Origin of the sequence: Streptomyces sp. NPDC053542 (assembly GCF_044544685.1) — a bacterium.
Classification (GTDB): domain Bacteria; phylum Actinomycetota; class Actinomycetes; order Streptomycetales; family Streptomycetaceae; genus Streptomyces.
The window spans coordinates 656,360-712,149 of sequence record NZ_JBITXL010000002.1; the positions used below are offsets into that span (position 1 = coordinate 656,360).

A 55,790-nucleotide genomic window follows, 5' to 3' on the forward strand; every position below is an offset into this window, starting at 1 on the left:
AGGAACAGCCGCCGAGGACGCGGGCGCGGGCGTGCCGCATGAAGCTGTTGCCGCTCTCCTGGGGCTCGACCGGGTAGTCCCAGTCGTATCCGGACTCCAGGAGGCCCATCCAGCGCTCCAGGCGCAGCACGTTGTCGTCACCGACGTCGGAGGGGCCGGCCTCCAGGACGCACACCGTCACCGAGGGGTCCTCGCTGAGGCGGGCGGCCACGACGTTGCCCGCGGTGCCGCCGCCGACGATGACATAGTCGAACTCTTCAGTGGACATGGGTGGGAGTGCTCCTTGTGGTGTCGGGTTCGGCTTCCTTGTGCGCCGCGTGTTCGGCGAGCACGCCCGTGCGGTGGCGCTGGATGAACCAGTAGTAGGCGAAGCCGCCCAGGGCGACGGCGCCGACGAAGAGGACGGCGCCCCAGCGCAGGTACCAGTGGTGCGGCGGGGCCGCGTTGTAGACGGCGTCACGGGGCCAGGCGAGGTTGATCATCATGCCGGCGCCCCAGAGGACGGCGAGGATGTTCACCGGGAGGCCCCAGCGGCCGAGGGTGAAGCGGCCGGGGGCCGGCTGCCAGCGGCCGCGCAGCCGGGCGATCAGCATCGGCACGGTGACCAGCAGATAGGCGCCGTAGATCATGATGATGCCGATGCTGGTGACGACGGAGAAGATCTGTGGCTGGCGGATGTTGATCAGCAGGACGCCCAGCGAGAGCACGCCGACGATCACGGCCGGCAGGACCGGTGTCTGGAAGCGCGGGCTGACCCGGGCGAGCAGCGAGGCGGCGGGCAGGTTGTTGTCGCGCGACATGGCGAAGGCCAGCCGGATGGCGGCGGTGTGCACGGCCAGCGCGCAGACGGTGACGGCGATCAGGACGCACCACAGCATCGCCTTGCCGACGGTGTCGCCGAGCACGTCCAGGACGATGTACTGCAGTCCGTCGGTGGACAGGCCCTCGCCGTTCAGGCTGCCGACGCTCATCAGGGCGAGCAGCAGGATCAGGCCGCCGAGCACGAAGGAGGCGAGCAGGGCGCGGAGGATGGCGCGGGGCGCGTTGCGGGAGGGGTCCAGGGACTCCTCGCCGAGCGAGGCAGCGGTGTCGAAGCCGTACATGACGTAGGCGGAGGCGAGCGAGGCGGTGAGGAAGGCGCCGAGGTAGCCGAAGCTCTGGCCGTTGCCCGTGTGGTGGGTCTCCATCACCACGTCCGGCCCGCGCACGACGTGCACGGCGAAGAGCACGATCAGCACGACGGTGGCGATCAGCTCGATGAAGACGCCCGCGGTGTTGATGCGGGCCATCAGCTTCACGCCGAAGGCGTTGACGAGGGTGGTGAAGAGGATGAGTACGCCGGCGAGGACGACGCCGTTGGTGGCGATGTCGTACCGGCCCGTGCCGTCGCCGACGAACTGGAAGGCGGACGAGATCTGCGGCAGCGTCAGCTGGTACGCGAGGGCCACGGCGGAGAGCGAGACGATCGAGGCGACCAGCATCATCCAGCCGGCCAGCCAGCCGATGTGCGGATTGCCCAGCCGTTTCGCCCAGTTGTAGACCGAGCCCGCGACGGGGTGGCGGGCGGCCAGCTCGGCGAAGGACAGCGCGATCATCAGCTGGCCCACGAAGACCATCGGCCAGGACCACCAGTAGGCGGGACCGCCGTGCCCGTAGCCGAAGTAGAAGAGCTGGAAGGTGCCGGTGAGGATGGAGATGTAACTGATGCCGGCGGCGAAGGTGTGGAAGTTGCCGAGGGTCCGCTTGAGTTCGGGGCGGTAGCCGAACTCCGCGAGGCCGTCGTCGTCCTGTGCTGGTGGTGCGTCGTGCGGTGGTCTTTCTGCTCGGGAATCCGTCAAGAGCATGTCTCCTCAGTCGAACCGGTCGGTCAGTCGAACCAGTGGAGTGCCTTCGGGGCGGTGTTGCGCCAGACGTGCTTGGCCTCGCGGTATTCGGCGAGGCCGGTGGGGCCGAGCTCGCGGCCGGTCCCGGACTGCTTGAAGCCGCCCCACTCGGCCTGCGGCAGGTAGGGGTGGAAGTCGTTGATCCATACGGTGCCGAGCCGCAGCCGGGCGGCGACCCGTTCGGCGCGTGCCGCATCGGTGGTCCACACCGCGCCGGCCAGCCCGTAGACGGTGTCGTTGGCGAGCCGTACCGCCTCGTCCTCGTCGGTGAAGCGCTCGACGGTGAGGACCGGGCCGAAGGACTCCTCGCGCACCACCGACATGCCGGCGGTGCACTCGTCCAGGACGGTCGGCAGGTAGTGGAAGCCGTCCGCGAGGGCCGGGTCGTCGGGGCGGGCGCCGCCGCAGCGCAGCACGGCGCCCTCGGCGAGCCCGGCGGCGACGTACGCCTCGACCTTCTCCCGGTGTGCCGCGGAGATCAGCGGGCCGGTACGGGCCTCCGGGTCGAAGGGCCCGCCGAGCCGGATCTCCCGCGCCCGGCGCACCACCTCGTCGACGAAACGATCATGCAGGAAGTCCTCGACCAGCAGCCGGGCGCCCGCCGAGCAGACCTGCCCGGAGTGCAGGAAGATCGCGGTCAGGGCGTAGTCGACGGCCGTCTCGAAGTCGGCGTCGGCGAAGACGATGTTGGGGTTCTTGCCGCCGAGTTCGAGGGCGACGTTCTTGACCGTGGCGGCAGCGGTGGCCGCGATCCGCTTTCCGGTGGCCAGGCCACCGGTGAAGGAGACCAGGTCCACGTCCGGGTGCTCGGTGAGCGGGGCGCCCGCCTCCGGCCCGGTGCCGAGGACGAGGTTGGCCACGCCGTCCGGCAGCCCGGCCTCGGCGAGCAGCTTCATCAGATGGATCGCGGTGTGCGGGGTGAGCTCGCTGGGCTTGAGCACGAAGGTGTTGCCGGCGGCGAGGGCCGGGGCGACCTTCCAGGCGGTCTGCAGCAGCGGGTAGTTCCACGGCGTGATCAGCGCGCAGACGCCCACCGGCTCGTGGACCACACGGCTCTCGATCGTCGCGTCGCCCGCGTCGACGGTCCGGCCCGCGTCCCCCTCCTCGGTGATCAGCCGCCCGAAGTACCGGAAGCAGGCCGCGATGTCGTCCATGTCGAGCTCGCTCTCCACCAGCCGTTTGCCGGTGTCGAGCGACTCGGCGCGGGCGAGCGCCGCCTTGTCCCGCTCCAGGAGGTCGGCGACCCGCAGCAGCTTGGCGCCGCGCCGGGCCGCGGTGGTGTGCGGCCAGGGGCCGGTGTCGAAGGCGCGCCGGGCGGCGGCCACCGCCCGGCGCGCGTCCTCGGGACCGCCCTCGTCGACCACCGCGACGAGGCTCTGGTCGGCGGGGCAGCGGATCTCCCGGGTGCCCCCGGCGGCGGCCGCCTGCCACCGCCCGTCGATGAACAGCTCAGGCACCCGGGGCCTCCAGCTGCTCGGTGACCCACTGGTGGAAGGCGCCGATGTGGTGCTCGCTCGGCACGAGCACGCCTCCGTCCCGGTACGCGCGGGAGTCCATGGCCGGCTGCGTTCGCTCGCACGCCTCGAAGTCCTGCTGGTTGACGCGGTGGAACAGCTCGACGGAGGAGGAGATGTCGGCGCCGGACTCGACGACCTCGGGGAGGTAGAGCCAGTCGCACTCCACGACCGTGCGGTCGGCGGCCATCGGGAACATCCGGTGGACGATGACGTGGTCGGGCACGAGGTTGACGAAGACCTGCGGCCGGACCGTGATCGCGTAGTACCGGCGGTCCTGGTCCTCCGCGATCTCCGGGAGCCGGCCGAAGCCACCCTTGCCGTCGACCGTGAAGCCCTCGGCCTCCGGCGCGAACTCCGCGCCGTGCCCGACGTAGTACTGGGCGGCGAACCCGTCAGCGAACTCCGGGAGGACGTCGGTGAGTTCGGGGTGGATGGTGGCGCAGTGGTAGCACTCCATGAAGTTCTCGATGATGAGCTTCCAGTTGGCCGCCACGTCGTAGGTGATGCGCTTGCCCAGGGCCAGGCCCTCGGTGCGGTACCGCTCGATGGAGGCGGCGTCGCCGAGCCGCTCGACGGCCGCGCCGATCACCGTGTCCTCAAAGGACGGCGGCTCGTCGGCCAGGCAGACCCAGGCGTAGCCGAGCCACTCCCGCAGCGGGACGGTGACCAGGCCGCGTTCGGTGCGGTCGATGTCCGGCATCGACGTCAGGTTGGGCGCGGCGATCAGCTTGCCGTCGAAGTCGTAGGTCCAGGCGTGGTAGGGGCACTGGAGGTTGCGGCGGTTCTCGCCGGACTCCTCGGTGCACAGGCGGGCGCCGCGGTGCCGGCAGATGTTCAGGAAGGCCCGCAGTTCGCCCTTGCGGTTGCGGGTGATCAGGACGTTCTCGCGGCCGACCTGCACGGTGCGGAAGGCGCCGGGCTTCTCCAGGTCGGCGCTGCGCACGGCGCAGAACCACAGCCGCTCGAAGATCTTCTCCTGCTCCTGCCGGAAGGTCTCCGGGTCGGTGTAGGAGGTGCCGGGCAGGGTGGTGATCAGGCTGGATGCGGCGGTGGGGGCGAGTTCGGGCGTGGTCGTCATGTGCGTCTCCTCAAGCCGACTACTTCTCAAGCGCTACTTGCGGATGCGGGTCATGCTCGGGTCGAACAGCGGTTCCTCGGCGACGGTCGCGGCGACCTTCCGGCCGAAGTACTCCACGTGCACGGCGGTGCCGGGGACGGCGGCGGAGGCCGGCAGCCAGGCGTACGCGACGCAGCGGCCGATGCTGTAGCCGTAGGAGGCGGAGGTGACGTAGCCGGCGGGCGCGCCGTTCACGTAGACCGGCTCCTTGCCGAGGACCACGGCGGCCGGGTCGTCGAGGGTGAGGCAGGTCAGCTTGCGGCGGGCGGTCTCCTCGCTGCGGCCCTCCAGTGCGGCGCGGCCGAGGAAGTCGCCCTTGGCGCGGCGGACGGCGAAGCCGACGCCCGCCTCGTACGGGTCGTGCTCGGTGGTCATGTCGTGGCCCCAGGAGCGGTAGCCCTTCTCCAGCCGCAGGCTGTTGAAGGCGGACCGCCCTGCCGCGATCACGCCGTGCTCCTGGCCGGCCTCCCACAGCGTGTCCCACAGGCGCAGGCCCAGGTCGGCGGTGGTGTACAGCTCCCAGCCCAGCTCGCCCACGTAGCTCAGCCGCATGGCCGTGACGGGGACGTGGCCGAGGTGGGTCTGCTTGGCCTTGAAGTAGCCGAAGCCCTTGTGCGAGAAGTCGTCGCGGGTGAGCGGCTGGACCAGGTCGCGGGCGAGCGGGCCCCAGACGCCGATGCAGCAGGTCCCGGAGGTGATGTCCTGGATGTGGACGCCCGCGGGTGCGTGCCGCAGCAGCCAGTCCAGGTCGGAGCCGCTGTTGGCGCCGATCTGGAAGCGGTCGGGCGCGAGCCGGGCCACGGTGAGGTCGGAGCGGACGCCGCCCGTCTCGTCCAGGAGCAGCGTGTAGGTGACCGCGCCGGGCTTCTTGTCCAGCTGGTTGGTGGTCATGCGCTGGAGGAAGGCGAGCGCGCCGGGCCCGGTGACCTCCAGCCGGCGCAGCGGCGTCATGTCGTACAGCGCGACCTTCTCGCGCGTGACCTTGGCCTCGGCGGCGGCGATCGGCGACCAGTACCGCGCCGACCAGGCGTCCCGCTCGGGCAGTTCGAGGCCCTCGGCGAGCGGGGCGTTGGCCTCGTACCAGTGGGGGCGCTCCCAGCCGCCGCCCTCCAGGAAGAACGCGCCCAGCTCCTGCTGGCGGGCGTAGAAGGGGCTGACCCGCAGGGGGCGGGGCTGCTCCATGGGCTGGAGCGGGTGCAGGACGTCGTAGACCTCGACGAAGTTCTGGGCGCCGCGGTCCTCGATGTACGCGGGCGAGCGCTGCGCGTCCTCGAAGCGGTACAGGTCGCACTCGTGAATGTCGATGTCGGGACGGCCGTCGGTCATCCACTGGGCGACGGCGCGCGCCACGCCCGCGGAGTGGGTGACCCAGACCGCCTCGGCGAGCCAGAATCCGCGCACCTCGCGGGATTCGCCGAGGACGGGCATGCCGTCGGGGGTGAAGGAGAAGACGCCGTTGAAGCCCTCCTCGACGCGGGATTCGCCGAGGGCGGGGAGCAGCTCGATGCTGTCCTGCCAGCTCGGCGCGAAGTCCTCCTCGGTGAAGGGCAGCGAGGACGGCATGATCGGCGCGTCGTCGAAGGCGGGCACCGCGGCGGGGTCGACGGGCATCGGGCGGTGCGCGTAGGAGCCGATGCCGATGCGGTCGGTGTGTTCGCGGTAGTACAGATCGCGGTCCTGGAAGCGCAGGATCGGCTTGCTCGCCTCGGTACGCGGGTCGTTGACGCCGTCGAGCTCCGGCAGCGGCGCGGTCTTGGCGTACTGGTGCGCCAGCGGCAGCAGCGGCACGTCGACGCCGGCCATTTTGCCGATCACCGGGCCCCAGAAGCCGGCCGCGGAGACGACGTGGTCGGCCGGGAAGGTGCCGCGGTCGGTGACGACGCCGGTGACCCGGCCGTTCTCCTGCTCGATGCCGGTGACGGTGTGCCGGTCCAGGAAGCGGGCGCCGCGGGACTCGGCGCGGGTGATCTGGGCGCGACAGGCGAGGAGGGCGCGGGCCAGGCCGTCGTCGGGGGTGTGGAGCCCGCCGAGGACCTTGTCCTCGTCCAGCATCGGCCAGTACTTCTTGCACTCGGCCGGGGTGATCAGTTCGGCGCGTACGCCCCAGGAGGCGGCGAGTCCGGCCTTGCGGTGCAGGTCGGCCCAGCGCTCGGGGGTGGTGGCGAGCTCCAGTCCGCCGAGCGGGTTGAAGCAGGGAAGGCCGTCCACCTCGAGGGAGTTGAACTTCTCGACCGTGTAAGCGGCGAACTCGGTCATGGTCTTGGACGGGCCGGTCTGGAAGACCAGTCCGGGGGCGTGCGAGGTGGAGCCGCCGGGGGCCGGGAGCGGGCCCTGTTCGAGGACGGTGACGTCGCGCCAGCCGCGCGCGGTCAGTTCGTCGGCGAGCGAGCAGCCGACGATGCCGGCGCCGATCACGACCACGCGGGCGTCGGTGGCGGGTGTGCGGGACATGCCCCTCCTTCGGGTCAGGCAGGACGTACGGGGAGTGGCGTCCCTCAGAGGACGACCACGGAGCGCAGGACGCGGCCGCCGCGCATGGTGTCGAAGGCGGTCTCCACCTCGTCCAGGGAGATCCGCTCGGTGACGAAGCTTTCGAGGTCGAGCAGTCCGTACAGGTACTGGTCGATCAGGTCGGGGAAGTCGCGGCTGGGCAGGCAGTCGCCGTACCAGGAGGACTTGAGGGCGCCGCCGCGCGAGAAGATGTCGCTGAGCGGGATCTCGACGTTCATGCCGGGCTCGGGCACGCCCACCTGGACCAGGGTGCCGGCGAGGTCGCGCATGTAGAACGCCTGCTTGTACGTCTCCGGGCGGCCCACCGCGTCGATCGCGATGTCCACGCCGACGCCGCCCGTCAGGGCGCGCACCGCCTCGACCGGGTCCGCACCGCGGGAGTTGATGATGTGGGTGGCGCCGAACTTCTCGGCCTGGTCGAGCTTTCTGTCGTCGACGTCGATGGCGATGACCTTGCGCGCGCCGTTGAGGCAGGCGCCCGCGATGGCGGCGTTGCCGACGCCGCCGCAGCCGATGACCGCGACCGTGTTGCCGCGACGCACGCCTCCGGTGTTCACGGCCGCGCCGTAGCCGGCCATCACGCCGCAGCCGATCAGGCTCGCGGCCTCGGGGCGGGCCGCCGGGTCGACCTTGACCGCCTGTGCGGCGGCGACCAGGGTCTTCTCGGCGAAGGCGCCGATGCCGAGCGCCGGGGTGAGCGGGGTGCCGTCGAGCAGCGTCATCGGCTGAGCCGCGTTGCGCGAGTCGAAGCAGTACCAGGGGCGGCCGCGGCGACAGGAGCGGCAGGTGCCGCAGGGCGCGCGCCAGGCGAGCACCACGTAGTCGCCGGGCAGCAGGTCGGTGACGCCGTCCCCCACGGCCTCGACCACCCCGGCCGCCTCGTGTCCGAGCAGGAACGGGAAGTCGTCGTTCACGGCGCCTTCCCGGTAGTGCAGGTCCGTGTGGCAGACCCCGCACGCCTGTACGGAGACGAGCGCTTCCCCCGGGCCCGGGTCCGGCACCAGAATCGGCTGCACCTCCACCGGTGCGCCCTTTTTCGTCGCGACCACAGCACGGACTTCGTGTGGCATGCCCCTACCCCTCAGTGTTGCGCACTGCACGACTCGTTGCGCGATGAGAGACATACTGGGAACGCCTTCTCGGCGGCGTCAAGGGGTGGGAGTTAACCGTTGGTAAAAGCCCGCGCACCGTCGGCACGCATGACTGCGGGGCCGGTGGACACCGGCCCCGCATCACTCCTGCGCACGGTCGGACCGTCTATGCGACGGCGGACCTCACACCCCGTATCCCATCCGCCGGGACAATTCCTGGGCCGCCTGGACCGTGCGCTTGGCGACCTCCGGGATGCGCTCGGGCTCCAGCCGGTACGCGGGCGCCGAGACGCTGATCGCGCCGATCACCTGGCCGTCGTGCGCGCGCACCGGCGCGGCCACCGCGTGCAGCCCCAGCTCCAGCTCCTCCATCGCCACCGCGAAGCCGTTGCGCACCACCTCGGCGAGCTGTTCGCGCAGCTCGGCGACGGAGGTGACCGTGCGGTCGGTGAGCCGCGGCAGCTTACGGGCCAGCGCCGCGTCCTGCACCGGGCCCGGCTGGAACGCCAGCAGCGCCTTGCCGCTGGAGGTCGCGTGCAGCGGGGTGCGGCGGCCGAGCCAGTTCTGCGCGGTGACGGAGGCCGGGCCGCGGGCCTGCATGATGTTGACCGCGGCGCCGTTGTCCAGCACCGCGATGTTGGCCGTCTCGCCCAGCTCGTCGGCGAGCAGCCGGCACATCGGCGCGCCCTCCTGCGAGATGTCCAGCCGGACCGCGGCGGCCCCGGCCAGCCGCAGCACCCCGGCGCCGAGGTAGTACTTGCCGCGCTCCTGCTCCTGGGCGACCAGCCCGCGGTTCTCCAGCACGCCGAGCAGCCGGAAGGCCGTCGACTTGTGCACATCGAGCTCGTCGGCGACCTCGGTCACCCCTGCCTCACCGTGCCGGGCGAGGATCTCCAGCACCGTGACCGCACGGTCCACCGACTGCACGGAACTCCCCGATCCGCGGGGCGACTTCTGCGCTGACCTGGCCTCCGACGTGTCCTTCGCGTTGTCCGACATCCGATCTCACCACCTGGCGCGACCCGATGCGGGCCGGCTTCTGAAGGGAGGCGCTTGACGCGCGGGCTCCCGGCTTGGATTCTGTTGCGCAGAGCGCTTCGCCGTGCGCATCGCGGAACTTAACTATACCGAACAGTAAGAGGGGGGCCCTGTGATTCCCATCTGCCACCTCGACGACCTGCCCGCAGGCGAGTCGGTACGTATCGACACCGCACCTCCCATCGCGGTCTTCAATGCCGATGGCGAGATCTACGCCATCGACGACACCTGCACCCACCAGGACGCCTCCCTCGCCGACGGCTGGCTGGAAGGCTGCCTGGTCGAATGCCCGCTGCACGCCGCGTCGTTCGATCTGCGCACCGGCATGCCGACCTGTCTGCCCGCCCGCCGGGCCGTCCGCACCCACCCCGTCACCGTGGAGAACGGCATGATCTACGTGCACCACGCCGCCGAGGAAGGCACCGCCGCATGAGGACGGTCACCGTCGTCGGAGCCTCGCTGGCGGGACTGTACGCCGCGAGAGCGCTGCGCTCCCAGGGGTTCGACGGACGGCTGGTGATCGTCGGGGACGAGCACCACCGCCCGTACGACCGGCCGCCGCTGTCCAAGGACTTCCTCCGGGGCACGATCGGGCAGGACGCCCTCGCGCTGGCGGACGCCGAGGAGGTCGCGGAGCTCGACGCTGAGTGGCTGCTCGGGACGCGCGCCGCCGGGCTGGCCGCCGACGGCCGGTCGGTGGTCCTGGAGGGCGGCCGGACCCTCGCCACGGACGGGGTGGTCATCGCCACCGGCGCCACTCCGCGCCGGCTGCCGGGGCCCGAGCTCGCCGGGGTGCACACCCTGCGCGACCTCGACGACGCCCAGGGGCTCCGCGACGACCTGGCCGGCGGACCGGTGCGGGTCGTGGTGATCGGCGGCGGCTTCATCGGCGCCGAGGTCGCCTCCTCGTGCGCCGCGCTCGGCCACGAGGTCACGGTCGTCGAGGCCGCGCCGCTGCCGCTGCTGCCGCAGCTCGGCGAGGAGATGGCCGGGGTCTGCGCGGCGCTGCACGGGGATCACGGGGTCAATCTGGTCACCGGTACGGGCGTCGCGGCGCTGCAAGGCGATCCGGGCGGGCGGGTCACCGGCGTCGAGCTGGCCGACGGGCGGGTGCTGCCCGCCGACACCGTCGTCGTCGGCATCGGCGTCCGCCCGAACACCGACTGGCTGGCCGGCTCCGGGCTGGCCCTGGAGGACGGGGTGGTCACCGACGCCGGGTGCGTGACCACGCTCCCCCATGTCGTTGCGGTCGGCGACGTGGCCCGGGTCGACGGCTCCCGTACCGAGCACTGGAACAGCGCGACCGAACAGGCCGCCACCGCCGTCCACAACCTCCTCGCGGGCGAGACCCTCCTGGCACACCGCACCGTGCCGTACTTCTGGTCCGACCAGTACGGCGTCCGCATCCAGTTCGCCGGACGGCGGCTGCCCACCGACACCGTGCGGGTCCTCGACGGCTCCCCCGAGGACCGCAGCTTCCTCGCCGCGTACGAGCGCGACGGCCGCACCACCGCGGTGCTCGCCCTCAACCGCCCGCGCCCCTTCATGAAGGCGCGCCGCGAGCTGATGCGGGCCACCCAGCCGGTCGCCGGCTGACTCACTCCGCGTGCCGCGGCCACAGCAGGTGGCCGCGGCACTCCCATGACCGTCCAAATGCCGCTTGTATACCGGCACTTGGCGCCCCTTTTACCTCCGGCCCGGTCAGCCGCATCCGACCCCCACGCCCCTGTTGACGTACGACATCCGGCTGTCACATGCTCGATACATAGGTGCTCGATACACGTGACCCTGGGTGTCCGGCCGCTGACGCCTGCCGTTTTGCGGCCGCCCCCCAACGCACCGAGCCCGGGGTCGGATTCGGAGGAGCAGCATGTGCGGAATCGCCGGATGGGTTTCCTACCAGCGTGACCTGCGGTCCGAACAGGACACCGTCGACGCCATGACGCAGACCATGTCCTGCCGCGGTCCGGACGACGCCGGGACCTGGATCCAGGGCCCGGCGGCCCTCGGCCACCGCCGGCTCGCCATCATCGACCTGCCGGGCGGCCGCCAGCCGATGACCGTCGACACTCCCGACGGGCCGGTCGCGATGGTCTACTCCGGAGAGGCGTACAACTTCTCCGAACTGCGCAAGGAACTGGCCGCGCGCGGCCACCGCTTCACCACCGACTCCGACACCGAGGTCGTCCTGCACGGCTACCTGGAGTGGGGCGAGGCCGTCGCCGAACGCCTCAACGGCATGTACGCCTTCGCCATCTGGGACAGCCGCGAGCAGAAGCTCGTGATGATCCGCGACCGGATGGGCATCAAGCCCTTCTACTACTTCGCCACCGACGACGGCGTGCTCTTCGGCTCCGAGCCCAAGGCCATCCTCGCCAATCCGCACGTCACCCCCACCGTGACGCTGGACGGCCTGCGCGAGCTGTTCGCCTTCGTCAAGACGCCGGGGCACGCCGTGTACGAGGGCATGCGCGAGGTCGAGCCCGGCACCGTGGTCACGCTCACCAAGAACGGGCTGCGCACCCGCGTCTACTGGACGCTGGAGACCCGGCAGCACACCGACGACAAGGACACCTCGATCGCGCACGTCCGCTCGCTGCTGGACGACATCGTGCGCCGCCAACTCGTCGCCGACGTGCCCCGCTGCACCCTGCTCTCCGGCGGCCTGGACTCCTCCGCGATGACCGCGCTTGCCGCCCAGCAGCTGGCCGCCGAGGACAGGACGGTCCGCAGCTTCGCCGTCGACTTCGTCGGCCAGACCGAGAACTTCACCCCGGACGCGCTCCGCGACACCCCCGACACCCCCTTCGTGCACGACGTGGCGCGCGCCTCGAAGACCGAGCACCAGGACATCGTCCTCGACTCGGACCAGCTCGCCGACCCCGAAGTACGCTCCAAGATGATCCGGGCCCGGGACATGCCGATGGGCCTCGGCGACATGGACGCCTCGCTGTACCTGCTGTTCAAGGCGATCCGCGAGCACTCGACGGTGGCGCTGTCCGGCGAGTCGGCGGACGAGGTCTTCGGCGGCTACAAGCAGTTCTTCGACCCGGCGGCGCGGGAGGCGGACACCTTCCCCTGGCTGGTGCAGTTCGCCGAACACTTCGGCGACGACGGCAACATCCTCACCGAGGGCGTCACCAAGGCGATGGACCTGGGCAGTTACATCCAGGACAGCTACCGGAGCGCCATCGCGGACGTGCGGCGGCTCGACGGCGAGAGCGACTTCGAGTACCGCATGCGGCAGATCTGCTATCTGCACCTGACCCGGTTCGTCCGCGTCCTGCTGGACCGCAAGGACCGGGCCAGCATGGCCGTCGGCCTGGAGGTGCGGGTGCCGTTCTGCGACCACCGGCTCGTGGAGTACGTCTACAACACCCCCTGGAGCCTGAAGTCGTTCGACGGCCGGGAGAAGAGCCTGCTGCGCGAGGCCACCGCCGACGTGCTGCCCAGGTCGGTGTACGACCGGGTGAAGAGCCCGTACCCCTCCACGCAGGACCCGAAGTACGCCGTCGCGCTCCAGGGGCACATCAAGGATCTGCTCGCCAAGCCCTCGCACCCGGTCTTCGACCTGGTCAGCCGGGACTGGCTGCAGCGCGCGGTCAAGGTGGACGTCCCGCAGATCACCCAGGCGTCCCGGCGCGGCCTCGAACGCACCCTGGACCTGGCCCTCTGGATGGACATGTACTCGCCCACCATTACACTTTCTTGACCTGATCGAGGCAGGTCGATGACGACAGACGGGTGGACGGTGGCGTGGCGGTCGGCGAGGAGACGGCGCTGAGCGCGGTCGGTGAAGAGGCCGCGCTGGAACTGGTCGTGACCCTGCACCGGCTGCTGCGCAGCCTGGGCAGGGCCGTCCCCGGCCGCCGCGTCCCGCCCACCCAGCTCATCGTCCTCGCCCTGCTCACCCAGCTCGGCCCGTCCCGCATCGGCGTACTGGCCGACCGCATCCCCTGCTCGCAGCCGACGGCCACGGCCGCGGTGGCGAGCCTGGAGTCGGCGGGACTGGTCCGCAGGGAGGCGGACCCCACCGACGGGCGCGCGGCACGCGTGGTCATCACCGAGACCGGCGTCCGCACCCTGAACGACGTGGCACAGAGCGAGGCCGAGGCGCTCGCCGGGCGCCTCGGCACGCTGCCCCCGGAGGACGTCCGCCGGGTACTGGAGGCGGGCGCCCTGCTGCGGCGGCTGGCGGAGCCGGACCGGATCGTGCCCGGCGGGCCGCCCCCGGGTGTGTCCGACGGACCGGCCTAATATCCCTTCGGCGGACTGCCCGAATCGGCCTGCTGCACGCGGGAGATGTCGCCGTACTGCGCCTTGATGTAATTCACGGCCGCCGCGCAATTCGCCACCGGGTCATTGATGTCCCATGCCGTACCGGGCTGATGGTGCGCCCGGAACGTTCCCATGGTTGTCTGGAAAAGCCCCCGGGACGGCTCGCCCGCCACCGCGTTGGCGTCCCATCCATTGAATGCGTTCGGGTCGAATCCGGATTCCCTGCGGGCGATCGTCCACAGCCCCGCGTACCAGTATTCGGGTGATCCCGTGACGCGCAGGCACGCGCGGATCCACCCGGCCGGCCCTGTCGCCTCGACCCGCTCCCGGGCCTCGGCGCGCTTCCTGGCCGCTGCCCGGCGACGCTCTTCCAGCGCCGCGCTCCGCGCCTCTGAGCTGGCCCGGGAGGCCCGGGCCGCGGCCTCGAAGCGCTGCTCCGTCAGCCCCGCCGCGACGAACGTGGCGGCCTGCCCCTCCAGCCCGGCCGGTGAGACCCGGACCTTCCGGCCGGCCGCGGCAGGCGCCCGGTGGCCCGCCGTTGCCGCGGCCGGCCGGGCGTCACCGCCATAAAGCGCGGCTTCTTCCGTGTGCGTCCCGGCCTCACCGGGACGCATATCCGCCATTCCGCTGATCACGATTGCCGCTGGAATTATCAGGACGAGGACAGAGGAAAGGGCGGTGGCTGCAGTCCTGGCCACGTGCATGGGAAATCATCGCCTTCCCGTCGAGCCGCCGGCTCACTTGGAGGCGTCCTATCAGCCGGAATCAAGACCCGCCGAGCACCCGCCCGAGACCGGCGGTCCGAGCGGAATGACGATATCTTCGAAGTTTTGCGCTACGAGTCGGGGCCCGGGCGGTGGGCGGGGCCGGACGGGGCTATCGTGGCTCCATGTCCGCCCCTGAGCTGATCCGTATCGTCTCCCGCTCCTCCCCCATGGCCCTGGCCCAGGTGGAGCGCGTCCGTACCGAACTCGCCGCGCTGCACCCGGGCATCGCCACCGAGGTCGTCCCGGTGACCACCACCGGAGACCGCTGGATGGGTGACCTCTCCGCGGTCGAGGGCAAGGGCGCGTTCACCAAGGAGGTGGACGCGGCGCTGCTGTCCGGCGAGGCGGACCTCGCGGTGCACTGCGTCAAGGACATCCCGGCCGACCGGCCGCTGCCGGCCGGCACGACGTTCGCCGCGTTCCTCAAGCGCGACGACGTACGGGACGCCCTGATCCACCCCGGCGGCCTCACCCTGGACGAGCTGCCCCCCGGTACCCGCATCGGCACCTCCTCCGTACGCCGCCGCGCCCAGCTCGCCGCCTCGCATCCGCATCTGGAGACGGTGCCGATGCGCGGCAACGCCAACCGGCGGATGGAGAAGCTGCACGCCGGGGACGCCGACGCGCTGCTCCTCGCGGTGTCCGGGCTGCACCGCATCGACCGCCCCGACGTGATCACCGAGGTGCTGTCCGTCGACACGATGTGCCCGCCGATCGGCGCCGGCGTACTCGCCCTGCAGTGCCGCGAGGACGACACCGAGACCATCGACGCGGTCTCCGGGCTCGGCGACCCGGACACGCACCGGGAGACGCAGGCCGAGCGGATGTTCCTGCACGTGCTCCAGGGGCACTGCAACTCCCCCATCGCCGGGTACGCCAGGTCGGAACGCGGCGGCGAGCTGTCGCTCCGGGCCTGCGTGTTCACCCCCGACGGCAAGACGATCCTCAACGCCCACGAGTGGGCGGGCCGGCTGGACCCCGCCACCCTGGGCACCTCGGTTGCCGTCGCGCTGCTCCGCCAGGGCGCCCGCGAACTGATCGACGGTATTCCGCACTGACGCGCCGCTGCCGGGCGGCGCGTGCTGCCCGGTACGCCTCTCGCCGCCGCGTCGTCAGGGGCGCAGTCCGCCGTCGACGACCGCCTCGGCCGTGTCACGCAGCTTGGCACGGTGGTAGCGCGCGTACCCGCGCAGCAGCTCGAACGCCTCTCCGGTCGGGATCCGGCGCTCGGCCGCGAGCATGCCCTTGGCCTGTTCGATGACGACCCTGCTGTCGAGCGCGTGCTGCAGCTGCTCCGCCACCCGGCGCTGGCGGTCCCGGTCGGCGGCCACCGTGAGGTAGGCGACGGCCATGTCGATCAGCACCCGTACGCAGGCGAGGTCGGTGGCGGACCAGGGCCGCGGCGCGGTGTGGTAGAGGCCCAACGTCCCGAGCGCCTCCCCGTTGGAGTGCAGCGGCAGGCCGGCCGTCGCCGCCACGCCCAGTCCGAGCACCCGCTCGCCGTAGCCGGGCCACCGCGCCGCGTCCCGCGCCAGGTCGGGAACGGTGACCGGCCGTACGGTACGCAGCGCTTCGAGGCACGGTCCGCAGCGCTCCTGTGCCTGGACGGCGGCCAGTTCGGCCGCCATTCCGTCCAGTACGCCGGCGGGGTGCAGCTCCCCTTCCCGTACGAGGAAGACCCCGCTACTCCGTACGGCGAGCGCGGCGGCGGAACGCTGCGCGAGGTCCTGCAGCAGGTCGCCGGCGGGGGGGGTGGTCGCCAGGACAGCCGAGAACCCCGATACTTCGGCGAAAGCCCGTTCCTGATCCGTCATCGCCTCGGACCTGCCTTTCCTCGTGACGTCCCGCCCTCTCTCCGAAATTAGGCGGCGGGTCGCCCGGCGAGAACCCTCAAACGGTCCGGGCGGCACCCCTCAAACGGGCCGGATTTCAGTCACCGGGCAGCAGCCCGGCGCGGGTGGCCGCGACCACCGCCTCCAGCTGGCTGTGGGCGCCCAGTTTCATCAGCACGTTCTTCACGTGGCCACGGGCGGTGTGCCGGCTGATGACGAGGCGTTCGGCGATCGCCCGGGGGCTCAGTCCCTCCCCCAGCAGCCGCAGCACTTCCCGTTCGCGTGCCGTCAGGCGGGCCGGCGCCGCCTCCTCCTGCCCGTTCCGGCCGCCGTCGGCCGGGCCGAGCAGTGCCGCCAGCGCCGCGCTCTCGACCAGCAGGGGCCCGCCGGCCGGTGCCCGCACCGCGGCGAGGATGTCGGACAGCGCGCTGGCCTTGGAGAGGAACCCGGCGGCACCGGCCGCCGTGGCCGCGGCGAGCACCGCGGGATCGGTGTCCCCGGTGAGGATGAGCACGCGGATCTCGGGATGGGCCGCCTTGAGCGCGGCGGTCCCTTCGATGCCGTCGGCGCCCGGGAGGTGAATGTCCATCAGGACGGTGTCCACGCCCGCGGCGGCGAGCGGCAGCGCGGCCTCGACCGTGCCGACCGCGCCCACGCACTCCAGGTCCGGCTGGGCGGCGATGGCCAGCTCCAGCGCGTCGGCGAGCGCCCGCTGGTCCTCGACCACCAGCACCTTGGTCATCGTGGCCACCCCACCCTGTCGACCGGATCCAGCCTAGTCCGGCGGCGCCGTCCGCGCGGGGCGCCGCCGGGGCTGCGGACCGCGCACTCCGGCGGGCCGGAATCCCGTCCCCGTCTGGCAGCGGGCCGGCTTTCGGAGGACAGTGGGGCACCCAGGGCTGCTCCGCCCCGAGCACCAGCGGACGACAGCTACCAGGAGGTCGTCCCACGTGACCACCTACTCTTTCAGGCTCTTCATCGCCGGGCAGACCGTCCGGTCCCAGGAAGCCGTGGCCAACCTGCGTCTGCTGTGTGACAGCCGGCTGCGCCATCAGTACGACCTCCAGATAGTGGATGCCATCCAGCGGCCCGAACTGGCGGAGGAAGGACGGATCCTGGCCACGCCCACGGTGATCAGGCTCAGCCCGTCACCGCAGCGGCGGGTCATCGGTGACCTCTCCGACCATCACCGCACCGCCCTCGCCCTGGGCCTGCCGGACGCCAGTTCCCACTCCGAGGAGGTACGGCCATGACATCGGGCAACGGACCGGTCTCACGGGTGGCCACCGCCATCAACGGCTTCGACCAGGTCGCGCTGGGCGGGCTGCCCGCGGGCCGGTGCACGCTCGTCACCGGCACGGCCGGCAGCGGCAAGACACTGTTCGCCACCGAGTTCCTCGCCCGGGGGATACAGGTCCACGACGAGCCGGGGGTGTTCGTCACCTTCGAAGAACCGCCGGCGGACATCCGGCGCAACGCGCTCTCGCTGGGGCTCACGATCGCGGAGTGGGAGCGGGCCGGGAAATGGGCCTTCGTCGACGCCTCCGCCACGAGCACGGAGGAGGGGGCCATCATCGGCGCGTACGACTTCCACGCGCTGGCGGCCAGGATCGGCCACGCCGTCCACGCGATCGGCGCCAAGCGGGTTTCGATGGACTCGCTGGGCACGGTCTTCCTGCGCTTCCCCGGCCAGGCCACCGTCCGGCAGGAGCTGCTGCGCGTGGCGGAGTCCCTGGAGTCGCTCGGCGTCACCTCGGTGATCACCACGGAGCGGGAGACGGAGTACGGCAGCATCTCCCGGTTCGGCGTGGAGGAGTTCGCCCTGAACAACGTCATCGTGCTGCGCAACAACCTGGTCCAGGAACGCCGGCGCCGCACCCTGGAGATCGTCAAGCTCCGCGGCGGCCCGCACCGTACCGGCGAATGGCTGTTCACCATCGACCCGCGGGACGGCATCGTCATCGTCCCCCTGGCGTTCCTCGCGCCGCACGAGGGCGCCGTGGTCCGCGACCGGGTCTCCACCGGCCTCCCGGATCTGGACGAGATGTGCGGCGGCGGGGTCTACCGCGATGCGATGATCCTGCTCACCGGCCCGACGGGGGTCGGCAAGACGCTGACCGCGCTGCGGTTCGTCGCCGCCGGCGTGGAGGCGGGCGAGCGCTGCCTGCTGTACACCTTCGACGAGACCCGCCAGCAGTTGAACCGCAACGCGTCGGGCTGGGGCCTGGACCTGTCCGCCATGGAGGCGACCGGCCTGCTGCAAGTGGTGTCCGAGTACCCCGAGACCTCGTCGCTGGAGGACCACTTCATCCTGGTGCGGCGGGTGGTGGAGGAGTTCCGGCCCGCGCGGCTGGTCATCGACACCCTCTCCGCGCTGGAACGCATCGCCACTCCGAGGGCGCTGCTGGACTTCTTCGTCGCGCTGGGCGCGGTGCTGCGGCCCCGTGCCATCACCGCCCTGCTCACTTCCCTGCCCGCCGACCGCACGCCCTCCCACACCGGCCTGGGCATCGCCGCACGGATCGACAGCCTCACCGATGTGTCGGTCCTGCTGCGCTACGTGGAGACGGCCGGCCGGGCGCGCCGGGCGATCGCGGTGCTGCAGACCCGCGGCTCGGCCCACGACCACCGCATCCGCGAAGTCACCGTCGACAGTGCGGGTTTGCGCATCGGTGACCCGCTGCACGGCGTCTCCTCCGTACTGGCCGGATACGGCGGGCCCGTGTTCACTGCCGACCCGCACGGCGCGGCCGACGGTCGTGCACCGGCCCCACGGGTGGACCCCGATGGCTGACGACACTTCTCCGCGCCCCGGCGGCGCGGCCGCGGACGGGAATCACGGCGCCGGCCCCGACGACATCCGGGAGGTGATCGTCTCGGCGACGGCGGACGGCATCCTGGCGGTCGACGCGAACGGGCGCATCCTGTTCTGCAACCCGGCCGCCGAGGAGCTGTTCGACCGGTCCGCCGACGAACTGGTCGGCAGGGAGTTCGGCTTCCCCCTCGTCGTCGGGGAGACCACCATCGACCTGATGCTCCCGGACAGACGAGTGCGGGTGGTGGAGATGCGGGTCACCACCGCCCTGCTGGAGTCCGAGACGCTGCACGTCGCGGCGCTGCGCGACATCACCCGGCGGCGGCAGGCCCAGCGCGCGCTCGAAGCGGCGCTGGAGCGGCAGAACGTGATCGTGGCGGTGGCCGCCCACCAGCTGCACAACCCGCTGACCGCCGTCGCCGTGCTCGTCGACACGCTGCGCGACCGCCGGGCGGAGCTCTCGGAGCAGACGCGGACCGAGGCCATGAACCGGATCGCCGAACGCATCGCCCACCTCCAGGCGCTGGTGCGCAAGCTGCTCACCGCGGCGCGCATCGATGCCGGCGCCCCGCACGCCGTTCCCGAGGACATCCACGTACTGCCGTTCCTGATCGAGCGGCTGGGCGATGTCACGGAGGAGGCCGAGGCGGTACGGCTGTCGTGCTCGCCCCGGCTGGTCGCGCGGGTGGACCGGCTGGCCTTCTCGGAGATGCTCACCAACTGTCTGGAGAACGCCATCACCCACGGCCGCCCGCCGGTCGTCACCCGGGCGGTGGCCCGGAGCCACCGGTGGCTGGAGATCTCGGTGTGCGACCACGGCGACGGGGTGCCGGCCGACTTCGTACCGCGGCTGTTCGAGCGGTTCAGCCAGGGTCCCGGCAGGGACCGGCGCGGTGACGGCGCGGGGCTGGGCCTGTGGGTGGTCCGCAATCTGGCCCGGGCCAATGGGGGCGACGTCTCGTACGAGCCGGCTCCGCACGGCGGTGCGTGCTTCCGGCTGCGGCTGCCCCGCGCACCGGACCGGTGAGCCGTCCCGCACCGCGGACGGACCGGGCCCTCGTCCGGGCGCTACCTGCCGAGCCCCACGCGGCTCGGCCCGCCGGGCGCCGGCACCTGGCCGGCGACCGCGCTCGTCAGGATGCGGTGCACCAGGCGGGCGCCGGTGCGGGCCGTGCGGTGGTCCAGGTCCAGGTCCGGATTGAGCTCCGCGACGTCGCAGACGGCCAGCTGTCCGCTCGCCGCCACCTTGGCGCAGACGTGTTCCACGACCTCCAGCGGCACCCCGTAAGCGGCCGGCGCGCTGACGCCGGGCGCCACGGCGGCGGGCAGGACGTCCAGGTCGATGCTGAGGTGCACGAGATCGCAGCTCGCGAGGAAGTCGTCCACGAAAGCGTCTACGCGATGGATGTTCAGGAGGCCGCAGCCGGTGTCGGGGAGGTAGCGCACGCCGAGCCGGTCGGCGGTGCGGTACAGCCGCTCGGTGTTGCTCGGCGCGCTCACCCCGAGCACCCAGTAGTTCAGTTCCCGGCCCGCGGCCTCCTCGTCCCCGGCCATCTGCAGGAACGGCGTGCCGGAGCTGGGGCGGTCGTCGTCGCGCAGGTCGAAGTGCGCGTCGAGGTTGAGGACGCCGAGCCGGGCGCCGGAGCGCAGCGCGCGGCTGCCGGCGAGGCCGAGGTAACTGCCGTACGCCACCTCGTGTCCGCCGCCCAGCACGGTCACCGGACGGCCCCGGTCCAGGAGCTCGGTGACGGCGCGGCCCAGGCGCCGCTGGCCGGCCGCGAGGTCGCCGTCGCCGACCTCGATGTCCCCGGCGTCCAGCGCGCGCAGCGGCACCTGGAGCGCCATCGGGGCAAGCGCGCGGCGCAGCTCTCCGGGGCCGTCGGCCGCACCCGGCCGCCCCTTGTTGCGCCGCACGCCCTCATCGCTCCGGAAGCCGACGAAGGCGGCGTCCCAGTCCCGGTCCGGGCCGGCGGCCGAGTACGCGGCGTGCGCGGAGTGCTCCGAGTACGGCGTCACCGCGTGGTGCCAGCGCAGGTGCTCGGCGCCGGGGCCGTCGTCGCGGCCGGTCCAGGGCTCGGCGGGCGCGTCCACGGTCATGGCCTGCTGCAGGGTGCTCGTCACGGTTCCTCAGCTCCTCGGTGTTCCGCAGCCATCACACCCGGGCAGCGGCTCGTGGGCCAGGGCGGACGCCCCGGTTCCTCGGATCCGAGACCCACTAGGATTCCGGTTCCGTCCGCGTCACCCGCGCGGAGCGGGTGACCACAAGTGCGAGGGACGGTGAACGGCTTGGCCGGGGAGGCTGCTGACCTCGCGCGGCGGTACAAGGCGCAGGCGCCGCGGGGCGCTCCCGCGTATCAGCGCGTGAAGGACCTCGTCACCGAAGAGATCATGAGCGGCCGGTGGCGGGAGGGCGACGCACTCCCGTCGGAGAGCCAGTTCGTGGACTCGCTGGGGCTGTCCCGGATGACGGTGAACCGCGCGCTGCGGGAGCTGGCGGGGCAGGGGCTGATCCGCCGGGTGATGGGCGTGGGCAGCTTCGTGGCGCTGCACAAGGGCAGTTCCGCGCTGGTCGAGGTGCACAACATCGCCGACGAGGTGCGCCGCCGCGGACACCGGTACCGCGCCGAGGTGCTGTACGTACGGGAGGAGACCGCCGACCCCGAGGTCGCCGCGCAGTTCGGCCCCGGCGCCGGGCGCCGGGTCTTCCGGTCGCGGGTGGTGCACTTCGAGGACGACGTGGCGATCCAGCTGGAGGACCGGTACGTCCACCCGGACTTCGCGCCCGGCTACCTGGAGCAGGACTTCACCCGGCGTACCCCGTTCACCTTCCTGTCCGAGGTGGCGCCGCTGGGCAAGGGCGAGCACGTGGTGGAGGCGGTGCTGCCGTCGGCGGAGGAGTGCGCCGTCCTCGGCGTGCCCGAGTCCGAGCCGTGCCTGCTGATCCACCGGCGTACCTGGTCGGGCGAGGCCCTGGTCAGCATCGCGCGGCTGCTGCACCCGGGGTCCCGGTACCGGCTGCAGGGCACGTTCGACAACCGCTGAGCCCGTTCTTACGGGCTGGGCGCGCGGCTCTTAGGGCGTGGGCGCGCGGCTCTTACGGCGTGGGCGCGCGCCCCGAGACCGCGTGCGTGAGCCGGGCCGCGCCCCTGCGCAGCAGATCGCGTACGTACGCCTCGTCGCGCGGCCGGTGGTGGCGGTACCAGGTGCTGCTCAGGGCCGCTACGGGCCGCCCGTGGTGGTCGAACGCCGCCACCCCGACCGACCGGAAGCCCGCCGAGACCAGCTCGGTCTCCTCCGACCAGCCGCGCGCCCGGTCCCGGGCCAGCAGCTCCCGCAGCTCGCTCAGCGACCGCGGGCCCTTGCCGGTACGGGTGATCAGGTCGCCGGGGCGCGGGAAGAGCGCCTTGAGCTGCGCCTCGCCGACGTGCGCGAGGAGCGCCCGGCCGCTGGCCGTGAGGTGCGCCGGGAGCCGGACGCCGACCTCGGTGACCAGCGGCACTGCGGCCTCGGCGCCCGGGCGCCCGGCGGCGGGCTGCTCCTTGAGCAGGTACACGGTCTCGGCACCGTGCAGCACCCCGAGGTGGACGGGCTGCGCGAGGCGGGTCGCGAGGGTGCGCAGGATCGGGCGCGCGAGCCGTTCCAGCGGTTCGTGCCGGAGGTAGGCGGAGCCGATCTCGAAGGCGGCAACGCCCAGCCCGTACGCCTGCTCGTCCGGGAGGTAGGTGACGAAGCCGCGCCCGGCCAGCACGGTGAGGATGTGGTACGCCGACGAGCGCGGGATGCCGAGCTCGCGGGCGAGCGCCGCGACCCGCACCGGGCCCGAGCGCCCCGCGAGGTGGGTGAGGATGTCCAGCGCCCGCCCGACGGCCGGCGAGGTGCTGGACGCGGACGTCGCCGTTCCGGGCATTCCGGATTCCCGCCGCTCCGTCATCCGTCCGTCTCCCGGAACACCTCTTGACGGTCCTGTCTATACAGGCATATACATGCGGCGCCTGTGTTCAAGTGTGAAGCGACGACAGCCGCTCCCACCAGGCAACGGCCCGTGTCGCACGTCAGGGACGGGCGTGCTGTTCCCGAAGGAGAGGGCATCTTTTGAGCACCGAAAAAGCCACACTGCAGCGGGGTCTCCGGTCCCGCCACATCCGTTTCATCGCCCTCGGCTCCGCCATCGGGACCGGGCTGTTCTACGGATCCTCCGAGGCCATTCAGGCGGGCGGCCCCGCCGTGCTGCTGGCGTATCTGATCGGCGGCGCGGCCGTCTTCCTGGTCCTGCGCTCCCTCGGCGAGATGGCGGTGAACCATCCCTGCGCGGGTTCCTTCGGCGAGTACGCCACCCGGTATCTCGGCCGGTTCGCGGGATTCTCGACCGGCTGGACCTATGCCTTCGAAATGGTCATCGTCTGTATCGCCGACGTCACCGCGCTCGGCGTCTACATGGGATTCTGGTTCCCCGACGTGCCGCGCTGGATCTGGGTGCTGGCCGCCATCGGCATCATCGGCGTACTGAATCTCTTCAGCGTCAAGGTCTTCGGTGAGCTGGAGTTCTGGCTCTCGCTGGTGAAGATCGTCGCCATCTGCGCGATGATCGTGGGCGGGCTCGCCATCATCGTCTTCGGTCTCGGCGGCGGAGAAATGCACGTCGGGGTCTCCAACCTCTGGAGCCACGGCGGATTCTTCGCGCACGGCACCGAGGGCCTCATCATGTCCTTCGCCGTCGTGATGTTCGCCTTCGGCGGCACCGAGGTCATCGGCGTCACGGCCGGCGAGGCGGAGAACCCGGAGAAGACCATTCCGAGCGCGGTGAACTCCATTCCGCTGCGCATCGTCTTCTTCTACGTGCTGACGCTCGCCGTCCTCATGTCGCTCAATTCCTGGCAGGACATCGGCTCGGACGGCAGCCCGTTCGTGCAGATCTTCGCGGGTCTCGGCATCAAGTCCGCGGCCGCCGTACTGAACGTCGTCGTCATCGTGGCCGCGCTCTCCGCGATCAACAGCGACATCTTCGCCGCGGGCCGCATCATGTACGGCATGGCCGAGCGCGGCCAGGCCCCGGCCGTCATGCGCCGCCTTTCGCGCAATGGCGTGCCGACGATGACCGTCGCCATCATGATCGGCGCGCTGCTGCTCGGCGTGGTGCTGAACTACACGATGCCCGAGAACATCTTCCTCATCATTTCGTCGATCGCCACCTTCGCGACCGTCTGGGTTTGGCTGATGATTCTCGCGAGCCAGTACGCGGCCCGGCGGAAGATGTCGGAGAAGGAGACGGCCGAACTCGCCTACAAGGTCCCGTTCTGGCCGTACGGACAGATCATCGCCATGGTCTTCATGGCCGCGGTGATGGTGCTGCTCGCGTTCTCCGCGGACACCCGGGTCGCGCTGATCGTGGGGGCCGTCTGGCTGGCCCTGCTGTCGGTGGTGCATTTCGTCTGGCTCCGTCCGCGTAACGGCACCGCCGCCGTGACCGATTCCCCCCGGGAAACGCCGGCCGAAGCCCCCGTACCGGCACGGGACTGAACATCCCGAAAGGGTCCCGACAAGGGCCCTTCAGAGCCTGGGAACGGGCTCTGAAGGGCCCTTTCGCGGGTTCTGAAGAGCCCTTATGCGGACCCGGAAAAGCGCCGGGCGGGGCCGTCGACGTCATTGGCGATGGCCCCGCCCGGCGGGAACGGTTACGCGGAGGGGTGCTCGCGCATCGGGATACGCACGCCCCGCTCGTCGGCAACCGTGTCGGCGATGTCGTAACCGGCGTCCACGTGCCGGATGACACCCATGCCCGGGTCGTTCGTCAGTACACGGCGGACCTTCTCCCCGGCCAGCTTCGTACCGTCCGCGACGGAGACCTGGCCCGCGTGGATGGAGCGGCCCATGCCGACGCCGCCACCGTGGTGCAGGGACACCCAGGACGCACCCGAGGCGACGTTGACCATGGCGTTCAGCAGCGGCCAGTCCGCGATCGCGTCCGAGCCGTCGAGCATGGCCTCGGTCTCCCGGTAGGGGGAAGCGACGGAACCGCAGTCGAGATGGTCGCGGCCGATCGCCAGCGGCGCCTGCAGCTCGCCGGACGCCACCATGTCGTTGAAGCGCTCACCGGCCTTGTCGCGCTCGCCGTAGCCCAGCCAGCAGATACGCGCGGGCAGGCCCTGGAAGTGGACGCGCTCGCCGGCCATCTTGATCCAGCGGTGCAGCGACTCGTTCTCCGGGAACAGATCCAGGATCGCCTTGTCCGTCTTCGCGATGTCCTGGGGATCTCCGGACAGCGCCGCCCAGCGGAACGGCCCCTTGCCCTCACAGAACAGCGGACGGATGTAGGCCGGCACGAAACCGGGGAACGCGAACGCCCGGTCGTAACCGGCCAGCTGGGCCTCACCGCGGATGGAGTTGCCGTAGTCGAACACCTCCGCCCCGGCATCCATGAAGCCGACCATCGCCTCCACGTGGCGAGCCATCGACTCGCGGGCGCGGGTGGTGAACCCGGCCGGGTCCTTCGCCGCCGCATCCGCCATGTCCTCGAACGCCACCCCCACCGGCAGGTAGGACAGCGGGTCGTGCGCCGAGGTCTGGTCGGTGACGATGTCGATCGGCGCGCCCTCGGCGAGCATCTGCGGCAGCAGCTCGGCCGCGTTGCCCAGCAGGCCGATGGAGAGCGGCTTGCGTTGATCGCGGGCCTCGGTGGCCAGCTGCAGCGCGTGCGCCAGATTGTCGGCCTTCACATCCAGGTAGCGGTGCTCGATGCGCCGCTCGATGGCGCGCGGGTCGCAGTCGATGCAGATCGCCACGCCGTCGTTCATCGTCACCGCCAGCGGCTGCGCGCCGCCCATGCCGCCCAGCCCCGCGGTCAGCGTGATCGTCCCGGCCAGGGTGCCGCCGAACTTCTTCGCCGCCACCGCCGCGAAGGTCTCGTACGTGCCCTGCAGGATGCCCTGGGTGCCGATGTAGATCCACGACCCGGCCGTCATCTGGCCGTACATCGTCAGCCCCAGCTGCTCCAGCCGCCGGAACTCCTCCCAGTTCGCCCAGTCCCCCACCAGGTTCGAGTTGGCGATCAGCACGCGCGGGGCCCACTCGTGGGTCTGCATGACGCCCACCGGACGGCCCGACTGCACCAGCATCGTCTCGTCCTGCTTCAGCGTCCGCAGCGTGCGCTGCATCGCATCGAACGAGCGCCAGTCCCGCGCGGCCTTGCCCGTGCCGCCGTAGACCACCAGCTTGTCCGGGTGCTCGGCCACCTCCGGGTCCAGGTTGTTCTGGAGCATCCGCAGGGCGGCCTCCTGCTGCCAGCCGAGAGCGGAGAGTTCGGTGCCGCGGGCCGCGCGGACGGGGCGTGCGCCTGTCATGGTGTTGTCCTTTCGGAGTGTGGAGTGGCCGGGCGTCAGCGGAGCCGGCCGGCGACCGACTCGGCGGCGCGCAGGGCCTCGCCCGAGGCCACGTACTGCACGGCCGCCTCGATCTCGGGGGCGAGGTAACGGTCGGTGCCGGGGCCCTGCACGTCGGTGCGGAGGCCCGCGACGACGGCGGCGGTGGCCGGGGCGGGGGTGAGCGGGGCGCGGAGGTCCAGGGCGCGGGCCGCGGTGAGGATCTCGATCGCGAGGACGCGGGTGAGGCCGTCGATCGCCTTGCGCAGCTTGCGTGCCGCAGCCCAGCCCATGGAGACATGGTCCTCCTGCATGGCGGAGGACGGGATGGAGTCGACGGAGGCGGGCGCCGCGAGGCGCTTGAGCTCGGAGACGATCGCGGCCTGGGTGTACTGGGCGATCATGTGGCCGGAGTCGACGCCGGGGTCGTCGGCGAGGAACGCGTTGAGGCCGTGGTTGCGGGCCACGTCCAGGAAGCGGTCGGTGCGGCGCTCCGCGATCGAGGCGACGTCGGCGACGGTGATCGCGAGGAAGTCCAGGACGGCGGCGACGGGGGCGCCGTGGAAGTTGCCGTTGGACTCGACGCGGCCGTCGAGGGTGACGACGGGGTTGTCGACGGCGGCGGCGAGCTCGCGCGAGGCCACCAGCTCGGCGTGGCCGAGGGTGTCCCGGGCGGTGCCGTGCACCTGGGGCGAGCAGCGCAGCGAGTACGCGTCCTGGACGCGGGTGCACTCCGGGCCGCGGTGGCTGGCGACGATCGCGGAGTCGGCGAGGACGGCGCGCAGGTTGGCGGCGCTGTCGGCCTGGCCGGGGTGCGGGCGCAGGGCCTGGAGGTCGGCGGCGAAGACGGCGTCCGTGCCGAGCTGGCCCTCGACGCTCATGGCGGCGCTGATGTCCGCGGTGGCCAGCAGGCGGCGCAGGTCGTGGGCGGCCAGGACGAGCGTGCCGAGCATGCCGTCGGTGCCGTTGATGAGGGCGAGGCCCTCCTTCTCGTGCAGGGTGACCGGCTCGATGCCGGCGGCGGCGAGCGCCTCGGCGGCCGGGCGCAGCTCGCCGTCGGCGTCACGGACCTCGCCCTCGCCCATGACGGCGAGCGCGCAGTGGGCGAGCGGGGCGAGGTCGCCGGAGCAGCCGAGCGAGCCGTACTCGCGGACGACCGGGGTGATGCCGGCGTTGAGCAGCGCGGCGTACGCCTCGGCGGTCTCCAGGCGGACGCCGGTACGGCCGGTGGCGAGGGTGGACAGGCGCAGCAGCATGAGCGCGCGGATCACCTCGCGCTCGACCTCGGGGCCGGAGCCGGCGGCGTGCGAGCGGACCAGGCTGCGCTGGAGCTGGGCGCGGAGTTCGGTGGGGATGTGCCGGGTGGCGAGGGCGCCGAAGCCGGTCGAGACACCGTAGTGCGGGGTCACGTCGTCGGCCAGGGCCTCGATGACCTTGCGGCTGCGGGAGATTTCTTCCTGCGCCGCAGGGGAAAGCGTGACGGGGGCGCCGTGGCGGGCGACGGCCACCACATCGTCGGCGGAAAGCGCGCCGACGTCGATAACAACAGTAGACATGCCTCAATGAAGCACCAGGTCAGACCCTCTGTTCCATGCCCGCAACCTGCTTTGTGTCTGGTATCCCAGACACCTGGTGGGCGCCCCGTCAGGGAGCGCCCTTCAGGGGCGCGGGGAACTGCGCGAGCAACCACAGCGGCGCGGCACGGCGCCACGGACGCAAGCCCCCGCGGCGGGAGCCCCCGTCCACCCGCGGCTACCCTCGCCGCATGGCAATCGTCCCCGCAGCCGCCCAGGTCCTGGCGATCCTCCGCTACCTCGCCGGCCAGCTCGGCCCCGTACCCGCCGCGGCGATCAGCCGGGACGTCGGCCTGCCCCGCTCGACGACGTACCACCTCCTCGACACGCTCGCCCAGGACGGCTTCGTGGTGCACCTGCCGGACGAGCGCCGGTACGGCCTCGGCGTCAGCGCCTTCGAACTCGCCTCCGGGTACAGCCGTCAGGCCCCCTTCCAGCGGCTGGCCCGCGCACCGCTCACCGCGCTGGTCGACCGCACGGGCCACAGCGCGCACCTCGCGGTGCTGCACGGCCGCGAGGTCATCTACGTCATCGAGGAGCGGGCGCCGGGGCGGGCGCCCCTGGTGACGGAGGTCGGCGTGCGGCTGCCCGCGCACCTGACGGCCAGCGGCCGGGCCATGCTCGCGCGGCTGCCGGGCCCCCAGGTCCGCGCGCTGTTCCCGGACGTGTCCGCGTTCGTCGTCCGGCACGGCATCGGCCCCGGCTCGCTCTCCGCGCTGCGCCACCTGCTGGTGGAGGTGCGGCGGCGCGGGTACGCCACGGAGGAGGGCGAGGTCACCCCGGGCTTCTCCTCGGTCGCCGCGCCGGTGCTCGACCACAGTGCGCACCCGGTCGCGGGGGTCGCGGTGACCTATCCGGCCACCGAGGTGCCGGCGGACCAGCAGGCGGCCATCGCCGAGCAGGTGGCCCGTACCGCCCGGGATCTGACGCTGCGGATCGGCGGGACGCTGCCCGTACCGTGAGAGCCGTGTCTCACGGGTGCATCCGCGCACCCTTGACGATCTTGTCGACGGCGTTCTTCGGCCCGTACACGGCCAGGCCCACCAGATCGAGCTGATCCCGGCCGACCGCCCGTACGGCGGCCCGGTTGTCCCGGTCGTTGCCGGTCGCGAAGAGGTCCGAGGTGAACACCGAGAGGGCGACGCCCCGGCTCAGCGCACGGCCGTGCGCGGCGGTCAGCGTCTCCTTCGTCCCCTCGAAGACCAGCACGGGCTGGCGGAACATCCGCAGGTAGTCATTGCCGTCGGCGTCCGCGTACGGCTCCCCGATCACGTCGGGGATCTCGGTACCGAGACCGCTGACGAGGAAGGCGGTGACGTTCAGCCGCTGCCAGGTCTCCAGGTCCTCGCGGAGCAGCACGGCGATCTTGGTGTCGAAGCGGACGGGTGCGGACGCGTCCGCGGAGGTGGCGGTCAGGCCGGTGTTCGGTGTTTCCATATCGTGGATTGTTCCGGCCCCTCCCGGGTCCGGTCTTGTACGTTCTTTGCATGGTCCGCCGCCCGCAGCCACAGGCCCCGCCACAGGTCAGGGCCTGGCGCCCGGCGGTGACGGGCATCGCCGAGGTCTACCACGCACACCTGACCGGCCACGCCTATCCCCTGCACACGCACGGCGCGTGGACGCTGCTCCTCGTGGACGACGGCATGGTGCGCTACGACCTGGACCGGCACGAACACGGCGCCCTGCGCACCGGCGTCACGCTGCTGCCGCCGCACGTGCCGCACAACGGCTCGCCGGCCACGCCGGAAGGCTTCCGCAAGCGCGTGCTCTACCTGGAACCGGAGACGGCGGGCCTCGGCGAGGAGTACATCGGGCTCGCGGTCGACGCGCCCGTACTGGAGGACGCCACGCTGCGCGACCGGGTCCACCGGCTGCACGACGCCCTCGTGCTGCCCGGCGAGGAGCTGGAGTCCGAGAGCCGGCTCGCATTCATCGCCGAGCGGCTGCGGCTCCACCTGGAGCGGCGCGGCGGTCCCGCCGCACCGGCCGCGGCTCCCGGACTCGCCCATGAGCTGCGCGACCTGCTCGACGCGCGGCTCGCCGAGGGGCTGACCCTGCGGGAGGCGTCCGGCCTGCTGCACGCCCATCCGACGCATCTCGTACGGGCGTTCAGCCGGGAGTTCGCGATCAGTCCGCACCAGTACCTCACGGCGCGCCGCGTCGACACCGCCCGGCGGTTGCTGCTCGACGGGATGGCGCCGCGGGACGCCGCGGCCGCCGCCGGCTTCCACGACCAGCCGCACCTCACCCGGCACTTCAAACGCGTCCTCGGCGTTCCGCCGGGGCGCTTCACAGGCCGGTGCCCGGCTCCAGCGCCGTCACGCTGAACTCGCCGCCGCATACCCGCAGTTCGGACGTACGGAGCGTCATCGCGTCCTTCGAGCCGGGCGGGTAGGTCTGCAGGAGGTACGGGCTCTTCCAGCACGGCTTGTCGTTCAGGCCGTCCTGGATGGTGTGCAGTACGGCGTACGCGCTGCCGCCCGGCTTCAGGGTGACGGCCCTGCCCGCCGCGCCCTCGCGGGTGGCGGGGCGGCCGATCATCTGGCCGTCGCGCTGGATCAGCGAGACGCCGGGGTAGCCGCGCAGCGTGCAGGTGCTCTTGCCGTTGTTGGTGAACACCAGCGGGTAGCGGATGTTGCCCGCGCCGACGTCGGCGCGGCCCAGCCGCAGGCCCATCTCCTCCGCGGTACAGCGGTCGGACGAGGTGTCGGCGGACGCGGAGGCGGCGGTACGCGCCGAGGCCGTACGCACAGCCGTACCCTTCGGGGCCTGGCCGGAGGGAGGCTGGGAGCCGGCCTCGGACGACGACGAACCGGAGGCGGCCGAGGAGGAATCCGCAGCCGACCCCGAGGCCGATCCCGAATCGGACGCGGCGGACGGCGCGGCCGGGGCTCCGGACTTCACGCCGGAACCGTCGTCCTGGCAGGCGGTGAGCGCGAGGGCGGCCGCGGCGGCGATCAGCGTGGCGGTGGCGGCCTTGCGGCCGCGGCGCGGACGGGTGTGGTGCGACATGGAATTCCCCTTACCGGGTCGGTACGTACGGTCCCTTCGGTAACCGCACCAACTACCTTGCCGAGTCCCACTGATGACCCACTAACACACCACTAACGCGCCATTCACGCAGGCGCTCGGCCCGTTTCGTACAGGGGGGTCAGCCCGCTTCGTACTCGTACAGCCGCGCCAGCAGCCCGTCCAGCTCCTTCACCGTAACGCCGTCCACCAGCCGGCCGTCCTCGACCTTGACGGTCGCCTGCGGTATCAGCAGCCCGTCCGGGACCAGCCGCGCCCCCATCATCGTGAGGGTCTCGCGCAGCCACGCCTGCGCACGGTCGCCGCCCAGCGCGGACGGGGACGCGCTCACCAGCGCCACCGGCTTCTCGTACAGCTGCCCGCCGCCGACCAACCACTCCAGGGCGTTCTTGAGCACACCGGAGGTGCCGTTCGCGTACTCGGGCGTCGCGATCAGCACCCCGCCCGCGGCCCCGGCCCGCTCCCGCAGCTCCACGACCTCCGGCGGCAGCGCCCCGCTCTCCTCCACGTCCTGCCGGAAGAACGGCAGCCGCCCCAGATCCGGCCCGACCCGCACCTCATGCGGCGGCACACACCGCTCCACCGCGGTCCGCAACACCGCACCGTTCAGTGACCGCTTCCGCAAACTGCCGCACAGCGCAAGGACATCCATCCGGCCAACTTACCCGGCAGTGCCGGGCATCCGGCTTGCCGCGGTATGAAGCCGCAGGTCAGCGAGCCTTCTCCGCCGGCACCAGAATCGCCACGCACTCCACATGGTGCGTCATCGGGAACAGGTCGAATGCCTGGAGGCGCTTGGGGACGTAGCCTGCCGCGGCGAAGTAGGAGAGGTCGCGGGCGAGGGCGGCCGGGTCGCAGGCCACGTAGGCGATGCGGCGGGGGGTGAGGGAGGCGAGGTGTTCGACCGTCTTGCGGCCGGCGCCGGCGCGGGGCGGGTCGAGGACGACGAGGTCGACGTCGGTGATGCCGGTGCGGGGGAGGATCTGGTCGACCTTGCCGTGTTCGATGCGGACGCGGTCGACGTCGGCGAGGTTGTGGCGGGCGTCCTCGACCGCGCGCTTGCCGGACTCGATGCCGAGGACGGCACCCTTGTCGCCGACGCGGTCGGCCAGTGCGCCGGCGAAGAGGCCGACGCCGCAGTACAGGTCGAGGGCCATGTCGCCCTTCTTGGGCATCAGGCCGCGCATGACCGACTCGACCAGGAGGTCGGCGGCCTGCGGGTGGACCTGCCAGAAGCCGCCGTTGCCGACGCGCCAGGTGCGCTCGGCGGCGCGTTCGCGGACGAAGGGGCGGCCGTGGACGCGGTGGACCCCGCCGTCCTTCTCGCCGACGCGCATGACGGAGACCGGCTTGTCCAGTTCCACGATGGGGAGGCGGCCGCCGGGCTTCGGGGTGAGGATGACCTGGCGGTCGTGGGAGCCGGTGGCGGCGATGGCCTCGACCGTGGCGATCTGGGGCCACTCGCGCTTCTCGATGCCCAGCTCGGAGACTCCCGGGGCCGCGATCATGCAGTGGTCGATCGGCTGGACGTCGTGGGAGCGGTGCTTGCGGAGGCCCGCGTGGCCCTCGTCGTCGATGGCGTACTGGACGCGGGTGCGCCAGGCCGGTACCTCGCCGGCGGGGACCTTGTCGCCGGGCGCGGGCACGACCGTGCCGTCCCAGCCGGCCTCCTCGGGGGTCAGGCCCGCGAGGCGCTGCAGCTGCTCGGCGATGACCTCGCCCTTGAGGCGGCGCTGGGCGCCGGGCTTCGCGTGCTGCCAGTCGCAGCCGCCGCAGCGGCCGGGGCCGGAGAAGGGGCAGGGGGCCTCGACCCGGTCCTTGGAGGGGGAGAGGATCTCGACGGCGTCGGTGCGGAGGTAGCGGGCGCCCTCGTCACCGTCGGTGACTCGGGCGATGACGCGCTCGCCGGGGAGGGCGTGGCGTACGAAGAGGACCTGGCCCTCGTCCGTACGGGCGATGCAGTGGCCGCCGTGGGCCACGGGCCCGACCTCGACCTCGTACTCCTCGCCGACCAGGGACTTCTTCGGTTCTTCCGGCATGGCGAGTGAGCTCCAAAAAACGAGGGGTGGTGCGGCGGGACAACAGCCTTCAAGTCTACGTCCCGCCGTACCACCCCATTGACCACCAGGTGATCAGCAGAGCGCGGCCGCTACTTCTTCGTGGCCGCCTTCTCCTTCTTCGGTGCGGCGACCGGGCCGCGGCGGACCGAGCCCGGCGCGTTCCACTCGGCGCGCTTGCGGGCGCGGACCTTGGCGGCCTCGGAGGAGTCCAGTTGCCAGGGGACGGAGGTGACCATGACGCCCGGGGTGAAGAGCAGCCGGCCCTTCAGGCGCAGCGCGGACTGGTTGTGGAGCAGGTGCTCGTACCAGTGGCCGACGACGTACTCCGGGATGAAGACGGAGACCGCGTCGCGCGGGCTCTCCTTGCGCAGCGACTTCACGTACTCGATGAAGGGACGGGTGATCTCCCGGTATGGGGAGGCCAGGACCTTCAGGGGGACCTCGATGCCGCGGCGCTCCCACTCCGCGCGCAGCGCCTTGGTCTCCGCCGGGTCGACGTCCACGCTGACGGCTTCGAGGGTGTCCGAGCGCATCAGCTTGGCGTAGTTCAGGGCCCGCAGGGTCGGCTTGTGGACCTTGGAGACCAGCACGATGGAGTGCACGCGGGAGGGGCGGGCGACCTCGTCGTCGGGCGAGTCCGCGGCGGCGATCTCGTCGGCGACCCGGTCGTAGTGCTTACGGATCGCGGTCATCGTGACGTAGAAGATGACCATGCCGAGCAGGGCGACCCAGGCGCCGTGGCTGAACTTCGTCAGCAGGACGACGACCAGCACCAGGCCGGTGAAGGTGGCGCCGAAGGCGTTGATCGCGCGCGAGCGGTGCATCCGGCGGCGCTTGGCCGGGTCGTTCTCCGTGGTCAGGTGGCGGTTCCAGTGCCGGACCATGCCGATCTGGCTGAGCGTGAAGGAGACGAAGACGCCCACGATGTACAGCTGGATCAGCCGGGTGGAGTCGGCGCCGTAGATGTAGACGAGTATCACCGCGGCGCCGGCGAGCAGCACGATGCCGTTGGAGAACGCGAGGCGGTCGCCGCGGGTGTGCAGCTGGCGCGGCAGGTAACGGTCCTGCGCGAGGATCGAACCGAGCAGCGGGAAGCCGTTGTACGCGGTGTTCGCGGCGAGGAAGAGGACCAGCGCGGTGGCGGCGGCCAGGATGATGAACGGCAGCGTGCCGTCTCCGAAGACCGCGGCCGCGACCTGCGAGATCACCGGGTTCTGGGTGTAGCCCGCGCCGACCGGCTGACCGTTGTGCAGCAGGTCGGTGGCCGGCTTCTCGGCCATCTTCACGCCGGTCGTCATGGCCAGCACGATGATGCCGCAGAACATGGTGACGGCCAGGCCGCCCATCAGCGCCAGCGTCGTGGCGGCGTTCTTGGACTTGGGCTTGCGGAAGGCGGGCACGCCGTTGGAGATCGCCTCGACGCCGGTGAGCGCCGCACAGCCGGAGGAGAACGCGCGCAGCAGGAGGAAGACCAGCGCGAAGCCCGCGAGGCCGCCCTGCTCGGCGTGGATGGTGTAGTCGGCGGTGGGGGCCTTCATGGAGTCGCCCAGGACCAGGCCGCGGAAGGCGCCCCAGAGGATCATGCCGAAGACGCCGAGGACGAAGATGTACGTCGGGATGGCGAAGAGCTTGCCCGACTCCTTCACGCCCCGCAGGTTCATCAGGGTGAGCAGGACGATCATGGCGATGGCGCAGAACGTCTTGTGCTCGACCACGAAGGGGATCGCCGAGCCCAGGTTCTCCACTCCGGAGGAGATGGAGACGGCGACGGTGAGGACGTAGTCGACCAACAGCGCACTGGCCACGGTGAGGCCGGCCTTGGGGCCGAGGTTGGTGTTGGCGACCTCGTAGTCGCCGCCGCCGCTCGGGTAGGCGTGCACGTTCTGCCGGTACGACGCCACGACCGTGAACATCAGCACGACGACCGCGACGGCGATCCAGGGGCTGAAGTGGTACGCCGACACGCCTGCCACGGACAGGACGAGCAGCACCTCCCCCGGCGCGTACGCCACGGAGGAGAGAGGGTCGGAGGCGAAGACGGGGAGTGCGATGCGCTTCGGGAGAAGGGTCTCTCCCAGCTTGTCGCTGCGCAGTGCGCGCCCGATCAAGATGCGTTTGGGCACGTCGGTCAGTTTGGACACGCAGAGGATGCTAAGCCTTCGTCAAGGCCGTCGCCCACCCGCCACCCGTGGGGGCAATGCACCTGCCGGGGATGCCGCCCGACTGGTCCGCACGGCCGTCCGGGGGCTCCGCAGGGGGTACGGAATCCGTTGTTCGGCGGTACCGGAAGGCGGGTCGCGGAGCCGTCCCGGCTCACCCGAACGGCGGAACTGCCTGCCCGGAGCGGGGTGTCCACACCCTCACCCCCGTCGAGGGTGGGGACAACCGATCCGCTGCGGACGGCCCGGCGGGCGCGCAGACCCCTGATGCTGCGCCGCCCGCCGTGCACCCGCCGGTGCGCCCCGATGGTGGCATTCGCCACGGCCTCGGCACATTGCCGGTTCCCGGCAATCTTTACGCGATTTTGATGGCTCACCGACCGGCACTTGCCCCGTCGGACGGCCCGCAGGAGGCCGGTGCGGACCGGACGTCCGGGGGAACTACAGCGGCCGGTCCGGCCAGCCCAGTACGCGCGCGCCCATCGCCGCCGTCTCCAGCGTGTAGCGCTGCAGCCCGTCGGCCGGGTCGTAGCCGGTCAGCTCCTTGATGCGGGCCAGCCGGTAGGACAGGGTGCGCACGCTGACCTGGAGCCGGCGGGCGGCCTCGGCGTTGACGTACGCCGTCGCCGCGCACGCCCAGATCGTCTCCAGCAGCGGCCGCGCGCCGCCGCGCCCCTCGGTCAGCGGCCCCAGCACGCTGCGCACCAGGTCGGCCATGGCGGCCCGGTCGCGCAGCAGGACGGGGAAGACCAGCAGGTCGGCCGCGTGCAGCACGGGCTCGGCCAGCTCCAGCTGGGCCGCCAGCTCCAGCGCGCCCAGTGCCTCTTCGTACGAGGTGACCACGCCGCCCGCGCCGGCGTGCGGCCGGCCGAGCGCGACCCGCCGCGCGGCGTGCCCGCCGGGCCCGTCGGCGCGCGCGTACTTCGCGAAGGCGTCCAGGGCGCCGTCCCGGCCGCCCGCCGCCACGCACACCAGCCGCCCGCCCTTGGTGGCGATCAGCACGTCGCGGTCGCCGAAGCGGGTCAGCAGCTCGCGCTCCACGCGCCGGGCCACCGGGTGCAGGTCGTCGAAGCGCTCCGGGCCCTCCGCGACGCCCACCGCGTGCTCCCCCGCCAGCCGCAGTCCGAAGCGCTCGGCGCGCTCGGCGAGCCGGCCGAGGTCGCTGCGCCCGTAAAGAAGGTCGTCGACGAATTCGCGGCGGGCGGCCTCCTCCTGCCGGACCGCGAGCCGCTGCGCCCGCTCGTGGCCCTCGCCGAGCGCGGCGACGGCCGCCTCGACGGCCGCGAGCAGCGCGTCTCCGGTACGGGCCCGCTCGCCGGCCCCCGCGGCCCGCGCCACTCCGGGCAGCGAGCCCCACAGTCTGCGGGTCTCCCCCAGATAGCGGCCCACCAGCTCGCGCAGGCTCAGGCCCTCCTCCGCGGACCGCTCCCCCCGCTCGCGCAGGACGTCCAGCTCCTCGCGGCGGAGCAGCCGCCCGGTGCTGGACACCTCCGCGAGGAGGCCGGCGTACTCGCCGAGGCCGTGCGGTTCCGCTGCGCCGCGCTCCACCTGTCGTGCTCCCTGCCACCGCTCGTCCCGGCACCCGAGGGCGACCGGTTCCGGGGCCTTGATTGCCGACTCCCGGACAGCAGGACGCTATCAATCCTGCCGGGTTCCGGCAGATCCGCTCTGCCGGGACCCGGCGGGGCCCGGACGGCGGCCGAGCAGCTCGCCCAGCCCCTCACGGGTGGCGGCGATGACCACGCGGTCCTGGGGCCGCAGGACGTAGCCGGGCGGCAGGTCGCGGACCAGCCGGGCGGGCTCCCAGCGCTGCCCGCCGGGGCCCGGCATGGTCTCCGGGTCCTCAGCGGGGTCCGGGGAGGCCCCGATGTTGACGGCCACCAGCCGCAGCCGCCCGGCCCGGAACACCTGGTCGGCCCGGCGGCCCACCAGCTCGGTCTGGCCGCGCACGTCGACGTGGGCGACGAGCAGCAGCCGGCGCTCGACGGGGACGGCGCCGAGGATCTGGCGGCCCATCATGGCGCCGGCGAAGGCGGGCGCGGCCAGGAAGGAGACGCTGCGGCTGCGGGTGACGGCGGTGGGGTGGGCGGCGCGCAGGGTGCGGTAGACGGCCGTGGCGAACCGGTCGTCGAAGAGCCGCAGCGTCACCCGGAGCTGCGGCTTGACCGACCTGGCGTACAGCGAAGCCTCCAGGTTCGTGCCGTCCTCGCTGGTCAGCGCGAGGAGCGTACGGGCGCGGGCGATCCCGGCCGCCTCCAGCACGCCGTCCTCGGTGGCGTCGCCGAGGACGGTCGGCACCCGCAGCCGGCGGGCCAGCGGGATGCCGCGCGCTTCGGGGTCCTCCTCCACGCAGACGACCGGGACGCCCAGCTCGCGCAGCCGGGCCAGGACGCGGGTGCCGACCTTGCCGAGGCCGAGGAGGACGACGTGCCCGGAGAGGCCGCGCGGCGGGCGGCGCAGCGAGGCGGCGTTGCGGAAGGTGCCGAGCGCTTCGAAGGCGGCGGCGACCAGGACCGGCAGCAGCAGGAGACCGGTGAGGCCGGACAGCAGCTGCAGCACCTTGCGGGCCGGGCCCTCGTTGATCGCGGGCTCGTTGATCGCGAACAGGTCGAGGAGGGAGAGGTACGCCGCGTGCAGCGGGTCGTCGCCGGTGGCCAGCGTCGAGACGACGGCCAGGGTCAGTACGGCGCCGACGAGGCCCGCTATCGACCAGCGCAGCCGCCGCGAGAAGAGCGAGCCGAGCGGCGCCCCGCGCCCCACGAGGCGGCGGGCCGACGGCCGGCGGCCGCGGTAGGAGACGGTCTCCAGCTCGATCGTGGCGCGCCCGGCGGCGGCCGCGGCGGTGGCGTCGTCGGGCAGCAGCGTCGGCCCGTCGTCGTCGGCCGCGCGCCGGTGGGCATTGCGGCCGCCGTGCCGGGAGCGGCCGCCCGGCGGGGGCGGCGCGGGCTCCGGCGCCGGGCCGCCTTCGTGCGCCGTGTCGTCCGATGCCGAGGGGGAGAGCAGGGCGAGGGTGGCGAGGCTGCGGCCGGCGGCGCGGGGCGGTGACGGCGCGCCCGGGGTGTGCTCCACGGCCCGCAGCAGCAGCCCGTCGACCTCGATGACCTTGCTGGTGCCGGCCACGGCGGTGGCGGTGAGCGCGGGCGCGACCGTGTCGGCGTCGGAGAGGACGGTGGTGGAGGCGTCGATGTCGGAGCTGTCGGACCAGACCACGGCGGCCGCCTGGTCCAGCAGTTCCTCCAGGTGCTGGCCGAGGCGGCGGTTGTAGAGGCGGATGACCAGCCGGAGCCGGGGGTTCATCCGGCGGGCGCGCAGCGCGGCGTGGATGTTGGTCTCGTCGTCGTCGTAGACCAGGGCCAGCGCGCCGGCCTCCTCGACGCCCGCTTCGGTGAGCGTCTCGTCGTCGGGCTCCGGCGCTTCCAGTACGCGTACCGGCCCGGCCTCCTCCGTGTCGTCCGGCGCGGCCGGGCCGTCCGCGGGTCTCGTCCCGTCCGGGGCGTTCGTGCGGCCCACCGCGGCCGTCATCCGGCCGAGGAACGCGCCGGCCCGGCCCAGGCCGCCGCGGGCCGGCTGCGGGACGCGGGGCCCGCGTGGGTCGCGTACGGAGGGGACGACGAGGGTGACCCGCTCGCGGTACACCTCCCGCAGTTCGACGGCGAGCCGGTGGGCCAGGGAGTCGTCGCCGCACACCACCATGTGCGGGACGGGCGGGGTCGGTTGGGACTGCTGCGGCACGGGTGACAGTGAGGACACGTCGCCCAGCATGCCTCCCGAAGATCACGAAGGCACGGCACGGCCCGGCCTCCGGGAGCCCCGCGGCGGCCCCGGGAGCCTCCGCAGCCCCTGCCGGATTTCCCGTGCGCAGTTCTCGTGCCGGCTGACACGATTTCTTGCTGTATTCGCACTGAATTCCCGCGGACTCGGCCGATGCACTCTGTCCGAATGCCCGCTTGATAAGGCCGGCGCCGGGCCCGGATGCTGCAGGCGATGCCTTGCGGCACATCGGCGCAGCAGACGAAAGGGCGGAGAGTCATGCCCGGCACGCTCAAGGACCAGAAATTCGACGCGCTCTTCGAGATGTTCGACAGGGAAGGCCAGGGACATCTCACCCGTGAGCGGTTCTTCCGTTTCGCCGAGGGAATAGCGGGACTGACCCCGCGGGGCGACAACGAGAACGCGGCGGCGGTCCGTGCTGCCTTCGAGAAGTGGTGGAAGCTCCTGGTGCCCTCCGGTGGATCCGGCCCGGACACGCGGCTCGACCGGCAGGAATTCATCAGCCGTATGCGGTCCCTCGTCTCGTCGCGGGCGAATCTCGACGACGCGGTACTGGCCATCGCCGACGCCTTGATGCGCGCGCTGGACAGGAACAAGAACGGCACGCTGAGCCTGGACGAGTACCGGCGCATTTACACCCACGTCGGCGTGGACACCGCACAATGCGAGGACACGTTCCGCCGGCTCGACCGGGACGGCGACGGCAGGATCAGGCACGAAGAATGGCGGGAGGCGCTCCGCGAGTTCTTTCTGAGCGACGACGCGGACGCGCCGGGAAACCAGTTGCTGGGGCCGCTGCGCCCGTCCACCGGCTGACATGCCCGGGCGCGGCGGGGAATCCGGCACGGCGTACCGGGATCTGCTGCACCACGATCCCGTCCGGCAGGCGGACGACATGCTCGCCCGCGCGCTCGGCCACTGCCTGCGGCACCAGCGGGAGGACGGCGGCTGGCGGTCGCCGCCCGACCCGCGCGTCACGGAGACCGCCCTGGCGTGCCTGGCCCTGTCCCGGGAGGCCACCCCGGCGGCCCGGCACGCGGTCCGCCGGGCGCGCCAGTGGCTGCGCACCGCGCGCCCCCAGACGCACCATCCGCTCGCCCAGTACACGGAGACCCTGCTGGCCGGCCTGGCCTGCGGTACGGGTGACGGGCACGGCCTCGGCACGGAGGCGTTCACCGGCCCGGTCTTCGCGCCCCGGCTCCGGCTGCTGGCCGTCCTGCGGGCGTGCGCGGAGCGGGTGGCGCCGGACGGGGCCGGGCACGAGCCGGTCACGGCGGACGGCCTGCGGGCGCTCCGCGCCGGGCTGCGCACGGCGGTGGACGGCGCGGCCCGGTCCCGGCTGAAGTCGTGGGCGCTGGTGGACCTGCTGGCCGAGCACGCGCTCGTCGAGCGGTACTTCGGTGCCGCGCAGGACGCGGAGGCGGCCGCGCGGCGCCTCGCGGACCTCCAGGCGCCGGACGGCTCGTTCTACGGGAACGTGCTGAGCACGTCCCTCGCCCTGCTGGCGCTGCACGCGGTCGTCCCGGCCGGCACCGCGCGGTACCGGGCCCGCGGCTACCTGCTCACGGCGCAGCACCCGGACGGCACCTGGCGCTTCCTGACCACCGATGTGTGGGACACCCAGCTGACGGTACGGGCGTTCCGCGGCGAGCCGGACTTCGATGTGCAGGGCCTCCCCCGCGCGCTGGACTTCCTCCGCGCGGCCCAGCGGCCCGACGGGGGCTGGCCGTGCCGGCAGGGGCTGGAGTCCGACAACGACACCACCGCCGCGGTACTCCTCGCCCTCGCCGGCCTCCCTGAGGCGGCGGACGCGGCGCGCGGCGCGCTCCGCCACCTCGCCGAGCAGCAGAGCCGGGCGGGGCTGTGGTCCACCTGGCAGGCGGCGGGCGACCCGCCGGCCCCCGACGTGGTCGCCCACGCCGTCACCGCCCTGGACCGCTACCGCGGCCGGCACCGCGTCCCCACCGGCGCGGCCCGCCGCTGGCTCCTCGCGTACGCCGGGCGCGCCGGGGCCACCGGCGACGGCTGGGCCGCGAGCTGGTACCGCGGCGCCCCCTACGCGGTGTGCGAGATCGCGCCCGCGCTGCCGCCCGGACACCGCGCGGTCCGCGCCGAGCTGACCCGCCTGGCCGCGAGCCGGCGGCCGGACGGCGGCTGGGCCCACGGCCCGGACACCGGCAGCCTGCCGTCGGCCACCGGGCTGGCGCTGGCGGCGCTCTACGGGGCTGCCGGGCCGGGCAACGGGACGCGAGCGGTCGGCCCCGGCGGCGGGACGCGGGCGGCCCTCGCGTATCTGGCCGCGGCGCAGCGGGCGGACGGCAGCTGGCCGGGGCGCCCGGAGATGTACGGCCCCCGCCCGCTGCTGAGCCACTCCCCCGCCCAGACCCTGGCCTTCACGGTCCTGGGCCTCACGGCCGCCCGGCGCGCGCTGCGCGGCCCCCGGCGAGGAGAGTGGTGACCGGCCCCGCTGGAAGGAGTACCGCAGTGACCGACCCCACCGGACCGCCGGCCGCGGACTACCCCGCGCCGCCCTGGAAGGCGCGCGGCGTGCTGTGGACGTCCGTCCTCACCGCGCGCGAGGCACTCGAACTGCCCGCCGACCTCAGCCCCGTCGGCGGCCGCCGCACGCTCCTCGTAGTGCTCGTGCGCTACCTGGAGGGCCCGCTGCGGTACGACGAATTCGCCGTCGGCTCCCTGGCCCGCCGGGGCCACCGCGTGGGGCTGTTCTGCCACCGCATCTGGGTGGACTCGGCGGCGTCGCTGCGCGGCGGGCGGCGGCTGTGGGGCATCCCGAAGGAGCTCGCCCGCTTCTCGTGGGACGCGCAGACCGTCCGCATCCGCGACGACAACGGGCCGGTCGCGGCCCTCCGCCTGGGCCCGCACGGCCGGGCGCGCGTCCCGGTCCTGCGCGCCCCCAGCAGCGGGTTCGGCCGGATCGGCGGCGAACGGACATTCCTGTGCGGGCAGGTCTCGGGGCGCCTCGGCCGGGGCCGGCTCGGCGTCCTGGACTGGCACCCGCCCCTGCCCGACCTCGCGTCCCCCGCACCCCGCTGTACGTTCTCCGTCTCCTCCGCCCGCTTCGTCTTCCCGCCGGGAACGCGCCTCGGACCGAGCAGCCCCTGAAGGGCAGCACTCCCTCCCTCCGACGGGCCGGTTACGGTGGTGTCGCACATCAGCGGGGGCAACTCCCCCGTTGCCGCATAAGCTCGTGACCGGGCGGTACCGGGGCCAGGGCGCCCCGGGCGGGCCGGTACGCCGGAAAGAAAGTTGTGAGCAGGGTGTTGAGGCAGGCCAGCGGGCCTACGAGGAGTGCGGGGTAAGCGGACGATGCACATCGTCATCATGGGCTGCGGGCGCGTCGGATCCGCGCTCGCACAGACCCTGGAGAACCAGGGGCACACGATCGCCGTGGTCGACCAGGACCCCACCGCCTTCCGGCGGCTGGGCTCCTCCTTCGGCGGCCGCCGGGTGACCGGTGTCGGCTTCGACCAGGACACCCTGCGCGAGGCGGGGATCGAGGAGGCCGGCGCGTTCGCCGCGGTCAGCAGCGGCGACAACTCCAACATCATCGCCGCCCGGGTGGCCCGCGAGATGTTCGGCGTGGAGAACGTCGCGGCCCGCATCTACGACCCGCGCCGCGCCGAGGTCTACCAGCGCCTGGGCATCCCGACCGTGGCCACCGTCCGCTGGACGGCGGACCAGATGCTGCGCCGGCTGCTCCCCTCGGGCGCCGAGCCGCTGTGGCGGGACCCCAGCGGCGGCGTGCAGCTCGCCGAGGTGCACACCGACGCGTCCTGGGTCGGCCACAAGGTCAGCCGTCTCCAGGAGGAGACCGGCGTACGGGTGGCCTTCCTCACCCGGCTGGGCGAGGCGATACTGCCGACCTCGCAGACCGTCCTGCAGGAAGGCGATCTGGTGCACGTGATGATGCGCACCGACGAGGTGGAGAAGGTCGAGGCGGCGTTCGCCGAGGGCCCCGAGGAGGCAGGCGCATGAGGGTCGCGATCGCTGGTGCCGGAGCCGTCGGGCGTTCCATCGCGGGCGAGCTCCTGGAGAACGGCCATGAGGTCCTGCTGATCGACAAGGCGCCCACCGCCATCTCGGTGGAGCGGGTGCCGCAGGCGGAGTGGCTGCTGGCCGACGCCTGCGAGATCACCTCGCTGGACGAGGCGGCGCTGCAGCGGTGCAACGTCGTCATCGCGGCGACCGGTGACGACAAGGTCAACCTCGTCGTCTCGCTGCTGGCCAAGACCGAGTACGGCGTGCCGCGCGTGGTGGCCCGCGTCAACAACCCCAAGAACGAGTGGCTCTTCAACGAGGCGTGGGGTGTCGACGTGGCGGTCTCCACGCCGCGGCTGATGTCCGCGCTGGTGGAGGAGGCGGTGAGCGTCGGCGACCTCGTACGGCTGCTGCGCTTCAGCCACGGCGACGCCAACCTCGTCGAGCTGACGCTGCCCCCGGAGGCGGCGCTGGCCGGTACTCAGGTGGGCGACGTGGAGTGGCCCGAGGACACCTCGCTGGTGACGATCATCCGCGGGACCCGGGTGCTCACGCCCAACAAGGAGGACGCGCTGGAGGCCGGTGACGAGCTGCTGTTCGTCGCGGCGCAGGCGCGGGAGGAGCAGCTGGAGGACCTGCTTTCCGTCAGGAAGCCGACGGAGTAGGCGCTACGGACGTACGAGGGGCCCGGAACCGGTGCGGTTCCGGGCCCCTCGCCGTACGCGGACTACACGCCGGACGCGTCGGCCTCGGCCTTCTCCTTGGCCTCCATCTCCGCGATCACGTCGATCGGGGCGGGGGCCTTCGCCAGGAAGATCCAAGTCAGGTAGACGCAGAGCAGGAACGGCGGGATGCCGAGCGCGACCTTGACCCAGCCGAGCTGAGTGGCGTCTCCCCACCAGTACAGCGGGAAGAGGATCGCGGACTTGGCGAGCAGGATGAAGCCCCAGGCGTAGGTGGACTTGGTGTACGCCTTGAAGCGGCCGGGATTGCGCGTCCGCCAGGAGAGGTTCTCGCGCAGTATCGGGCCGAGCAGCACGCCGATGAGCGGGAACCTGAAGAGCGCCGAGAGCACGTACACGACCGCGAGACCCAGCGTGTACAGCATGCCCGGCAGGTAGAAGTTCTTGGCGTCGCCGGACATCATCGCGAAGACCGCGCCGATGGCCACGCCGAAGACGCCGCTGAAGGCGTGCTTGAGGGTTTCCCTGCGGGCGAGCCGGACCAGGGCCAGCAGGACGGTCAGGCCCAGCGCGATGATCGCGGCGGTGTGGATGTCCCGCTTGATCGTGTAGATCAGCACGAAGACCAGGCCGGGGACCGTCGTGTCCACCATGCCCCAGAAGCCGCCGAACGCCTCCAGGATGGCCTTCTCGGCGGCCGCCTTGCCGGCTTTTCCGTGCCCGTCGGCGGGCGCTTCCTCGTTGCTCGTGGTCGTCTTCTCGAACGACGTCACCGGCTACTCCTGTCCGAGCGGTCGGAGTTCGTACTTCGGATTGAACAGCACCCGGCGTCCGTGGCTCATGGAAATCCGGCCGGAGGCGATGAGCTTACGGCCCGGCTCGATACCGGTGATGGCGCGTCGGCCGAGCCAGACCACGTCCAGCGCCGCCGAGCCGTCGAACAGCTCCGCCTCCAGCGCCGGCACCCCGGCCCGGGGACGCAGCGTGACGTGCCGCAGCGTACCCGTGACCTTCACGATCTGACGGTCGTCGCAGTCGCAGATGCGCGTACAGCCCGCGTTCTGCGCGTCCTGCTGCAGCTCGGCGGACTGCAGCTCCTCCTCGGAGGAGGACAGCCTGTCGAGCAGCCGGCGGAAACGTCCGGCCGGCTTGTCGGAACGGGTCCCAGCACTCATACAGCCAGCGTACCGGCCGTCTCGCCCCGGGATCACGGGCCGGACCCCGCGAACACGGACCGCTGCGGACGGCCGACACCGCGTACCGATCACCGCATACGGATCACTGTTCGAAGCGGTAGCCCATGCCCGGCTCGGTGACGAAGTGCCGGGGGTGGGACGGATCGGCCTCCAGCTTGCGGCGCAGCTGGGCCATGTAGACCCGCAGATAGTTGGACTCCGTGCCGTACGAGGGGCCCCAGACCTCCTGGAGCAGCTGTTTCTGGCTGACCAGGCGGCCCGTGTTGCGGACCAGCACCTCCAGGAGGTGCCACTCGGTGGGGGTGAGGCGGACGTCGCGGCCGCCGCGGTTGACCTTCTTGGCGGCCAGGTCGACGGTGAAGCCCTCGGTCTCGACCAGGACGGCGGCGTCGGCGGGCCCGGTGGGCTCGGCGCGGCGCACGGCGGCCCGCAGCCGGGCCAGCAGCTCGTCCATGCCGAACGGCTTGGTGACGTAGTCGTCGGCGCCCGCGTCCAGCGCCTCGACCTTCTCGTCGGAGGTCTGCCGGGCGGAGAGCACCAGGATCGGCACCCGGGTCCAGCCGCGCAGCCCCCGGATCACGTCCACGCCGTCCATGTCGGGCAGGCCGAGGTCGAGGACGACCACGTCGGGGTGGCGGGCGGCGGCGAGCCGGAGCGCGGTGGCGCCGTCGGGCGCGGCGTCCACCTCGTACTTGCGCGCCTTGAGGTTGATCACGAGGGCGCGGACGATCTGCGGCTCGTCGTCGACCACGAGCACCCGGTTCATCGGGCCTGCCTTTCCCGCGGACGGCACGCGGGCCGCCGCAGTCGGTGTACGGGGAGCGGGCGCGGTCATGTCGTCGCCCGGGCGGGGAGACCGGGGCCGACCGGCGGGTGGCCGGCCGCGGCGCGCAGGGTCAGGACCATGGTCAGACCGCCTCCCGGGGTGTCCTCGGCGGCGAGGGTGCCGCCCATGGCCTCGGCGAAGCCGCGGGAGACCGCGAGGCCGAGGCCGACCCCGGCGCCCCGCGGGGCGTCGCCGTAACGCTGGAACGGCTCGAAGATGCGGTCCTTGGCGGCGTCGGGGACGCCGGGGCCGCGGTCCACCACGCGTACGTCCACGCGCTCGCCCAGCGCGCTGGCGGCGACCGTGACGGGCGCGCCGTCCGGGCTGTACTTCACGGCGTTCTCGACGAGGTTGGCGACGCAGCGCTCCAGCAGCCCGGGATCGACGGCCACGAAGGGCAGCGCCTCGGGTATGTCCAGGCAGACGCTGCCTTCGGGGACGCCGCCGAGCGCCATCGGGACGACCTCGTCCAGGTCGGTGTCGCGGATCAGCGGGGTGACCGTGCCGGTCTGCAGCCGGGACATGTCCAGGAGGTTCCCCACCAGGTGGTCCAGCCGGTCGGCGCCGTCCTCGATGCCGGCCAGCAGCTCGGCCTCGTCCTCCTCGGACCAGGCCACGTCGTCGGAGCGGAGCGAGGTGACGGCGGCCTTGATGCCGGCGAGGGGGGTGCGCAGGTCGTGGCTGACGGCGGCGAGCAGGGCGGTGCGGATGCGGTTGCCCTCGGCCAGCTCGCGGGCCCGCGCCGCCTCGCCGACCAGCCGCTGGCGGTCCAGTACGACGGCGGCCTGGGCGGCGAAGGCGGCGAGCACCCGGCGGTCCTCGGCGGGCAGCTTGCGGCCGGTGAGCGCGAGGGCCATGTGGTCGCTGACGGGCATGTCCACGTCCGCGTCCTCGGGGCGGCGCGGGGCCATGGCCTCGCCGACGCTGCCCGCGCAGGTCCACGGCTCGACGTCGCTCTCGCGTTCGAGGAGGGCGACGGCGTCCATGGCGAAGGTCTCGCGCACGCGTTCCAGCAGCGCGTTCAGCGTGGTCTCGCCGCGCAGCACGCTGCCGGCCAGGAAGGACAGGATCTCCGCCTCGGCGCGCAGCCGGGCGGCCTGGTGCGTACGGCGGGCCGCCAGGTCCACCACGGAGGCGACGGCCACCCCGACCGCGAAGAAGATCGCGATGGCGACGATGTTCTCGGGGTCGGCGATGGTGATGCTGTGGGTGGGCGGCGTGAAGTAGAAGTTCAGCAGGACCGAGCCGACGGCGGCGGAGGCGAGCGCGGCCAGCAGCCCGCCGAGCAGCGCGGCCGCCACCGTCAGGAACAGGAAGAGCAGCACATCGTTGGCGAGCCCCGGACCGCTCTCGAGGCTGTACAGGAACAGCGTGAGCAGTACCGGGCCGAGCACGCCGGTGAGCCAGCCGGCCAGCACGCGGGAGCGGCTGAGCCGGGCGCCGCGCGCGACCGGCAGGCCGCGCCCCTTGGCGACCTCGTCGTGGGTGACGATGTGGACGTCCAGGTCGGGCCCCGAGTCGCGGGCGACGGTCGCCCCCACCCCGGGCCCGAAGACGTACTGCCACGCCTTGCGGCGGCTGGAGCCCAGCACGATCTGGGTGGCGTTCACCCCGCGCGCGAACTCCAGCAGGGCGCTGGGCACGTCGTCGCCGATCACGTGGTGGAAGCTGCCGCCCAGGTCCTCGACCAGGGTGCGCTGGACGGCCAGCTCCTTGGGCGAGGCACCGGTGAGCCCGTCGCTGCGCGCGATGTAGACGGCCAGTACCTCGCTGCCGGAGCCCTTGGCGGCCATCCTTGCCGCACGGCGCAGCAGCGTCTTGCCCTCGGGGCCGCCGGTGAGGCCGACGACGATGCGCTCACGGGCCTGCCAGGTGGAGCGGATGGAGTGCTCGGCGCGGTACTGCTGGAGGTACTCGTCGACCCGGTCGGCGACCCACAGCAGCGCCAGCTCGCGGAGCGCGGTGAGGTTGCCGGGGCGGAAGTAGTTCGACAGCGCGGCGTCGACCTTGTCGGAGGCGTAGATGTTGCCGTGCGCCATGCGGCGGCGCAGCGCCTGGGGCGACATGTCGACAAGCTCTATCTGGTCGGCGCGGCGGACCACCTCGTCGGGGACGGTCTCACGCTGCCGGACGCCCGTTATCGCCTCCACCACGTCACCGAGTGACTCCAGGTGCTGGATGTTGACGGTGGAGATCACGTCGATGCCCGCTTCGAGCAGTTCCTCGACGTCCTGCCAGCGCTTGGCGTTCCGGGAGCCGGGGACGTTGGTGTGCGCCAGCTCGTCGACCAGCGCGACGGCGGGCCGGCGGGCCAGTACCGCGTCCACGTCCATCTCCGTGAACACCGTGCCCCGGTGGCTCAGCTCCCGGCGCCCCAGCTCCTCCAGGCCGTGCAGCAGTACTTCCGTACGCGGCCGGTCGTGGTGCTCCACGAACGCGACGACGACGTCCGTGCCGCGCTCCAGGCGCCGGTGCGCCTCGGAGAGCATCGAGTACGTCTTGCCGACGCCCGGCGCCGCGCCGAGATAGATGCGAAGCTTGCCGCGTCCCATGGCCTCATTGTCTTACCTGCGAGCCGCCCTCCACGGGGCCGTTTCCGCTGCCGACACTACCCACCGGCAACCCGCCACAGGCCCGCTGCGGCGGCCGGGAGCCCAGGTCTTGACGCGACTCTGATGGGCCGGACGGGTGAGGGGGTGTCGCCCGGCCGGACGGCGGGGTGTCGGTGACGTGACGGGCCGGTGGGGCGGCGGGGTTGTCAGTGCCGCCCAGTACTGTGTTGAGAAGGGGACCCCAATACGCCCCCATGGGGGCAACAAGGGGCGAAACGGTACGGCGTACGCGGCCCCCGGCCCCCGCCACCCGCCCCGACCCGCAGCCCACACCCCTGCGGCCCGCGACGCCCCATGGCCCACACCCTTGCGGCCCGCAGCGCCCCACCGTACGGGGCGTCGCGGGCCGCAAGGGTGCGTACGGGCGCGGTCAGCGGATCTCGGTGATCTCCGGGCCGCGCTCCAGGCGCTCCACGCCGCCGCCGAAGCGGGACTGCGAGGCGTCGTCCTGCTGGACGCCCTCGGGCACCATCTGCGCGTCGTCGGGGAGCTTGAGGACGATCGGGTCGCGGGGCGCCATCGGGCCCTCGCCGCGCACCACGACCGTGTCCCGGAAGATCTGCTCCAGCAGCCCGGCGGCCTGCGGCTGCACCGCGCCCTGGCCGGAGATCACGCCGCGCAGGAACCACCGCGGGCCGTCCACGCCGACGAACCGCACGACCTGTACGCCGTTCGTCCCGTCCGGCAGCTGCACCGGCACCTGGGCGCGCAGCTCCCAGCCCAGCGGGCCGTCGACCGTGTCGATGACGCCGCCCTGCTGGGTGATGCCGGCGGCGATCTCCTCGCGGACCTCGGCCCAGATGCCCTCGTTCTTGGGCGCCGCGAACGCCTGCAGCTGCACGGCGCTGTCCTGCAGCACGATGGTCGCGGCGACGATCGCGTCCCCGGCGACCTCGACCCGCAGCTCCATGCCCTCGACGCCCGGCACGAAGAGGCCGCCCAGGTCCACCCGGCCCTCGCCCGGATTGCCGACCTCGGAGACGTCCCAGGGGCCGTCGGGGCGCGGGGCCGGCGGGAGGCTCACGCCGTAGCCCTCGTCGTCCGCGTCGGACCGGTCCGACGACGTCGCCTCCTCGGCAGGATCGACCGCCTCGACCGCGTCGTCAGGAGCCTCGTTCTTCTTGCGACGTCCGAACACGTCACTGTCCTTCCCGGTCGGCACCGACCGATGCGTATCCATTCCCGCCCGCGCCGCCCACCGCCGCGTGACCGCCGGTGGAACCGAATCCCCCCTCGGCCCGCGACGAGCCGGGAAGCTCCGCCACCTCCTGGAAGCGCACCTTCTCGACCTGCTGGACGACCAGTTGGGCGATCCGGTCGAACCTCTCGAAACGCACGGACTCGCGCGGATCCAGATTGACCACGATCACCTTGATCTCCCCACGGTACCCGGCATCCACCGTCCCCGGGGCATTCACGAGCGCCACACCGCAGCGGGCCGCGAGGCCCGACCGCGGGTGTACGAACGCGGCGTACCCCTCGGGCAGCGCGATGGCCACCCCCGTGGGGAGCACCGCACGCTCCCCCGGGGCCAGTTCGGCCGCCTCGGTGGTGACGAGGTCGGCCCCGGCGTCGCCCGGGTGCCCGTATGCGGGCAGCGGAACCTCCGGATCCACCCGCCGGATCCGTACGTCCACCGGAGTCCGTACCTGCTGTGCCTGGTGGGCCACGTCTGCCTGGTGGGCCATGTCTGCCTGATGGGCCACGTCTGCCTGATGGGTCACGGGTTCACCTCGAAAGCGCGAGCGCGGCGCAGCTGGTCGGGGTCGGCCATCGCGGCCTGGATCTCCTCGGGCCGGCCGTTGTCGATGAAGTGCTCGACCTTCACCTCGATGAAGACGGCCTGGGCGCGGACCGCCACCGGGCCGTCCGGGCCGCCGATCCGGCCCTCGGCGCGGGAGTAGATCTTCCTGCCGTGTACGGCGGTGACCTCGGCGTCCAGGTGCAGGACCGTGCCGACCGGTACGGGGCGCAGGAAGTCGGTCTCCAGCCGTCCGGTCACCGCGATGGCGTGCAGCATCCAGTTGAGCGAGCCGAGCGTCTCGTCCAGGGCCGTGGCCAGTACGCCGCCGTGCGCGAGGCCGGGGGCGCCCTGGTGGGCCTCCTTGACGGTGAACTCCGCGCTGACGCGCACTCCCTCGCCGGCCCGCGCCTCCAGGTGCAGGCCGTGCGGCTGTTCGCCGCCGCACCCGAAACATCGGTCGTAGTGCGCGCCGAGCAGTTCGCCGGGCGCGGGGGCTTCGGGGTGCCGCACCGGTGCGGTGGCGTCCGCGGGCGGCGTCAACTGCGTCGACGGTCTGTTGGCTGCACTCACAGGTGGAGACCCTACCCGCGCGCGCGGAGCACGCGCGCGCACGTGCCAAGCTGGACCCATGCAGTCGTACGAAGAACGTCTCACCGCTCCCCGCTCCTGGTGGGTGATCGCCGTCGCCGTCGGCGTCGCCTGTGCCCTGATGCTGCTGCCGCTCGGGACGCTGCCGATGCTGGGCGGGCTGGTGGGCGGCGCGGCGCTGGCCGCGGTCCTGGTGAGCTCGTACGGCTCCGCGCGGATCCGGGTCGTCGCCGGGTCGCTGATCGCGGGGGACGCGAAGATCCCGGCGGCCGCGCTGGGTGAGGCGGAGGTGCTGGACGCGGCGGAGGCGCGGGCCTGGCGCACGTACAAGGCCGATACCCGCGCGTTCATGCTGATGCGCAGTTACATCCCGACGGCGGTGCGGGTCGAGGTGACGGATCCGGCGGATCCGACGCCGTACGTGTACTTGTCGACGCGGCACCCGGAGGAGCTGTCGGCGGCGCTGGCGGCGATCCGCGCCTGAGAGCGGACCGGGGGTCCGCGTCTGAGGGGCGGGCCAGGGCTTCAGCGGCGTTCCGGCGGGCCGGCGGAACCCGGGGGTATCAGGCGCTCCGGTCGGGCTTGTGACGGCCGGTGAGGCCGGTTCTCGCACGGTCCGGGACGGGCTTGACGCGGTCCGTGAGCCGCTTGCGCAGGTCGTGCACGGGAGCCGGGGCCGGGTCCGGGAGCGCGTCCCAGGGGACCTGGCGGCGGCGCAGGTCCTGCCGGATCCTGGCTGCCAGCTTGGCGGTGTCCCGGCGGTTCATGAACGCGCCGACCGCGGCGCCGATCATGAACGGCGTCAGGTTCGGCAGGTTGCGCATCGTGCGCTTCATGATCTGCTGGCGCAGCTCGCGCTTCATCTGGCCGCCGAGCGCGAGGTTCAGCGAGGCGGGCTTGGCGACGTCCACGCCGCGCTCCTGGGTCCAGGACTGGACGTAGGCCAGGCTGCGGGCCCGGAGGCCGCCCTGCGGGCGCACGCCGTACACCTCGTGCAGCTCGGCGATGAGCTTGATCTCGACCGAGGCGACGCCGATGACCTCGGCGGCGAGCTCGGCCGGCATCGCGGGCGGCACCGGCAGCATGGCCGCCGCGCCCACTCCCGCACCGACGGTGGCGGTGCCCTTGGTGGCTCCCGCGACGAGCTTGTCGGCCAGTTGCTCCGGCGTCAGGCCGGGGAACTGGCGGCGCAGCGTGGCCAGGTCGCGGACCGGGATCCGCGGGGCGTTCTCGATGATCCGGTCGGCGGTCCAGGAGAGTCCCGACCGCGCGCCGGCACCACCTTTGCGTGCGCCGTTGCCCACTCTGGCCGCGAGCGTGGCCGCGCGGCCACGCTCCCTCAGCGCTCCGTTGTGCCGCTCCGCGGGGAGGGCGGCCTGGTCGGCGGGCACGGGCGCGGTTTCCTCGCGTGTTCGTGCGCCGGCCGCCGGACCGGTCTCACCCTGCTTGCCTCTACGGAACGGTCTCACTGAGCTTCACCTCACGCTGTCGTCCCGGTGGCCATGGCCGGTTGCTGCGCCTGTCCGGGAAGCCGTCGCCTTCCCGGCCGGGTGCGGTGCGCGCGCCACGGCCTCGGCCCGCCCTCAGGCCGCGCAGTCGCGGCAGATGGGCTGGCCGTTCTTGTCCTCCGCCGCCAGCTGGCTGCGGTGGTGGACCAGGAAGCAGCTCATGCACGTGAACTCGTCCTGCTGCTTGGGCAGGACCCGCACGGCGAGCTCTTCGTTGGACAGGTCGGCGCCGGGCAGCTCCAGGCCCTCGGCCTGCTCGAACTCGTCGACGTCGACGGCCGAGGCGGACTTGTCGTTCCGCCGCGACTTCAGTTCCTCGATGCTGTCCTCGTTGAGGTCGTCATCGGTCTTGCGTGGTGTGTCGTAATCCGTAGCCATGGTCGCTCTCCCCCTCTGGGTGTCTGCGGTGTCTCAGCGCTCGTAACGCGTGAGAGGCCGGACTTGTGCCCGACCTGAGGCGGAGATTTTGCCTCACATCAAGGTCTGTTACTCAATCGACACCCAACCGCACCCCTGAAGAGGTGATCGGTTTGGATGGCGATAGGACCGTACACGGTCCTAAAGTCGCACCTCGCGCTTGCCATCCCGTGTACTTCCCGTGATCGGACCCCCGGGAAACCCGGATTTTCCCGGCCTTCCGAGGGGCTTGGCGATCACGGAGAGTAGATGGCCCGGAATTCGTGCCTGTGAGCGATCACACACGTCCGGGCCAACGAACGGACCGGTCGAATTCCGCGCAAAGCGAACTCGGGGCGAAGGATGACCGGACACCCGCCACCGCGTCAAGCCGGACCCGCGGGCGCCCTGGCCGGAACACTCACACCGGGAGCACCACCCGCATGTCCAGGCCACCGCCCTCACGCGGCACCGCGGTGATCGTGCCGTCGTGCGCCCGGACGACGGACCGCACGATGGACAGGCCGAGGCCCACGCCCTTGTCGCTGCCCGTGCGCTCCGTACGCAGCCTCCGGAAGGGCTCGAAGATGTTCTCCACCTCATAGGCGGGGACCACCGGGCCCGTGTTGGAGACCACCAGCACCGCCCATCCGGGCTGCGCCTCCGTGGTCACCTCCACCCATCCGTCGCTGGGAGTGTTGTACCGCACGGCGTTCTGTACGAGGTTCAGCGCGATGCGCTCCAGGAGGACGCCGCTGCCCTGGACGAAGACCTGCTTGCGTACGCCGCGCAGCTCCACGCCCTTGGTCTGGGCCTCGCCGCGGACCTGTTCGATGGCCTGCGAGGCGACCTCGGAGAGGTCGACCGGCTTCCGGTCCACGATCTTGTTCTCGCTGCGGGCGAGCAGCAGCAGGCCCTCCACCAGCTGTTCGCTGCGCTCGTTGGTGGCCAGCAGGGTCTTGCCCAACTGGGCCAGCTCCGGTGACGCCTCCGGGTCGGCGAGCTGTACTTCGAGGAGCGTGCGGTTGATCGCCAGGGGCGTCCGCAGCTCGTGCGAGGCGTTCGCCACGAAGCGCTGCTGCGACTCGAACGCGCGGTCCAGCCGGTCGAGCATCTCGTCGAACGTGTCGGCGAGCTCCTTCAGCTCGTCGTCCGGGCCGCCCAGCTCGATCCGCCGGTGCAGGTCGGAGCCGGCCACCCGCTGCGCGGTCCGCGTGATGCGGCCGAGCGGCGACAGGACGCGGCCCGCCATCGCGTACCCGAAGGCGAACGCGACGATGGTCAGCCCGACCAGCGCCATCAGGGAGCGGTTCAGGAGGTTGTTCAGGGCCACCGCGCGCTGCTGCGAGATGCAGGTGTTGATGGCGGAGTTCAGCTGGTCGACGTTGTTGGTGGCCGCTCCGGGGCAGCGGTCGGTGACGATCCGGAAGTCCGAACCGATGATCTTGAAGGGCAGCTGGTTGCCGTCCTGCAGCGCGTTGGCGGCGAGCATGTAGATGATCGCGAGCAGCACGATGCCGGCCATCAGGAACATGCCGCCGTACAGCAGCGTGAGCCTTATGCGGATGGTCGGGCGGAGCCAGGGGAACGGGCGGACCGGTGGTTTCGGGTCCCAGGTGGGCTTGGGCGGCGCGGGCGGCGTCTGAGGGGCCGCTGGTGTCGTGGCCATGCTCGTCAGATCCGGTAGCCGGAGCCCGGTACGGTCACGATCACCGCGGGCTCACCGAGCTTGCGGCGCAGCGTCATGACGGTCACCCGGACCACGTTGGTGAACGGGTCGGTGTTCTCGTCCCACGCCTTCTCCAGCAGCTGCTCGGCCGAGACGACCGTGCCCTCGCTGCGCATCAGGACCTCCAGCACCGCGAACTCCTTGGGCGCGAGCTGGACCTCCTTGCCGTCGCGGAAGACCTCGCGGCGGTTCGGGTCGAGCTTGATGCCCGCCCGTTCCAGTACGGGAGGCAGCGCGACCGTCGTACGCCGCCCCAGCGCCCGTACGCGCGCGGTCAGCTCCGTGAACGCGAAGGGCTTGGGCAGATAGTCGTCCGCGCCGATCTCCAGGCCCTCGACGCGGTCGCTGACGTCGCCGGAGGCGGTCAGCATCAGTACGCGGGTGGGCATCCCCAGTTCGACGATCCTGCGGCAGACGTCGTCGCCGTGGACCAGCGGGAGGTCGCGGTCCAGCACGACGACGTCGTAGTCGTTGACCGCGATACGCTCCAGCGCGGCCGCGCCGTCGTACACCACGTCGACCGCCATGGCCTCCCGGCGCAGTCCGGTGGCCACCGCATCGGCGAGCAGCTGCTCGTCCTCGACGACGAGTACACGCACGTCGCTAGTCCTTCCTCACGGCCCCGCCGAACAGGGCGCACACAAATTTCGAGCACATCCATCCTGCCCCGAAGAGCCGTAAACCGGCTGTAAGAGCAGGTGCGGGCCCCGATGGCGAGGACGCGGGCACCCGATCGCCAGGATTCACCACGCGTCTGAGGTTTCCGTGAGGTTCCGCTTGGGGAGGACGATTGCACACTCGCGATCACGCCCTGCACGACGCCGTACCGTGACCGGCCGGCAGCCCGCAGGGACCACGCCGTGATCTCCCTCTGCCACACCCCCGTGGACGAGGGGCCCACACCCGTCGGCACACCCCCGTGCCACCGACCCACGACGAGGGGGCGCACCATGGACGCGTTCACCGCAGGCATTCTGCAGCGCATAAAGAACACCGAAGCCGACCTGGACCGGGCCCGCGAAACGGGCGACGACTTCCTCGCCGATGTCGAGCAGGCCGAGCTGGAGGACCTGCAGCGGCTGGCCTCTGAGCACGGTGTGGAGGTCGGCGCGCCCAGCGCCTGATTCCGCCCGCCCACGACGAGGGGCGCCCCGGCACCGAGGGGACGGTGCCAGGGCGCTTTGTCGTATCCGGACGCCCGCTCACGCCTGGACGCCCGGTCGTACCTGGACGCCTGTACGGGCCGTACGGCGGCGTGCGCGACGCCCGGCGCCCCGGGGGCCGGATCAGTCGTGCCAGGCGCCCAGATCCTCCAGCAGGGGCTGCAGCGCCTCGAAAACGGCCGGGGACCCGGCGACGGTCAGCTCGTGCGAGGCCGGCTCGCCGGGACGGCCGGCGGTGCGCGCGCCGGCCTCGCGGGCGATCAGCTCGCCCGCCGCGAAGTCCCAGGGGTTCAGCCCGCGCTCGTAGTAGGCGTCCAGCCGGCCGCAGGCCACGTCGCACAGGTCGATCGCGGCCGAGCCGCCCCGCCGGATGTCGCGCACCTTCGGGAGCAGCGAGCCCAGCACCGCCGCCTGCGCGGCGCGCCGCTCGGCGACGTACCCGAAGCCGGTGCCGACCAGGGCCTGGGAGAGCGGCGGCGCGGGGCGCACCCGGATCGGCGCGTTGTTCAGGAAGGCGCCGCCGCCGAGGACGGCGTGGCTGGTCTCGC

At 72.3% G+C, this 55,790-nt stretch carries 52 protein-coding genes (2 of these 52 running past the window's edge); 19 read left to right on the forward strand and 33 right to left on the reverse strand.

Annotated elements, in window-relative coordinates:
* The 7 genes from ACIGXO_RS07105 to ACIGXO_RS07135 form a co-directional block, all read right to left on the reverse strand.
* A protein-coding gene (locus tag ACIGXO_RS07105; RefSeq protein ID WP_399781479.1) for a GMC family oxidoreductase crosses the window boundary here: on the reverse strand, positions 1-268 show its beginning. Its footprint begins 1,286 nt before the window's first position; the window shows 268 of its 1,554 coding nt (coding positions 1-268); the start codon lies at positions 266-268; the stop codon falls past the left edge of the window.
* Positions 258-1,838: an APC family permease gene (locus ACIGXO_RS07110; RefSeq protein WP_399781482.1), complete on the reverse strand. Its 1,581-nt coding sequence runs from the start codon at positions 1,836-1,838 to the stop codon at positions 258-260. Before ACIGXO_RS07110 ends, ACIGXO_RS07105 begins: the two co-directional genes overlap by 11 nt.
* 29 nt (positions 1,839-1,867) lie before the next feature.
* The gene (locus ACIGXO_RS07115) at positions 1,868-3,340 is read right to left on the reverse strand and encodes an aldehyde dehydrogenase family protein (protein WP_399781485.1); all 1,473 of its coding nucleotides are present in this window, start codon (positions 3,338-3,340) and stop codon (positions 1,868-1,870) included.
* A complete protein-coding gene (locus ACIGXO_RS07120; RefSeq protein ID WP_399781487.1) occupies positions 3,333-4,478 on the reverse strand; it encodes an aromatic ring-hydroxylating dioxygenase subunit alpha in 1,146 nt (381 codons plus the stop codon). The genes ACIGXO_RS07115 and ACIGXO_RS07120 overlap by 8 nt, the downstream gene beginning before the upstream one ends.
* Positions 4,479-4,511: 33 nt before the next feature.
* On the reverse strand, positions 4,512-6,968 hold the full coding sequence (locus tag ACIGXO_RS07125) for an FAD-dependent oxidoreductase (RefSeq protein ID WP_399781490.1): 2,457 nt from the start codon (positions 6,966-6,968) through the stop codon (positions 4,512-4,514).
* 44 nt (positions 6,969-7,012) lie between these two features.
* Positions 7,013-8,098: an S-(hydroxymethyl)mycothiol dehydrogenase gene (locus ACIGXO_RS07130; protein WP_399781494.1), complete on the reverse strand. Its 1,086-nt coding sequence runs from the start codon at positions 8,096-8,098 to the stop codon at positions 7,013-7,015.
* Between the two features lie 204 nt (positions 8,099-8,302).
* Positions 8,303-9,118, reverse strand: coding sequence for an IclR family transcriptional regulator (locus ACIGXO_RS07135; RefSeq protein WP_399781497.1), 816 nt, complete (start codon positions 9,116-9,118; stop codon positions 8,303-8,305).
* 151 nt (positions 9,119-9,269) lie between these two features.
* Here ACIGXO_RS07135 and ACIGXO_RS07140 point away from each other — a divergent pair, with 151 nt between their 5' ends.
* The 4 genes from ACIGXO_RS07140 (at position 9,270) to ACIGXO_RS07155 (ending at position 13,414) form a co-directional block, all read left to right on the forward strand.
* Positions 9,270-9,590 carry a bifunctional 3-phenylpropionate/cinnamic acid dioxygenase ferredoxin subunit gene (locus ACIGXO_RS07140; RefSeq protein WP_399781500.1) on the forward strand — a complete coding sequence of 107 codons (321 nt, stop codon included), beginning with the start codon at positions 9,270-9,272 and terminating at the stop codon, positions 9,588-9,590.
* Entirely contained in the window at positions 9,587-10,753 is a 1,167-nt protein-coding gene (locus ACIGXO_RS07145; protein WP_399781503.1) for an NAD(P)/FAD-dependent oxidoreductase, read from the forward strand. Before ACIGXO_RS07140 ends, ACIGXO_RS07145 begins: the two co-directional genes overlap by 4 nt.
* A 274-nt stretch (positions 10,754-11,027) precedes the next feature.
* Entirely contained in the window at positions 11,028-12,869 is a 1,842-nt protein-coding gene (gene asnB / locus ACIGXO_RS07150; protein WP_399781506.1) for an asparagine synthase (glutamine-hydrolyzing), read from the forward strand.
* 32 nt (positions 12,870-12,901) lie between these two features.
* Positions 12,902-13,414 (forward strand): MarR family winged helix-turn-helix transcriptional regulator, encoded by a 513-nt coding sequence (locus tag ACIGXO_RS07155; protein WP_399781508.1) that lies wholly within the window; start codon positions 12,902-12,904, stop codon positions 13,412-13,414.
* Here the strand turns inward: ACIGXO_RS07155 and ACIGXO_RS07160 are convergent.
* Positions 13,411-14,139, reverse strand: a complete 729-nt coding sequence (locus ACIGXO_RS07160) for a transglycosylase SLT domain-containing protein (RefSeq protein ID WP_399781511.1) — start codon at positions 14,137-14,139, stop codon at positions 13,411-13,413. The genes ACIGXO_RS07155 and ACIGXO_RS07160 overlap by 4 nt on opposite strands.
* A 185-nt stretch (positions 14,140-14,324) precedes the next feature.
* Between ACIGXO_RS07160 and hemC the strand changes: the two genes are divergently transcribed.
* Entirely contained in the window at positions 14,325-15,260 is a 936-nt protein-coding gene (gene hemC / locus ACIGXO_RS07165) for a hydroxymethylbilane synthase (protein WP_399781513.1), read from the forward strand.
* A gap of 54 nt (positions 15,261-15,314) precedes the next feature.
* Here the strand turns inward: hemC and ACIGXO_RS07170 are convergent, their stop codons facing one another.
* Positions 15,315-16,016 (reverse strand): GAF and ANTAR domain-containing protein, encoded by a 702-nt coding sequence (locus tag ACIGXO_RS07170; RefSeq protein ID WP_399781516.1) that lies wholly within the window; start codon positions 16,014-16,016, stop codon positions 15,315-15,317.
* 115 nt (positions 16,017-16,131) lie between these two features.
* Entirely contained in the window at positions 16,132-16,776 is a 645-nt protein-coding gene (locus tag ACIGXO_RS07175) for a response regulator transcription factor (RefSeq protein WP_399781519.1), read from the reverse strand.
* A gap of 208 nt (positions 16,777-16,984) precedes the next feature.
* Between ACIGXO_RS07175 and ACIGXO_RS07180 the strand changes: the two genes are divergently transcribed.
* Genes ACIGXO_RS07180 through ACIGXO_RS07190 form a run of 3 tightly spaced genes read left to right on the forward strand, consistent with a single transcriptional unit; the run spans position 16,985 to position 19,876 of the window.
* Positions 16,985-17,287, forward strand: coding sequence for a circadian clock KaiB family protein (locus tag ACIGXO_RS07180; protein WP_399781522.1), 303 nt, complete (start codon positions 16,985-16,987; stop codon positions 17,285-17,287).
* Entirely contained in the window at positions 17,284-18,828 is a 1,545-nt protein-coding gene (gene kaiC / locus ACIGXO_RS07185; protein ID WP_399781524.1) for a circadian clock protein KaiC, read from the forward strand. Before ACIGXO_RS07180 ends, kaiC begins: the two co-directional genes overlap by 4 nt.
* Entirely contained in the window at positions 18,821-19,876 is a 1,056-nt protein-coding gene (locus ACIGXO_RS07190; RefSeq protein WP_399781526.1) for an ATP-binding protein, read from the forward strand. Before kaiC ends, ACIGXO_RS07190 begins: the two co-directional genes overlap by 8 nt.
* A gap of 41 nt (positions 19,877-19,917) precedes the next feature.
* On the opposite strand, the gene hutG is transcribed toward ACIGXO_RS07190, so the two are convergent.
* On the reverse strand, positions 19,918-20,970 hold the full coding sequence (gene hutG, locus ACIGXO_RS07195; protein WP_399781529.1) for a formimidoylglutamase: 1,053 nt from the start codon (positions 20,968-20,970) through the stop codon (positions 19,918-19,920).
* Positions 20,971-21,135: 165 nt separating this feature from the next.
* On the opposite strand from hutG, the gene hutC reads away from it, so the two are divergent.
* Positions 21,136-21,891, forward strand: coding sequence for a histidine utilization repressor (gene hutC / locus ACIGXO_RS07200; RefSeq protein WP_399781531.1), 756 nt, complete (start codon positions 21,136-21,138; stop codon positions 21,889-21,891).
* Positions 21,892-21,943: 52 nt separating this feature from the next.
* Here hutC and ACIGXO_RS07205 read toward each other — a convergent pair whose 3' ends face one another.
* Complete coding sequence (locus ACIGXO_RS07205; RefSeq protein ID WP_399781534.1) at positions 21,944-22,756, reverse strand: IclR family transcriptional regulator; 813 nt, start codon at positions 22,754-22,756, stop codon at positions 21,944-21,946.
* Between the two features lie 185 nt (positions 22,757-22,941).
* Between ACIGXO_RS07205 and ACIGXO_RS07210 the strand changes: the two genes are divergently transcribed.
* Complete coding sequence (locus ACIGXO_RS07210; RefSeq protein ID WP_399781537.1) at positions 22,942-24,366, forward strand: amino acid permease; 1,425 nt, start codon at positions 22,942-22,944, stop codon at positions 24,364-24,366.
* A gap of 155 nt (positions 24,367-24,521) precedes the next feature.
* On the opposite strand, the gene hutU is transcribed toward ACIGXO_RS07210, so the two are convergent.
* Positions 24,522-26,186 (reverse strand): urocanate hydratase, encoded by a 1,665-nt coding sequence (gene hutU, locus ACIGXO_RS07215; RefSeq protein WP_399781540.1) that lies wholly within the window; start codon positions 26,184-26,186, stop codon positions 24,522-24,524.
* A gap of 35 nt (positions 26,187-26,221) precedes the next feature.
* Positions 26,222-27,760, reverse strand: coding sequence for a histidine ammonia-lyase (gene hutH, locus ACIGXO_RS07220; RefSeq protein WP_399781543.1), 1,539 nt, complete (start codon positions 27,758-27,760; stop codon positions 26,222-26,224).
* Positions 27,761-27,969: 209 nt separating this feature from the next.
* Here hutH and ACIGXO_RS07225 point away from each other — a divergent pair, with 209 nt between their 5' ends.
* Positions 27,970-28,740, forward strand: a complete 771-nt coding sequence (locus ACIGXO_RS07225; protein WP_399781546.1) for an IclR family transcriptional regulator — start codon at positions 27,970-27,972, stop codon at positions 28,738-28,740.
* A gap of 10 nt (positions 28,741-28,750) precedes the next feature.
* Here the strand turns inward: ACIGXO_RS07225 and ACIGXO_RS07230 are convergent, their stop codons facing one another.
* Entirely contained in the window at positions 28,751-29,215 is a 465-nt protein-coding gene (locus ACIGXO_RS07230) for a DUF2000 family protein (RefSeq protein ID WP_399781549.1), read from the reverse strand.
* Positions 29,216-29,265: 50 nt separating this feature from the next.
* On the opposite strand from ACIGXO_RS07230, the gene ACIGXO_RS07235 reads away from it, so the two are divergent.
* Complete coding sequence (locus ACIGXO_RS07235; RefSeq protein ID WP_399781551.1) at positions 29,266-30,105, forward strand: AraC family transcriptional regulator; 840 nt, start codon at positions 29,266-29,268, stop codon at positions 30,103-30,105.
* Here the strand turns inward: ACIGXO_RS07235 and ACIGXO_RS07240 are convergent.
* The 6 genes from ACIGXO_RS07240 to ACIGXO_RS07265 all read right to left on the reverse strand — a co-directional run bounded on the left by ACIGXO_RS07240 (position 30,068) and on the right by ACIGXO_RS07265 (position 38,789).
* Complete coding sequence (locus ACIGXO_RS07240; protein ID WP_399781554.1) at positions 30,068-30,790, reverse strand: DUF4232 domain-containing protein; 723 nt, start codon at positions 30,788-30,790, stop codon at positions 30,068-30,070. The two genes, ACIGXO_RS07235 and ACIGXO_RS07240, sit on opposite strands and share 38 nt — an antisense overlap.
* A 139-nt stretch (positions 30,791-30,929) precedes the next feature.
* On the reverse strand, positions 30,930-31,460 hold the full coding sequence (locus tag ACIGXO_RS07245) for an NADPH-dependent FMN reductase (RefSeq protein WP_399781557.1): 531 nt from the start codon (positions 31,458-31,460) through the stop codon (positions 30,930-30,932).
* A gap of 58 nt (positions 31,461-31,518) precedes the next feature.
* A complete protein-coding gene (locus tag ACIGXO_RS07250) occupies positions 31,519-32,847 on the reverse strand; it encodes a class I SAM-dependent RNA methyltransferase (RefSeq protein WP_399781560.1) in 1,329 nt (442 codons plus the stop codon).
* Positions 32,848-32,957: 110 nt separating this feature from the next.
* The gene (locus ACIGXO_RS07255; RefSeq protein WP_399781563.1) at positions 32,958-35,009 is read right to left on the reverse strand and encodes an APC family permease; all 2,052 of its coding nucleotides are present in this window, start codon (positions 35,007-35,009) and stop codon (positions 32,958-32,960) included.
* A gap of 459 nt (positions 35,010-35,468) precedes the next feature.
* Positions 35,469-36,575 (reverse strand): PucR family transcriptional regulator, encoded by a 1,107-nt coding sequence (locus ACIGXO_RS07260; protein WP_399781566.1) that lies wholly within the window; start codon positions 36,573-36,575, stop codon positions 35,469-35,471.
* A gap of 90 nt (positions 36,576-36,665) precedes the next feature.
* Positions 36,666-38,789: an NAD-binding protein gene (locus tag ACIGXO_RS07265; RefSeq protein ID WP_399781568.1), complete on the reverse strand. Its 2,124-nt coding sequence runs from the start codon at positions 38,787-38,789 to the stop codon at positions 36,666-36,668.
* A gap of 267 nt (positions 38,790-39,056) precedes the next feature.
* Between ACIGXO_RS07265 and ACIGXO_RS07270 the strand changes: the two genes are divergently transcribed.
* The 5 genes from ACIGXO_RS07270 (at position 39,057) to ACIGXO_RS07290 (ending at position 43,462) form a co-directional block, all read left to right on the forward strand.
* Positions 39,057-39,614 (forward strand): EF-hand domain-containing protein, encoded by a 558-nt coding sequence (locus ACIGXO_RS07270; protein ID WP_399781571.1) that lies wholly within the window; start codon positions 39,057-39,059, stop codon positions 39,612-39,614.
* A gap of 1 nt (position 39,615) precedes the next feature.
* The gene (locus ACIGXO_RS07275) at positions 39,616-41,256 is read left to right on the forward strand and encodes a prenyltransferase/squalene oxidase repeat-containing protein (protein ID WP_399781574.1); all 1,641 of its coding nucleotides are present in this window, start codon (positions 39,616-39,618) and stop codon (positions 41,254-41,256) included.
* A 26-nt stretch (positions 41,257-41,282) separates the two neighbouring features.
* Positions 41,283-41,921, forward strand: coding sequence for an acetoacetate decarboxylase family protein (locus ACIGXO_RS07280; RefSeq protein WP_399781577.1), 639 nt, complete (start codon positions 41,283-41,285; stop codon positions 41,919-41,921).
* 204 nt (positions 41,922-42,125) lie between these two features.
* Positions 42,126-42,794 carry a TrkA family potassium uptake protein gene (locus ACIGXO_RS07285; protein WP_031057521.1) on the forward strand — a complete coding sequence of 223 codons (669 nt, stop codon included), beginning with the start codon at positions 42,126-42,128 and terminating at the stop codon, positions 42,792-42,794.
* Complete coding sequence (locus ACIGXO_RS07290; protein WP_030260896.1) at positions 42,791-43,462, forward strand: TrkA family potassium uptake protein; 672 nt, start codon at positions 42,791-42,793, stop codon at positions 43,460-43,462. The genes ACIGXO_RS07285 and ACIGXO_RS07290 overlap by 4 nt, the downstream gene beginning before the upstream one ends.
* A 62-nt stretch (positions 43,463-43,524) precedes the next feature.
* Here ACIGXO_RS07290 and ACIGXO_RS07295 read toward each other — a convergent pair whose 3' ends face one another.
* The 7 genes from ACIGXO_RS07295 to ACIGXO_RS07325 form a co-directional block, all read right to left on the reverse strand.
* The gene (locus tag ACIGXO_RS07295) at positions 43,525-44,253 is read right to left on the reverse strand and encodes a DUF3159 domain-containing protein (protein ID WP_399781581.1); all 729 of its coding nucleotides are present in this window, start codon (positions 44,251-44,253) and stop codon (positions 43,525-43,527) included.
* A gap of 3 nt (positions 44,254-44,256) precedes the next feature.
* Positions 44,257-44,655, reverse strand: a complete 399-nt coding sequence (locus ACIGXO_RS07300) for an OB-fold nucleic acid binding domain-containing protein (protein ID WP_031057515.1) — start codon at positions 44,653-44,655, stop codon at positions 44,257-44,259.
* Between the two features lie 103 nt (positions 44,656-44,758).
* A complete protein-coding gene (locus ACIGXO_RS07305) occupies positions 44,759-45,442 on the reverse strand; it encodes a response regulator (RefSeq protein WP_052868857.1) in 684 nt (227 codons plus the stop codon).
* Between the two features lie 65 nt (positions 45,443-45,507).
* Complete coding sequence (locus ACIGXO_RS07310) at positions 45,508-48,054, reverse strand: ATP-binding protein (RefSeq protein WP_399781584.1); 2,547 nt, start codon at positions 48,052-48,054, stop codon at positions 45,508-45,510.
* 430 nt (positions 48,055-48,484) lie between these two features.
* Complete coding sequence (locus ACIGXO_RS07315) at positions 48,485-49,252, reverse strand: DUF3710 domain-containing protein (RefSeq protein ID WP_399781587.1); 768 nt, start codon at positions 49,250-49,252, stop codon at positions 48,485-48,487.
* Between the two features lies 1 nt (position 49,253).
* Complete coding sequence (gene dut / locus ACIGXO_RS07320) at positions 49,254-49,802, reverse strand: dUTP diphosphatase (protein WP_399781973.1); 549 nt, start codon at positions 49,800-49,802, stop codon at positions 49,254-49,256.
* Positions 49,803-49,834: 32 nt separating this feature from the next.
* Positions 49,835-50,428: a PaaI family thioesterase gene (locus ACIGXO_RS07325; RefSeq protein WP_399781590.1), complete on the reverse strand. Its 594-nt coding sequence runs from the start codon at positions 50,426-50,428 to the stop codon at positions 49,835-49,837.
* A 58-nt stretch (positions 50,429-50,486) separates the two neighbouring features.
* On the opposite strand from ACIGXO_RS07325, the gene ACIGXO_RS07330 reads away from it, so the two are divergent.
* A complete protein-coding gene (locus tag ACIGXO_RS07330) occupies positions 50,487-50,930 on the forward strand; it encodes a DUF3093 domain-containing protein (RefSeq protein ID WP_399781592.1) in 444 nt (147 codons plus the stop codon).
* A 79-nt stretch (positions 50,931-51,009) separates the two neighbouring features.
* Here ACIGXO_RS07330 and ACIGXO_RS07335 read toward each other — a convergent pair whose 3' ends face one another.
* The 4 genes from ACIGXO_RS07335 to ACIGXO_RS07350 all read right to left on the reverse strand — a co-directional run bounded on the left by ACIGXO_RS07335 (position 51,010) and on the right by ACIGXO_RS07350 (position 54,678).
* Positions 51,010-51,837 (reverse strand): hypothetical protein, encoded by an 828-nt coding sequence (locus ACIGXO_RS07335; RefSeq protein ID WP_399781594.1) that lies wholly within the window; start codon positions 51,835-51,837, stop codon positions 51,010-51,012.
* A gap of 192 nt (positions 51,838-52,029) precedes the next feature.
* On the reverse strand, positions 52,030-52,332 hold the full coding sequence (locus tag ACIGXO_RS07340; RefSeq protein WP_003982531.1) for a DUF4193 domain-containing protein: 303 nt from the start codon (positions 52,330-52,332) through the stop codon (positions 52,030-52,032).
* A 439-nt stretch (positions 52,333-52,771) separates the two neighbouring features.
* The gene (locus ACIGXO_RS07345) at positions 52,772-54,019 is read right to left on the reverse strand and encodes a sensor histidine kinase (protein WP_399781597.1); all 1,248 of its coding nucleotides are present in this window, start codon (positions 54,017-54,019) and stop codon (positions 52,772-52,774) included.
* 5 nt (positions 54,020-54,024) lie between these two features.
* Positions 54,025-54,678 carry a response regulator transcription factor gene (locus tag ACIGXO_RS07350; RefSeq protein ID WP_223735500.1) on the reverse strand — a complete coding sequence of 218 codons (654 nt, stop codon included), beginning with the start codon at positions 54,676-54,678 and terminating at the stop codon, positions 54,025-54,027.
* Between the two features lie 351 nt (positions 54,679-55,029).
* Between ACIGXO_RS07350 and ACIGXO_RS07355 the strand changes: the two genes are divergently transcribed.
* Positions 55,030-55,203 carry a hypothetical protein gene (locus tag ACIGXO_RS07355; protein WP_169746148.1) on the forward strand — a complete coding sequence of 58 codons (174 nt, stop codon included), beginning with the start codon at positions 55,030-55,032 and terminating at the stop codon, positions 55,201-55,203.
* 162 nt (positions 55,204-55,365) lie between these two features.
* Here the strand turns inward: ACIGXO_RS07355 and ACIGXO_RS07360 are convergent, their stop codons facing one another.
* Positions 55,366-55,790, reverse strand: the 3' portion of a protein-coding gene (locus ACIGXO_RS07360) for an inositol monophosphatase family protein (protein ID WP_399781602.1). It continues 406 nt past the right edge of the window; 425 of the gene's 831 nt are visible here — the last part of the coding sequence; its start codon lies beyond the right edge, outside the window — the gene reads right to left on this strand; its stop codon occupies positions 55,366-55,368.

What these genes read in the sequence shown, in the direction of transcription:
- ACIGXO_RS07305 (WP_052868857.1), bottom strand. Translation starts at nt 45,442, where the DNA reads ATGAACCGGGTGCTCGTGGTCGACGACGAGCCGCAGATCGTCCGCGCC.
- hutU (WP_399781540.1), bottom strand. Translation starts at nt 26,186, where the DNA reads ATGACAGGCGCACGCCCCGTCCGCGCGGCCCGCGGCACCGAACTCTCC.
- ACIGXO_RS07355 (WP_169746148.1), top strand. Translation starts at nt 55,030, where the DNA reads ATGGACGCGTTCACCGCAGGCATTCTGCAGCGCATAAAGAACACCGAA.
- hemC (WP_399781513.1), top strand. Translation starts at nt 14,325, where the DNA reads ATGTCCGCCCCTGAGCTGATCCGTATCGTCTCCCGCTCCTCCCCCATG.
- dut (WP_399781973.1), bottom strand. Translation starts at nt 49,802, where the DNA reads ATGGCCCACCAGGCAGACGTGGCCCACCAGGCACAGCAGGTACGGACT.
- ACIGXO_RS07230 (WP_399781549.1), bottom strand. Translation starts at nt 29,215, where the DNA reads ATGGAAACACCGAACACCGGCCTGACCGCCACCTCCGCGGACGCGTCC.
- ACIGXO_RS07340 (WP_003982531.1), bottom strand. Translation starts at nt 52,332, where the DNA reads ATGGCTACGGATTACGACACACCACGCAAGACCGATGACGACCTCAAC.
- ACIGXO_RS07125 (WP_399781490.1), bottom strand. Translation starts at nt 6,968, where the DNA reads ATGTCCCGCACACCCGCCACCGACGCCCGCGTGGTCGTGATCGGCGCC.
- ACIGXO_RS07235 (WP_399781551.1), top strand. Translation starts at nt 29,266, where the DNA reads ATGGTCCGCCGCCCGCAGCCACAGGCCCCGCCACAGGTCAGGGCCTGG.
- ACIGXO_RS07330 (WP_399781592.1), top strand. Translation starts at nt 50,487, where the DNA reads ATGCAGTCGTACGAAGAACGTCTCACCGCTCCCCGCTCCTGGTGGGTG.
- kaiC (WP_399781524.1), top strand. Translation starts at nt 17,284, where the DNA reads ATGACATCGGGCAACGGACCGGTCTCACGGGTGGCCACCGCCATCAAC.
- ACIGXO_RS07310 (WP_399781584.1), bottom strand. Translation starts at nt 48,054, where the DNA reads ATGGGACGCGGCAAGCTTCGCATCTATCTCGGCGCGGCGCCGGGCGTC.
- ACIGXO_RS07285 (WP_031057521.1), top strand. Translation starts at nt 42,126, where the DNA reads ATGCACATCGTCATCATGGGCTGCGGGCGCGTCGGATCCGCGCTCGCA.
- ACIGXO_RS07345 (WP_399781597.1), bottom strand. Translation starts at nt 54,019, where the DNA reads ATGGCCACGACACCAGCGGCCCCTCAGACGCCGCCCGCGCCGCCCAAG.
- ACIGXO_RS07190 (WP_399781526.1), top strand. Translation starts at nt 18,821, where the DNA reads ATGGCTGACGACACTTCTCCGCGCCCCGGCGGCGCGGCCGCGGACGGG.
- ACIGXO_RS07170 (WP_399781516.1), bottom strand. Translation starts at nt 16,016, where the DNA reads ATGACGGATCAGGAACGGGCTTTCGCCGAAGTATCGGGGTTCTCGGCT.
- ACIGXO_RS07245 (WP_399781557.1), bottom strand. Translation starts at nt 31,460, where the DNA reads ATGGATGTCCTTGCGCTGTGCGGCAGTTTGCGGAAGCGGTCACTGAAC.
- ACIGXO_RS07205 (WP_399781534.1), bottom strand. Translation starts at nt 22,756, where the DNA reads ATGCCCGGAACGGCGACGTCCGCGTCCAGCACCTCGCCGGCCGTCGGG.
- ACIGXO_RS07145 (WP_399781503.1), top strand. Translation starts at nt 9,587, where the DNA reads ATGAGGACGGTCACCGTCGTCGGAGCCTCGCTGGCGGGACTGTACGCC.
- ACIGXO_RS07120 (WP_399781487.1), bottom strand. Translation starts at nt 4,478, where the DNA reads ATGACGACCACGCCCGAACTCGCCCCCACCGCCGCATCCAGCCTGATC.
- ACIGXO_RS07135 (WP_399781497.1), bottom strand. Translation starts at nt 9,118, where the DNA reads ATGTCGGACAACGCGAAGGACACGTCGGAGGCCAGGTCAGCGCAGAAG.
- ACIGXO_RS07270 (WP_399781571.1), top strand. Translation starts at nt 39,057, where the DNA reads ATGCCCGGCACGCTCAAGGACCAGAAATTCGACGCGCTCTTCGAGATG.
- ACIGXO_RS07160 (WP_399781511.1), bottom strand. Translation starts at nt 14,139, where the DNA reads ATGCACGTGGCCAGGACTGCAGCCACCGCCCTTTCCTCTGTCCTCGTC.
- ACIGXO_RS07300 (WP_031057515.1), bottom strand. Translation starts at nt 44,655, where the DNA reads ATGAGTGCTGGGACCCGTTCCGACAAGCCGGCCGGACGTTTCCGCCGG.
- hutH (WP_399781543.1), bottom strand. Translation starts at nt 27,760, where the DNA reads ATGTCTACTGTTGTTATCGACGTCGGCGCGCTTTCCGCCGACGATGTG.
- ACIGXO_RS07265 (WP_399781568.1), bottom strand. Translation starts at nt 38,789, where the DNA reads ATGCTGGGCGACGTGTCCTCACTGTCACCCGTGCCGCAGCAGTCCCAA.
- ACIGXO_RS07240 (WP_399781554.1), bottom strand. Translation starts at nt 30,790, where the DNA reads ATGTCGCACCACACCCGTCCGCGCCGCGGCCGCAAGGCCGCCACCGCC.
- ACIGXO_RS07250 (WP_399781560.1), bottom strand. Translation starts at nt 32,847, where the DNA reads ATGCCGGAAGAACCGAAGAAGTCCCTGGTCGGCGAGGAGTACGAGGTC.
- ACIGXO_RS07290 (WP_030260896.1), top strand. Translation starts at nt 42,791, where the DNA reads ATGAGGGTCGCGATCGCTGGTGCCGGAGCCGTCGGGCGTTCCATCGCG.
- ACIGXO_RS07175 (WP_399781519.1), bottom strand. Translation starts at nt 16,776, where the DNA reads ATGACCAAGGTGCTGGTGGTCGAGGACCAGCGGGCGCTCGCCGACGCG.
- ACIGXO_RS07130 (WP_399781494.1), bottom strand. Translation starts at nt 8,098, where the DNA reads ATGCCACACGAAGTCCGTGCTGTGGTCGCGACGAAAAAGGGCGCACCG.
- ACIGXO_RS07275 (WP_399781574.1), top strand. Translation starts at nt 39,616, where the DNA reads ATGCCCGGGCGCGGCGGGGAATCCGGCACGGCGTACCGGGATCTGCTG.
- ACIGXO_RS07225 (WP_399781546.1), top strand. Translation starts at nt 27,970, where the DNA reads ATGGCAATCGTCCCCGCAGCCGCCCAGGTCCTGGCGATCCTCCGCTAC.
- asnB (WP_399781506.1), top strand. Translation starts at nt 11,028, where the DNA reads ATGTGCGGAATCGCCGGATGGGTTTCCTACCAGCGTGACCTGCGGTCC.